The following is a 57,671-nucleotide window of genomic DNA, read 5'->3' on the forward strand; positions in this document are numbered from 1 at the left end:
TGCCCCCGGATTTCAACGATGTACATCGTGATTCAAAGGAAATCTGGGGGCAACAGCGATCGGAAGAACAATCCGCATGCGGAGTGTTGCTTTACCACTCAGAATTCGCCTTTGAATAAGACTACAAATCGACATCTGCGAATACGCCATCAATAAATAGGCTTCTTACGAATTCTACATCTGCTAATAGACGCCAATGGCAGTTTTTCTTATAATAGAGTAATCATTTTACAAGCGAAGGGAACATGGAACATGACGATACGAAAAGCACTAACAGTAGCGGGCTCCGATACGAGCGGCGGCGCTGGCATCCAGGCTGATCTGAAGACGTTTCAGGAATTTGACGTATACGGTATGACCGCACTGACGACGATTGTCTGCATGGAACCAAAGACATGGGACCATCAGGTTTTCCCGGTGGCGCTAGATATTGTAGAAACGCAGTTGAAAACCGTGCTCGAGGGCATTGGCATCGATGCCATGAAGACCGGCATGCTCGGATCCGTAGAGATCATCGAGCTCGTGTCCCAGTATATCGACCGCTATAATCTGGAACGGATCGTCATCGATCCGGTGATGGTTTGCAAAGGCACGGATGAAGTGCTGCAGCCGGAAAATACGGAAGCGATGCTGGAGTTCCTTCTCCCGCGCGCCGATCTGGTAACGCCAAACCTGTTCGAGGCGTCCCAACTGGCCAAGTCTGGCCCGATCACGACCCTGGATCAAATGCAGGAGGCTGCGGCCATTATTCATGAGCGCGGCGCGAAGAATGTACTGATTAAAGATAGAGGCAAGATCCGCGAAGGCAAAGCGATGGACCTGCTCTATGACGGAAACAGCTTTGAATGGTTCGAGGCAGATACCATTGTAACGAAGTACACCCATGGCGCGGGCTGCACGTCATCCGCTTCCATTACAGCTAATCTTGCTAAAGGCTTAACCGTTCGCGAGTCGGTACAGCAAGCGAAGGCATTCATTACCCAAGCCATCTCCAATGGCTTCCCGCTGAATGAATTCGTAGGTCCGACAAGACATTCCGCGCACCGCAGTTTATCTGCAAATTAAACAAAATACATTTTTTTGCAAGCTTATTCATGGATGAAATTCGGCTTGCAGAGAGTGACCCCAAACCTTTCTTTCAAGAAGAAAGGTTTTTTTGTTGTTAGTCGAACTCGCTGCATATAGTGTATAGGAGCAAAGGCATGCTTCGTTTTACGCGTTTTTTCCGCAGGGATAGAGCGGCTTAGGTCCTTTCCAGTATAATTATGTGCTATACTTTATACAGGGTCTGATAGAAACAGGAAGAAAATGTTTAGGGGTTGAGACATGTTTCAGGACATTTTGGATTTTTTGATCAAGTTTGGTCCATGGGGATTGTTTATTCATTCGTTTGCTGATGCTGTAATCTTTCCGGTTCCCGCCTTTTTTCTGCAAATTTCCCTAAGCATCATGCATCCACAGAATGCGCTGTGGCTTGCAACATATGGCTTTATCGGGTGCTTGTTGGGGACGCCGCTGGGATATTTAATCGGAAAGCTGCTTGGGAAGTCGGTACTATACAAGATCTTGAAAAAAGAGTGGATTGACGCTGCTACGAACATGTTTCAGAAAAACGGCGAGGCTGCTATATTGATTGGTTCTTTTACGCCGGTACCCTTTAAGGTGTTCACGATTCTATCGGGCTGCTTGAACTTCCCGTTATGGAGACTTCTTGGATATGCTGCCATAGGCAGAGCTACCAAGTTTTATGTGGTAGGTACCTTGTTTTACCTGTACGGTAACGCGGCAGAAGGTATGGTTAAGGATGTATCGTTATATATTGCGCTTATTGCCGTTCCGCTTCTGTTGATCGGTGTGTACTTTAATCGCAAACGCAAGCGTAAGAAAATGGAGCAGGAAAAGCTGGCTGAATCTACTCTCGAAACTAGCCCCGCTGTGGGCGAAAAGACGGTACTGGAGCAGACGTCGGACCAGACTCCATCCGCTTAATGCTAAACATGACGCGGGGGTTACCCCCGCGAGGAACATACAAAAAAGCAGCCGGGTGAGAGCCCGGCTGCTTTTTTCCAAGGTGTCAGAGAAACATATTTATATGATAGCTACATATTTCAGGTTTAACCAGTTTTTCCGAATCTGAAGAACTTGCCTCGGCCTTTCGTTGTCACAGGAGTAAACGTCGGTGATGGGGATAGCGGGGATGTCATGTCTTGAGCAAGATACCCGTGGAGAGGTCCACGGTAGACTTCATTCAACTGCGATGAATGGGAGAAATCCTCCGGCGTTACAAGATGGCAAGGCTTGTTCACAGGCCGCAGTCCTGCTTGCTCCAGCACCGTAGCAACAAAGTGGGAGCAGAAGAAAGCATCGTCACGATCAATATGAATCCGAAACAATATACCCAGCAGCCCTAGCAGATTATATTTGTAGCGGTCCTGATCACGCATCATCTCTTTGACAAGGTTGTGCATGCGTTGATAGTCTTCATTACTAACGCGGAAGCGATATACCGCGCATTCCGAAGTGTAGAAGAAGGGGTCGCGTAGATTCTCGCGAACTAAACCGCCGTCAAACGGGTTGTTCGCCTTCTTTCGCCCAAAGCTGTACACTTCGCGTAATTCGGAATCAAACGCGATGGATGCATGGTTGAGTGGGGCCTTCGTGAAATATTGGATCATTCTGCTGAACCAGGTGCCCGTGCCTGTAAGCACAATCCAAATATCTTGTTCCGTGTACATACTCGCAAACTCCTTTGTTAACGGTCCTAACGACTAGCAATTGTAAATGACTTGCTTTCTTTCACAATAAACGAAAAAGCCATAGCGTTCAAGTCAAAAAAAACCATTTTCTCTCAGTTTCACTAGAATAGCGCTGGAATTACCACCAAAAATTAGAAACCTCATCACAATATATTCGCCCCATGTCCAAATTATCCTTTGGTTTGCTTTATTTATATTTTTCAACAGGCGAGAGAAAAGGAGAAGCAAACCGATATCTCGAAATAGGTAAAACGATGGAACAATGAAAGACAGGAGGATCTCCAAACGATGATGAATAGTGAACGTCTCAGCTATGATTTTATGGTCCAAGCGATTGAAGTAGCGCCGATTGGAACCGTATTCATCGATTCAGAGGGGAGCATTATCAAAATTAATCCCGCTGCTTGCGTCATGCTGGGGTATGAGGCGGAAGAGTGTCTGCACCATCCCTATTACGATTGGATTTATCCGGAGGATGTGAATAAGGACAAAGATAGGATGGAGAAGCTAATGTCGGGTAAGAGCGCTTCTTTGCAATTGGAGAAGAGACTGATACATAAACAAGGCGATATCAGGTGGGTATCTTGTATGCTAAGCACAGCTCGTAGCAGGGAAGGAAGAACACTTGGCTATGTGGCGCATTTTATGGATATTACCGACATGAAAAAGGCTGCCCATCAAGAAGAGGAGCGGCTGATCCAGTCCGATAAGCTGTCCATGGCCGGTCAACTTGCGGCGGGGATCGCCCATGAAATCCGTAACCCCATGACTTCCATCAAAGGATTCGTGCAGCTCATTCGCTCCGGCGCCGGCCGGAAGGATGAATATTTCGATATTATCTCTTCGGAGATCGAAAGGATCGAGCTGATCGTAAGTGAGCTTCTGTTTTTGGCGAAGCCGCAAAGCGTAAAATTCGAGCGTGCCGATATCCGGCAGCTCCTGGACCAAGTGATTACTCTATTAAATACGCAGGCTATCATACATAACGTCGAGATTATAACGGATTTCGGAGAGCGAGAGGCCAATGTCGAGGGTGATGTGAATCATCTGAAGCAGGTGTTCATCAATTTTATTAAAAATGCCGTGGAATCCATGCCGGGTGGCGGGGAGTTGACCATTCGGCTGGAGAGAAGCGATGACCATACGGTGGCCATCCATTTTACGGATAATGGCTGCGGGATTCCAGAAGCAATCCTCTCTCGTCTCGGGGAACCGTTCTTCACCACGAAGGAGAAAGGCAATGGCCTGGGCTTCATGATCAGCAAGAAAATGATCGAGGACCACAAGGGACAGGTTCATGTATCTAGCAAGCTTCATGAGGGAACGTCAATAAAGGTAATTCTGCCGCTCAGCATAATCTAGCTTGACCAGGCGTATGGTTCGCTCTACATTATAGAAAGATATAGGAGAGGGGGCGGCCAACATGAGCAATATGCAATTGTTAAAAGAGCCGAAGCGGCGCAAGCTGCTGATCAGTGCGGGTGCCAGCTGGATGTTTGATGCGATGGATGTCGGAATGATTTCGTTTGTTGTTGCGGCATTGGCAGCCGAATGGTCGCTGAGCTCGCAGCAGGTAGGGATTTTGACAAGTACCACATCGATCGGGATGGTATTCGGCGCGGCCATGGCTGGATTCTTGGCGGATAAATATGGACGGAAAAATATTCTGCTGTGGACGCTGCTCATATTCTCGATCGCGAGCGGTCTTTCCGCGCTGGCTACCGGCTTTATCATGCTGTGTTTGATGCGCTTTATTGCCGGCTTCGGACTTGGCGGAGAGCTTCCTGTTGCATCCACGCTGGTATCGGAAAGCATGCCGGTTCATGAACGGGGAAGAGCGGTTGTGCTGTTGGAAAGCTTCTGGGCGGCAGGCTGGATACTATCCGCGCTCATCGCTTACTTTGTCATCCCGGATTACGGCTGGCGGGCTGCTTTTGTTATTGGAGCTCTGCCTGCCTTTTATGCGCTCTATCTGCGGCGTGCCATCGAGGATTCGCCAAGATATCTTGAGCAGAAAACTAAGGCTGCCCCTAAGCTGACCTTCGGGCAGCGAGTGGCTTCGGTCTGGTCGGTTGAACATCGGCGTACGAGCATTATGCTGTGGGTGCTGTGGTTTACGGTCGTATTCTCGTATTACGGCATGTTCCTGTGGCTTCCGACCGTGATGGTCGATAAAGGGTTCAGTCTGGTCCGAAGCTTTCAGTATGTGTTGATTATGACGCTTGCCCAGTTGCCGGGTTATTTTACGGCCGCGTACTTTATAGAAAAGTTCGGACGGAAATTCGTTCTCGTTACCTATTTGGTGCTTACAGCCTTTAGTGCAATCTGGTTTGGTTACGCCAACACGGAAGGTTCGCTGCTGGCAGCAGGCATTTCCTTGTCATTCTTCAATCTGGGAGCATGGGGAGGTTTATATGCCTACAGTCCCGAACTCTATCCGACGAAGGTTCGTTCAACGGGGGTTGGGCTAGCAACGTCGTTTGGACGGATCGGCGGCGTTATTGCGCCGCTGCTCGTCGGGGTGTTGAAGCAAAATGGCACCCGGATCGAATTCATTTTCGTGATGTTTTTCGTGACCATCCTGATCGGTGCGCTCGGCGTACTCGTACTTGGCAAGGAAACGAAAGGGCTGGAGCTTGCGGACTAAGGCTGAAGACCGCGTTTAGATGATTTTTTTCTTGCGATATCAGGGCAGGACATGCTTCGAGTGTATACTTTCTGATATCTGAAAAAAGGGTGGATCCGAAGGTTCAAATGACCTTGGATCCACCCTTTTATGTTGAAATACGGTTAAGGCTCAGAGTGACCGGAGTATTATACTTCCATAATGGAAGGCATAATGTACGGGCTGCGGCCCAGTTCCCTTTTAAAATAACGGTTGAGTGTGTTGTTTGTCATCTGTTCCCAGGCAGCGCGGTTGTATTCGCGCTGTTCACCGGCTTTGTTCAGCTGTTTGCGCAGCATCGCTTCAGCCCGGCGCAGAAGAGGCTTGGAGTCCTGCATATATACAAAACCGCGGGTAATCAGCTCCGGCCCGGAGAGCAGCTTGCGCGTCTCGCGATTGATGGTGATGGCGACGATGACAACGCCATCGTGAGCGAGCTGTACTCGTTCCTCAAGCAATTCCTTCTCATGGGTACGCAGCTCTCCATTGTTGATGTAGACGTCTCCAGAGGGGATGTTCCGGCCTTTACGCGCATAGTTGCGGAATAGGGACAGCGTATTCCCAATGTTCATCAAGTAAACATTGCTGTCGGAAACCCCAACCTGCACGGCGAGGTGACGATGATTGAGCATCATCCGGTATTCCCCGTGGATCGGCACAAAATACTTGGGACGCAAGCTGCTGATCATAAGCTTCAAATCTTCGCGGCAGCCGTGACCCGAAGTGTGGATATCGAGAATGGAGCCGTATTTAACTTCCGCTCCGGCCCGCATCAAGAGATCGATGCTGCGATTGACGTTCTGGGTATTCCCAGGAATCGGCGAAGACGAGAAAATAACGGTATCCTCCGGATGAATCTGGATCGAACGATGGGCACCTGAAGCGATGCGTGTCAGTGCCGCATTTGGCTCGCCCTGACTGCCTGTACAAATAATCAGCACCTGGTCATCGCGATAACGATTAACGGCTTTCACATCAATCATCATGCCGTCCGGCACGCGAATATATCCAAGCTCCTGACCAATCACAAATACCTTCTCCATGCTGCGGCCGACGATGGCGATTTTGCGGCCTGTTCGGATGGCAGCTTCAACAACCTGTTGCAGACGATGAACGTTCGAAGCAAAGGTGGCAAACAGGATCCGTCCGGGACATTCCCGGAACAGACGCAGAATGGAATCGCCGACGGTGCGTTCAGAAGGGGTAAACCCGTCCCGCTCGCTATTGGTACTGTCAGCCATCAGGGCCAGGACGCCACGCGCGCCGATATGAAGAATTTTATGCAGATTGGCAGGCTTGTCCTCCGGCGTAAAGTCAAATTTAAAGTCTCCGGTATGTACGATCGGCCCGTACGGGGTTTCCACAACGATCCCGAAGGCATCCGGAATGCTGTGGGTGGTTCTAAAGAAATGAACGGAAAGATGACGGAATGAAATCGTTTCGTCTTCATGGAATATGCGCAGATCACTCTGATCCAGCAGCCGATGCTCCTCCAGCTTCGCACGAACCAGGCCGATGGTCAGTGCCCCGCCATAGATCGGCATTTGGATTTGACGAAGCACATAGGGAATAGCCCCAATATGATCTTCATGTCCATGGGTCAGGAACATACCCTTTACTTTATGTTTGTTATCCAGTAAATAACGAATGTCTGGAATAATATAATCGACGCCACTCATTTCGGCATCCGGGAATTTCAGCCCGGCATCGATGATAATAATCTCATTTTTGAATTCCACACCGTACATGTTCTTGCCGATTTCGCCAAGCCCTCCCAGCGCAAAGATGCGCACAGGTGGAGCGGAAGGCCTCGGTTTTTTGGCGGGTTTGGCAGTTTGAATCTGATCTGTTAACAGGGGTTTAGACATAATGTGAAAGAATCCTCTCTATGGTAATTAAGGCATAAGCCTGGTCATTTTAATTTCTTCTCTACTAAAGATATCAGAAAGTTCAAGCTTTTGGGAAACGCTTTTCAAAATTCATGTGCATTTCGCACGAGACAGTCACCTATTTTTGCCCACTCTTATATGCTGTAGAAGAGGGGGGCTCGTGATGAGCGGTTTATTGAGGTTGGACGATATGGATGCTGTCCATGGATTGCAGGAGGAATGGCAGCGGAAAGCGATAACCAAGCTGACCGAGAAAATGACGGACCGTTACGCCAAATTCCCTTGTATTCCCGCAGTGCAAGGACATGCACTGAATCATTTTAGATACGGCTTTATTCATCAAGGCGAATCACAGGCCGCGGCGGAACAGCTGGCTGCTCTGCTGCGCGAGTACGGCCTCGGCTCCAGGGACTTCGGGCCATATACTTCACTTGTCGTCATGATCTGTACGGAGCATGGCCGCGATAGCCTGGAAGGCACCCAATATTATGAGCGCTTGTTCTGGCAGCTGTTAAGCCGGACAACCGAATACGATACGGAGCCTTGGCCGGCGGATCTGCCGGAGGAGCCTACGGATCATCTGTGGGAATTTTGTTTTGCAGGCGAACCTTATTTTGTTTATTGCGGCACACCGGCACATGAGCTTCGCCAGAGCAGATACTTTCCCTACATGATGCTTGCTTTTACGCCTCGTTGGGTTCTGAAGCACTTCAATGCCCGAACAAGGCAAGCAGAACACACCAAGGGATTGATTCGTCAGCGGTTAGCCAAATATGATCCCGTACCACCGCACCCTGACTTGAAGTTCTACGGGGCGGAGGATAACTATGAATGGAAGCAATATTTTTTGCGGGATAACACGGAGTCACTATCGAAATGTCCGTTTACAAGGCGGCACAAAGAGATCAATCTATAATAAGAGAAATAACACGTTGCTATCATCATACCCTAAATCCGAGTCAGGGTTAACCATGCTTTCTATTGAAGAGCTGCCTCATTCGCGGTAATCCGCAGTGTGACAGCCTTTTTTGCGTAGAAGAGCTGATAGGCCACAGGGTATAGGATTTTGTCCCTGAATAAGTAAATCTTATCCTTGTTGTACAAAAAATGACCAAGTTACACTTAAAGTGCGTCATATCATTTTATCTGTATGCGTTAGGAGGTGTGTATGGTACGAAGCTTTCACCAGCTTTGAAACCGCTTTAATAAACAAAATCAATTGGCGAAGGAGTTGTTTGATGAATGACAAGGTTGTCCAGAACGATGAGAGGATGGATTCTCGGATTCATCGCCGTGCTGGTACTTAGTTTGTTCCCTGTGTACAAGGTTCAAGCCGCTGAGGTTTGTACGGAGCCTGCTTGGAGCAGTTCTGCCGTATATGGCGGGGGTAATATCGTATCCTACAACGGTCATGCCTGGAAAGCGAAATGGTGGACACAGGGCGAGGTACCTGGAACGACAGGACAATGGGGGGTATGGGAGGACCTTGGAGATTGCACTCCTGGGACACCGCCCGTCGATCCTCCGGTGGATCCTCCAGTAGATCCTCCAGTAGACCCTCCGCTGCCTGGTGACCGTATGTATGTCGCTTACGCGAGCTCTTGGAACACCAGTATTTACGATCTGACGACTGCCAGCATTCCCAATTACATTACCCATCTCAATCTTGCATTCGTAAGGCCGGATACCACGTATACCCAAGGGTCCTACGCGTTTGATCAAGCCGTTGCGGGATTGGAATTTGTGGAAGGGGCGACCACCCCGAACGGCCAACGTAAATTTACAGCCCAGCAGTCCCAGGATCTGCGTAACAATATCGCATCTCTTAGAGCCCGCGGAACAAAAGCATTCTTATCGGTAGGAGGCTGGTCATACAGCCAAGGTTCACAGTGGTCCGGATTCAATGCCAAGAACATAGTGGATTTGGCTCTCGATCTTGGCGCTGCCGGCGTCGACATTGACTGGGAATCCAGCGGCAGCAGCTGCAACAAAGGAACAGCCGCTCAGTTCAGCTGCACTAAGGATGGAGAAATCGCGGGCATTATTACGAGTCTCTATAATGAAATCCATGCAAGAAATGCGAATCTGCAGATTTCCATCGCCGGTTGGTCCACGGGCGCTTATTACGTGAAAGGAACGCCGTTTGAAGAAGGCAAGGTCCAATGGGGGTCTCCTTTTGGCGGTACCATGTACCGCGTAGTCAAGGATCATGGCAGTAAGATCAACTTCATCAATCTGATGTCCTACGATGGCGGTATTTATTACGATCCGCGTGAAGGCTATGAATCGTATAAGGCGATATACAACGGACCTATCAATATGGGCATGCAGATTGCACCGGAGGGATCCGGCGGGGCCGTCCTGCAACTGAATGCCGCACCGGGCACGGTATACGATGCCGATATGATGAACGGTCAGAATAATATCGCAACGCCCTATTATAATGTAGAAACGATGGTGAACTATATTAAGAATAAGGGAAGAGCGAATGATGGATTCATGCTGTGGCAGCTCTGGAAACAGCGGGTTCATCAGCCAGCCCCGTCAGGTGCTGCGAATGAGAACAGCGCGGGCCAGTACGTTTGCCGAAACCTGCCGCTTCCGGGGGATTGCAATCAGACCATACCGAGCCTGCCGAAATTATAGTTTTTTCCGATACTCCGAAGGCGTGCAGTCCATGACCTTACGGAAGACCCGAACAAAATAACTGATGTGCCCAAATCCGACATCGAGTGCGATGTCGGATATTTTATTGTCCGGCTGACGAAGGAGTTCCGCTGCCTGGCGAACACGATAGGAATTCATATAGTCCACAGGCGTTTGCCCGGTCATGGATTTGAAAAAGCGGCAGAACTGGCCTTCGCTCATCGGGATCAAATCAGCCAGCTCACTCAGCCGGATGGGACGGTGATAATGATTCTGGATGTAGAGAATGACTTTCTTCAAGCGTTCCGTTCTCACCATATCCGCTGCTTCGCTCCGGCTCCGGTTGACCAGTCGGCCAGAGGATGCGGCCTGAAATAACATGAGAAACAGATGTCCCTTAATAGCGACCTCATAACCGGCAGGTTGGTGCTTCGACAGCAGCATCATTTCCTTTATATGCCGAAGCAGCTGCTCATCGGTCTCGGATGTCATCCATCTTGGAAAGGTGGCTCTCCGCTCCTGAAAGGGAACAATCATCCCTTCTTGGACAAGATCGTAGCTGCTGCTTGCAAGCATGCCGAAATCGAACACCATCGCACAGAAGCTGCACCCATGATCGCCCCGGGCATGACCGGTGTGAAGGTCTCCTCCATCGATAAATATCGCTTCACCCGCCCGGACAGGGATATATTCCGAGTCGATCTGAAACAGAACCTCGCCTTCGATCACGTAGAAAATTTCCGTTTCCTTATGCCAATGGGAGTCTACCACATGGGCACCGGGGGCAAATTGATGCCAGTAGGCACCAAACGGGAAGCGTTCATTTCCGTGGACGGTGCTTTCTTTTAACGACTGGCGAAAGGATTGATCCATCATATACCTCCTTGGAATGAATAGCCGCTTGAATGATGTCATCTTATATCAAGATTGTGCTATAAAATAACGTAATACTGTTAGAATGGCCTTAAATAGATCAGTATAATGATATTATAACGCTTACATCTTAAAGTTCAATTTTCATCATATAGAAAGGCGGATTAAAAAATGAAATTTACAGACGGCAATTGGCTTATCCGGGAAGGATATTCCGTTTCGGGAGCGGTTCAGGCTTATGATTTTGCGGTAAAAGGAGATACGTTGACAGCCTATGCCTCCACGGCCCCGATTCCAGGTAGAGGAGCAACCATTAATGCACAGCTGATCACCGTGCAGTTTCATTCTCCGGCGCCCGGCATCATCGGTGTAAAGCTGGTGCACTATGCGGGGGTAAGAGATCGCGGACCTGCATTCGAATTGTACAAACAGGAAGGTGACCATACGGTCATTGAAGAGAATGATCAGGAAGCGGTTCTTCGCAGCGGCAATTTGAGCGTTGTGATCAAGAAAGGCCCGGAATGGTCGGTTCACTTCTATAGAGGAGAAGAACGCATTACCGGCAGCAGAGCCAAATCGATGGCACATATCGTGGAAGATGGCGGACAGACCTATATGCGCGAAGAGCTGGATCTTGGCGTAGGCGAGTGGGTATACGGTCTTGGTGAGCGATTCACTTCGTTTGTGAAGAATGGCCAGGTCGTGGATATTTGGAACCAGGATGGTGGTACAAGCTCCGAGCAAGCCTATAAAAATATTCCGTTCTATCTGACGAATAAGGGCTATGGCGTGTTTGTCAACCAACCGGACCTCGTATCCTTTGAAGTGGCTTCGGAGAAAGTGAAGAAAGTGCAGTTCAGCGTGCCAGGCGAGTCACTGGAGTACTTTGTTATTGACGGGCCTGATCCGAAAGGCGTGCTGGACAAATACACGAACCTGACAGGCAAACCGGCACTGCCGCCGGCTTGGACCTTCGGATTGTGGCTTTCGACCTCTTTTACAACCCAATATGACGAAGCAACCGTAAACTCCTTTGTTGACGGTATGCTGGAGCGCGATATCCCGCTGGAAGTGTTCCACTTTGACTGCTTCTGGATGAAGGGGCTCAACTGGACGGACTTTCAATGGGATGAAGAGGTTTTCCCGGATCCTGAAGGCATGCTGAAGCGTTTGAAAGAAAAAGGCTTGAAAATCTGCGTGTGGATCAATCCGTATATCGCGCAGCGCTCGCGTCTCTTTGAGGAAGGCCGTGAGAAGGGCTATCTGGTGAAAAAAGCGAATGGTGATGTGTGGCAGTGGAATCTGTGGCAGCCGGGTATGGCGCTGGTGGACTTCACGAATCCGGACGCGTGCGAGTGGTATGCAGGGTACCTGCGCGAGCTGGCAGATATGGGCGTCGATAGCTTCAAGACGGATTTCGGCGAACGCATTCCGACGGATGTTGTTTATTTTGACGGTTCCGATCCGCATAAAATGCACAATTATTATACTCAGCTCTATAACAAAGTGGTCTTTGATGTGCTGGTGGAGAAATTCGGCAAGAATCAGGCAGCCGTATTTGCACGCTCTGCAACCGTAGGCGGACAGCAGTTCCCTGTTCACTGGGGCGGCGATTGCTATGCCGATTATGAATCGATGGCGGAGAGCCTTCGCGGCGGCTTGTCCCTTGGTCTCGGGGGCTTCGGCTTCTGGAGCCATGACATCGGCGGTTTCGAAAATACGGCTCCGGCGCATGTATTCAAACGCTGGCTGGCATTTGGCTTGCTGTCCAGTCACAGCCGTCTGCACGGCAGCAGCTCTTACCGGGTACCGTGGTCTTATGACGAGGAGGCAGTGGACGTTACGCGCTTCTTCACGAAGCTGAAGAGCCGTCTGATGCCTTATCTGTTCCATACTGCCGTACAGGCATCGGAGCAAGGGGTGCCAAGCATGCGCGCCATGTTCCTGGAATTTCCGGGAGACCCGGCCGTCGAAATGCTGGATCGTCAATATATGCTGGGAGATTCCCTGCTTGTGGCACCGGTATTCAGCGAGAACGGCGACGTGAAGTATTATCTGCCGAAGGGGCGCTGGACGCATCTGTTAACCGGAGAAACGGTGGATGGCGGAACCTGGCGCAAGGAAACGTACGATTTCCTCGGGTTGCCGTTGTTTGTACGCAGCAACTCGTTCCTCGCCTTGGGAGCAACCGACAACCGTCCGGAATATGACTATGCAGACGGAGCCCAGCTTGGCTTGTATGCGTTGGAAGACGGCAGCGAGGCCTCGGTCACCGTTCGCAACATGAACGGGGAGAGCGAACTGGTTGTGCGGGCAGTACGTGCAGGCAGCCGAATTGATTTTACGGTGGAAGGCAGCGGCAAGCCATTCTCCGTGAAGCTTCATGACATGTGTGCCGTTTTATCTGTGGAGGGCTCGGGAGTGAGCCTGCAAGAAGACAGCATTCAAGTGGAAGCCGGACAACATGCGGTGACCTTCACGGCAGCTCTGGAAGGGTAAGCTTGGTGAACGCCTGTTTGATAAAAAGGAAAAAAGCATAGCGAAGATGAGCCCGGACCAGCCTTATGCTGGAGTCGGGCTTCTTCCATATTTTAGCTGGCCTTGAACAAACGGCAATGCTGATATAATAGGCCTGCGGCAGGTTTATTCACGAGTAGTTGTAACCGTTTTCTTTTAAAGGCTTGCCGAAGATTAAAGGACAGGAGCGAAGACGGTCCGATGTTATCTTATTTCATCCAACTTGTGAATGACATGAAAATCCGCAAAAAATTGATATTGTCATTTGTTGTCGTGGTCTTTGTGCCGGTAGCCATCGTGGGGATATTCCTTACGGGCGAGCTCCGCAAATTTGCTTTCAACAATGCGTTGGAGCAGGCTTACCAGAACGTGGACCGGGTCAAGAAACGGTCAACCGAAGTCATCAACGTGGCAGACGATTTATCCTATCGGCTATCCTACGACGAGCGTCTGAGAAATCTTGCTAACCGGCAATATGAAAGCGTATACGACGTATTTGTGGCTTACAGGGAGTATCCCGATTTACAGCAGGCGATACGGATGTACAAGGAAATATCGAATATCCGCTTCTACAGTGAGAACCCCACCATGCTGAACAATTGGGAGTTCCTTTATCCCGAGGATGGAATCAAGAGAACGGAATGGTATCAGCGAGCCGAGGATGATATCGGAGTCATCTACTGGGACTATATTACGGATGAGCGAGATCAGAAGGTGTACCTCAGCTTAATCAAGGGGGTTGATCTTGGAAGCAAGGACAATCGCGGTGTACTGGTAATAAATGTCAATACGGGTATGCTGAACACGATCCTCAGTCAAGAAACGTTTGACACCATCATTGTGGACAGCAATAACAATATTGTCGCCGCTAACCGCCCGGAGCTGTACGGGAAGACGCTAGCCGAGATTCAAGATACCAGCGGGGTCGTCTACAACGCGAGCGGAAGCTTCGAATCGGTCATCCATGATGAAGCCTCCAAGGTACTGATTGAACCGTTGAATACGGAATCCGGGGTGAATGGCCTGCGCATTATTTCCATATTTTCGATTGATAGCATCGTGGCGGACGCCAACCGGATCAGCAAGCTGGCGATGACGGTCATCATCATCAGTCTGCTGCTGGCTGTTCTTTTGATCTACAGCTTCTCCTCACTGATCTCTAATCGGCTGTTGCGCCTCAGCAAGCATATTACGAAGGTAGGTACCGGCAACCTTGGCGTTGCTATGGAAATTGACGGCAAGGATGAGATCGGCCAGTTATCCCGCCAATTCAACTCCATGGTCGGTAACATTAATGACCTGATGAACGAAGTGCAGGAGTCCAATGAACAGAAACGGTTAATGGAGCAGAAGCAGAACGAAATTAAATTCAAAATGATGGCCAGTCAGATCAATCCGCACTTTTTGTTTAATGCCTTAGAGTCTATTCGCATGGAGGCGCATCTCAAGGGGGAGGACGAAATCGCCAGGATTGTGCGTCTGCTCGGTAAAATGATGCGAAGCAATCTCGAGATAGGCAGCGGAAAAACAACGATAAAAGACGAGATTGAGATGGTGCAGTGTTATCTGGATATTCAAAAATTCCGCTATGAGGATCGTCTGAAATATGAACTTCTGGTAGATCCCGAAGCCGATCGGGTCAGAATCCCGCCGCTGATCATACAACCGCTTGTGGAGAATGCGGTCATACATGGGATGGATCACAAGGAAGAGGGAACTTTTATCAGGGTGAGGGTCACGGCCAGCGAAGGGAAACTGCACGTCATGACCGAGGATAATGGAGCGGGCATAACCTTGGAGCGATTGCAGATGATCTATGGTTATTTGAACGATACCGATGAGAAGGACGGAGGACGGATCGGGCTCCGGAATGTTCATGTCCGTCTGCAGCTTACCTACGGTCCTGAAGCGGGTCTGATCATTTATAGCGAACCAGGGATTGGAACGCGCATTACATTCAGTATTCCGACAGGAGGAGAGAGCGATGATGAAAGTGTTAATCGTGGATGACGAACCCAAGCTGCGCGAAGGACTGAAGAGCATTGTGCCATGGACCGAGCTTGGGTATCAGGTTGTTGGTACCGCAGCGAACGGGAGCGAAGCGCTGGAGAAGCATGGGATGTATGACCCGGATTTGATGCTGATTGATATCCGAATGCCGGGAATGGACGGATTGCAGCTGATCGAAGCCATCCGAAACCTGGATTCCGAGATTCACCTGCTCATCCTGAGCGGATATGCTGATTTTGATTATGCCAAGCGGGCGATTTCCCATCGCGTGGACGGATACCTATTGAAACCGGTGGATGAGGATGAGCTGAGCAAGTATTTGCTTCAGATTAAAGAAGCCATCGAGCAGGAACAGGAGAGGAAGGCGCTGAATAGGGCCGCCTCCGATATGAGCCGCGAGCAGTTCATTCAGACATGGTTCAATCCGGAGAGTAAGCCCGATCCGGCGGCTTTACGGCATATCGCCGAGCGGTCAGGACTGTTATGGAACCATTACCAAGTGCTGATTATTCATCATAACGGCTACGATGAATCCGGTGAGGGAGCCGACGACCGGTTGAAAATCCAGCTGATTGAAGCTTTTGAAGAGAACGGCCGCGGCACGGTCTTTTCCATGCACGGACAACTCGGCGTTCTAATGCCCAGCCCGGTACTGACGGCAGGAGGGCGGAAGGAATTGCTTCAGACGGTGGAGGATGCTGCCACACTGGCAGGTAGGTCAATTACGGCTTCATTGGGGCGCCAGGTTCATCGTCTGGAGGATGTAGCCGATTCGTACCGTTGTGCGAAGGAACGGATTCGCGAACGCTTCTTCTATCCTCCCGGCGAGTTGTTATTTCCTGAATCCAAGCGGTTTGCTGGCGACATAACGGATGAAGAGCGGCAACCTTATGATCCGGAGCAGCTGATGAAGCAGCTCTATTACGCCGTAGATGTAGGCAATGTCGAGGTGCAGCGGAAGCTGCTGCATGCTGCCGCGTATGCGATGGTGAATGAGGGATACACGGAGGAGAGGATGAAGGGGGCGTTCGTGGAGCTCCTTACCGGCGTGCACAACAAGCTGATGCAGCATCAGCCAGAGCTGCAATCCCGCACGAAGGAATATTCGGATCGGATTGCCGCGATATTCCGCCAGCGCACGGCCTATGATTTGTGCCGCCATTCGTCCCAATTCCTGGAGGACCTGATCTGGCAGACGGGGGATGGCGGACGAGATCAGGAGATGAAGCGGATTATGGATCTGATTCAGCGCAATTACAATGAGAATCTTAAACTGGAAACGCTGGCCTCCGTATTTAATTACAACAGCGCCTACCTGGGGAAGATGTTCAAGAATACAACCGGAGAATACTTCAATACGTACCTCGATAAGGTCCGGATCAACAAGGCCAAGGATTATCTGAAACAGGGCATGAAGGTGTATCAGGTTGCGGAGAAGGTCGGGTATACGAACGTCGACTATTTTCATAGCAAATTCAAAAAGTACGTCGGTACCTCTCCATCCAATTTCCGCAAGGAGCTGGACCTGTAATTAGTCGTCATTGACGTAACGCTGATTTGCACAAGTGGCCGAGCCCGGATGTGGCCCCGAGGTTATACAGCCTATTGTGACAGAGTATCGCATGAGTAGCCGCAGTGAGCCGGCGCACGGCAAATAGGCTTTAAGCAGCTGCGCATCGTCGATGTCGTATTCTAAAGGTTTATAATTGTTCTTCTCCTGTAGTTTCCACTTACTATACAACCAGACTAAACATAAGTACTTTCATATCGCTGCCCTTTAAGACGCGACTAAGGTACGCGTCTTTTTTATTTCCTCCTACCTCCCCCAAGACATGATTGGGGGAGCCAACTGCTGGGAAGCTCCGAGCGGAGGGGCCGGAATCGTATCGTAGAAGCGCCAGCGCTCGCCTTTAAAGCCGGGAAACCACCTTGCCATATCAACCGAAGTTTCCCGGCTTTAACAGCGATCGGAGATACGATCCGGACACGGAGCGGACGAAAGGGTTTTTCAGCATTTTCTCCTCATGTAATGTCTAATTTTTATATGATTTTTAAACCAATCCTTCGGGTACTTCCCCGCCGCAGCTTGGTTTATCATCAGGATATACAAGAGAGGAGGGGTTGGTTTGAAAGCGGTAACAAAGACGGGGAGCAGCATCCAACCTGCCGCCAAGAAAAAGAAAGGCTTTTGGGCCACTTTCAAAGAGCAGAAAGTACTGTATGGAATGTCGCTTCCTTTCATCGTCATTGTGTTCATCTTCAGCTACATGCCGGTCTGGGGCTGGTTGATGGCATTCCAGAATTACAAGCCGGGCAAAGGGATCTTCGAGCAAAAATGGGTGGGCCTGGACCATTTCGTGACACTCTTCTCGGATGATAAGTTCTATCTGGTGTTGCGAAATACACTCGCCATGAGTTTTATGGGATTGATCGTTGGTTTTACGATTCCGATCCTATTCGCAGTCTTGTTGAATGAGCTTCGTGGAAGCGTATTCAAGAGGACCGTACAGACGATATCTTATCTACCGCATTTTGTGTCCTGGGTCGTGGTAGCAGGTATCGTGACCAAAATGCTGTCCACAGATGGAGGCGCTGTCAATCAGCTGCTGATGTGGCTGGGGTTCATTGATGAACCGATACAGTTTATGGCTCAGGGGAACCTGTTTTGGTATATCGTAACAGGCTCTGATATATGGAAGGAAATGGGCTGGAGCGCGATCATTTATTTGGCAGCGATTTCAGGAATTGATCAGGAGCAATTCGAAGCAGCCAAGGTTGACGGCGCAAGCCGACTTCGCCAAATATGGCATATTACGCTGCCAAGCATCGCCCCTACGATTGCAATTCTAATGATCATGTCCATCGGACATCTGATCAGCATCGGCTTCGAGAAGCAGTTCTTGCTGGGTAATCCGCTGGTGGTGGATTATTCCGAAGTGTTGGATCTGTATGCGCTGAATTACGGCCTTGGGATGGGACGTTTCTCCTTCGGTACGGCAATCGGGATGTTCAACTCCATTGTAAGTATCCTCTTATTGCTGCTCGCTAACGGCGTATTCAAAAAATTCACGAAGCAATCGATTATGTAGGGGAGGGAAGCAGCATGGCACGAACCAAAACAGCATTCAAGCCCACGCTCTCCGACCGCGTGTTTGATATGGTTAACTTTACATTTATGGCACTGGTCATGATTGTCACTCTGTATCCGTTCCTGAATGTTCTTGCGATATCGCTGAACGATTCCGTGGATACGGTACGCGGGGGGATCTATCTCTGGCCGCGGGAGTTTACGCTGGAGAACTATGTTCAGATCTTTAAATACGACGGTTTGATTACCGGCGCCAAAATTACGATTCTCCGTACGCTGTCAGGAACACTCCTGGGCTTGGTCAGCGGAACGATGCTGGGTTATGTCCTCAGCAGGGTAGATTTTCAGGGAAGAAAGTTCATGTCCGTATTCCTGGCCATGACTATGTACTTCTCCGGCGGGATGATTCCGGTCTTCATTCTGATCCGCGACTTGAACATGATGAATTCGTTTCTTGTTTACATCATTCCGGGGATGGTGAGCGCATTTAACGTATTCGTTATCCGGTCTTTCATCGACAGCTTGCCATATTCGCTTCAGGAATCAGCCAAGCTTGACGGAGCTAATGATTTTACGATCTATTACAAAATCATTCTCCCTCTCTGTAAGCCCGTTCTGGCTACTATCGCTTTGTTTCTGGCAGTCGGTCAGTGGAATTCTTGGTTCGATACGTATCTCTATAACGGCAACGCCCCCCATCTCACGACGCTCCAATTCGAGCTGATGAAGGTGCTGCAAAGCACGCAGGGACAAACAAGCGGCATGATGTCCGGGCAGAATATGGCCGAAATCGTGAAGCAGGTGTCGCCGGAATCGATCAAAATGGCGATCACAATTGTGGTTACGGTTCCAATATTGCTCGTCTATCCGTTCCTGCAGCGGTATTTTGTGAAGGGGATGACGCTTGGAGCGGTGAAAAGCTAAGGGCATGTACGGTATCAGCAGTCATTACGTCTGTTATACGATAGATAATTAAAAATCGATTAGGGGGTATATCAATGAAACATAAGAAGAGATTATCGCTGCTGCTCGCGATCATGATGATGGCCACATTCATTCTTGCAGCGTGCGGCAACGGCGACAGCAACAATAGTGCAAACGGCGGCGAAGAAGGGAGCGGCGGCAACGATACGCAGCAGGAAGAGAAGCAGGGGCCGATGACCATGACGTATTACAGCGCGGATTCCAATGCGAACTGGGCCAACATGCAGGATGCGGTCGGCAAGAAGCTGACCGAGAAAACCGGCATTACGATCCAGGCCGAATACGCAGTAGACGGCTCCAATCAGAAGCTCCCGCTGATGGTAGCGAGCGGGGAATATCCGGACCTGGTATTTGCCAAGGGTGACGCCAATCTGTTTGTGGATTCCGGAGCGTTTATTGATCTGACGGATCTGATTGAAGAGCATGCGCCGAACATCAAGAAGGTGTATGGAGAATATATGAGCCGCCTGAAATGGAGTAACGACGATGAGGCCATCTATGTCCTCCCGACACTTGCAGCGGTGGACCATCAGGCGCTCGATGCCGGCGGCACGTTTCAGATCCAGCATGAAGTGTTGAAAGAACTCGGATACCCTGAACTGAAGACGGTGAAGGATTACGAGAAAGCGCTGAAAGACTATGCCGAGAAAAACCCGACCATTGACGGCCAGCCGACGATTCCGCTGACACTGAATGCGGACGGATGGAGGATCATGATCTCGGTAACGAACCCGGCGTTTATCGCGACAGGCGCATCGGATGACGGGGAGTATTATATCGACCAGGAGGCGGTCGAGGCTAAGCTGCACTACAAGCGCCCGGAAGAGAAAGAATATTTCCGTTGGTTGAACCATATGAACGATGCAGGTCTTCTGGATAAGGAAACGTTCGTACAGAAAACGGACCAATACGAAGCTAAAATCTCCTCAGGCCGTGTTCTTGGCGTCATCGATCAGGAGTGGGGCTTCGGCAATGCAACCAACGCGCTGAGATCTTCCGGCAAGGAAAACCGCACCTATGCGAGATTCCCGATCCAGCTGGATGAGTCGACTAAGGATGCAACGTTCCAGGACGCGGGTTACGTCGCCGGATGGGGTGTGGGCATTACGACGTCCGCGAAGGATCCAGTTCGAATCATCAAGTTCCTGGATTATCTGGCTTCCGAAGAAGGGCAAGTTTTGATGAATTGGGGAATTGAGGGCGAGCATTACAACGTTGTGGACGGCAAGCGCGTCATTCCGGAAGACGTCCAAGAGCGCAAAACCTATGACAACGCCAACTTCACCAAGGAAACAGGAATCGGCTTGTACAACGCCATGTTCCCGCGTTACGGAGACGGCGTGAAGGATTCGACGGACAACTACTATACGACGAATTTCCCGGAGACGATCATAGAGAACTATACGCCATCCGCGAAGGAGACCCTGAAAGCATACGGCGCGGAAATGTGGAAAGACCTGTGGCCGAAACAAGAGGAATTTAAAGTGAAGCCATGGGGCGTTGCTTACAACATTCCAGTACCGAGCGACTCCAATATCAATATCACGTACAAAAAGGTGGAAGAGATTACCCGTAAACGGATTCCGGAAATCATTCTTGCCGATCCGGCGAAATTTGATGCGCTGTATGAACAGTTCATCAAAGAACTGAATGATGCCGGCGCCGAGAAAATGGAGCAGGAATACACCCAATTGGTACGTGACCGCGTCGAACTCTGGAATGATTAAGGTATAGGTGAATAGAAGGGGCCGGCAATATGCGGCCCCTTTTGCCGCTATATGAAAGGGTCACTGTTATAGCGGTTGTGCCGTTATTTAACAGAAGAAATACAGCAGCTGATGAAGGATACGAGGGGTTCATCGAGAAGACCTTTATCAATTGGAATAAGGGGGGATTACACTGAATTCAGCTGAGAATAAGAACACAACCTTGTGGTATCGGGAGCCCGCGGACAAGTGGGAAGAAGCGCTTCCGCTCGGAAACGGCCGACTTGGGGCCATGGTGTTCGGAGGCGTTCAGGAAGAACGCATTCAATGGAATGAAGATACACTTTGGTCCGGATTTTCCCGGGACACGAATAATTACGAGGCTCTCCGGCATTTGGCAGCGGCAAGAGAGCTGATTGCGTCCGGGAAGTTTGCCGAAGCCGAGCAGTTGATTGAGGGCAAGATGGTTGGCAGAAGCACGGAGTCCTTTTTGCCTTTAGGAGATCTGGTCATCCGACAGTCGGGAATAGGGGATCACCGGACGGACTATAGGCGCGAACTGGATCTGGATACCGGGATTGCATCCACTCACTTTCGAGCCGGCGGCCCTGATGATCGCTTCAGCAGGGAAATGTTCATCAGTGCGCCTGATCAGGCCGCGGTTATTCGTTATACAAGCACGAACGGCGGAACCATCCAATTGGAGATCGGGCTTCGTTCACCGCTGCAGCATGATACACGCACTGCAGAAGACGGATCTTTGGTGTTGTATGGACAAGCCCCCACCCATATTGCTGAGAATTACAGAGGTGATCACCCCGGGGCGGTGCTCTATGAAGATGGGCTTGGCATACGGTATGAGATGCGGCTGCTGGCCCTGACGGATAGCGGGCAGGTAACGGTGGATGACAGCGGCATGCGCATCAACGGTGCAGGCTCGGTCACGCTGCTGATAACGGCAGCCACGAATTTTGAAGGCTTCGATCGATCTCCGAGCTCTGAAGGAACCGATCCGTCCGATATATGCAGGGGGAGACTTCAGGACGCGATGCGGCATGGTTTTGCAGAATTGCGCTCCCGGCATATCAAGGACCATCAAGCCTTGTTCAGACGCGTGGAGCTTCAGCTTGGCCGTCCAGAGCGTGAGCGTTCCGCACAAGCTATAGCCACCGACGAGCGGATGAAAGCGTACCGGGAGGGACGGGAGGATGCTGCACTCGAGGCGCTGATGTTTCAATTCGGAAGATACTTGCTCATCGCCAGCTCCCGGCCAGGTACACAGCCCGCCCATTTGCAGGGCATATGGAATCCGCATGTACAGCCGCCATGGAACAGTGATTATACAACGAATATCAATACCGAGATGAACTACTGGCCGGCAGAGACGACCCATCTGAGCGAGTGCCACGAGCCGTTGATACAGATGATTCGGGAGCTAAGCGTGAGCGGGGGCCGGACAGCGAAGATTCATTACGGTGCCCGCGGATGGGTTGCTCACCATAATGTGGATCTATGGCGCATGGCGAGCCCGAGCGATGGGAAAGCGATGTGGGCTTTCTGGCCCATGGGCGGCGCATGGCTGTGCCGGCATTTATGGGAGCGTTATCAATTCCAGCCTGACCTTGAATATTTGCGGGGAACGGCATATCCGTTGATGAGGGATGCGGCTCTGTTTTGCCTGGATTGGCTCATTGAGGACGGAAAAGGACATCTGGTGACGAGTCCGTCAACATCGCCGGAGAATCAGTTTCTTACTGCGGACGGCCAGCCTTGCAGCGTGTCGGCAGGCTCCACGATGGATATGGCCATCATTCGGGATATATTCCATAACTGTATTGAGGCATCACAGCTGCTGGAGCAGGATGCTGAGCTGCGGGAGGAATGGAAGGCTGCGGCAGCGCGGCTGCTGCCTTACGCCATCGATGCCGAAGGTAAACTCATGGAATGGAGTGAGCCTTATCCGGAAGCGGAGCCCGGACATCGGCACGTATCCCATTTGTATGGACTGTATCCCGGCTCTGATATTACCCTTCAAGGTACGCCGCAGCTTGCGGAAGCCGCTTATCGTACGCTGATGTCGCGCATCGACCATGGAGGAGGGCACACGGGGTGGAGCTGCGTATGGCTGATCAACCTGTTTGCCCGATTACAGCAACCGGACAAGGCGTATGATTATGTTCGGACGCTGATTTCCCGATCCATGCATCCTAATCTGCTCGGAGACCATCCTCCGTTCCAGATCGATGCCAATTTTGGAGGCACCGCCGGACTTGCAGAAATGCTGCTCCAGAGTCATTTGGGCGCTATTCAGCTTTTGCCGGCGCTGCCGAAGGCGTGGACAGAAGGCTCCATAAGAGGGTTAAAGGCTCGTGGCGGGTTTATTGTGGACATGGAATGGAGCGAAGGCATCCTTACGTCTGCGAGCGTAACCTCTACGCATGGCCGAGTCTGTAGAATTAGCTGTTCCGTACCTCTTGCCGTTAGAAGGGAAGACGGAAGTGTCGTGACGACGGATGATCAAGGCTCGTTTGAAACGGTGAGCGGAGCGACTTACCGGATCACGCCGACCACCGACGAAGGCAGCGTGAACATAGATTGATCGAACAAGGTTTTTTTGAATGGGGAACGGGATACGGAATTTAAGAAGCTAAAGGAGCTGAACCCTAGATGATTAACGAAAAGTTACCCAAAATGTGGTATGGCGGCGATTATAATCCCGAGCAATGGGATGCGGAAGCGTGGAAGGAAGATGACCGCATGTTTAAGCTGGCGGGTATCGATGTAGCCACCATTAATGTATTCTCTTGGGCTTTGAGCCAGCCGAATGAGGACACGTACGATTTTGCTTGGCTGGATGAGACGATCGATCGGCTGTACCGGAACGGGGTATATATCTGTCTGGCAACCAGCACAGGCGCCCATCCGGCTTGGATGGCGCGTAAATACCCGGATGTGCTGCGCGTTGACTACGAGGGCCGTAAACGCAAATTCGGCGGCCGCCATAACTCCTGCCCGAACAGCCCCACCTACCGAAAATACGCCACAATCATGGCCGGCCAGCTGGCGGAACGCTATAAGGATCATCCGGCCGTCCTGATCTGGCACGTATCGAACGAATATGGCGGGTACTGTTACTGCGACAACTGCGCCGCGGCATTCCGGACTTGGCTTGAGCAGCGCTATGGCACGCTGGATGCCGTGAACAAGGCATGGAATACCCGCTTCTGGGGCCATACCTTCTATGACTGGGAGGACATTGTTGTACCTAATGCTTTAAGCGAGGAGTGGTCCGGCAACCGAACCAATTTTCAAGGCATATCCCTGGATTATCGGCGTTTCCAATCGGACAGCCTGCTGGACTGCTATAAGCTGGAGCGGGATGAATTGAAACGGATCACGCCGGATATTCCGGTGACCACGAATCTCATGGGCTTCTATCCGGAGCTGGATTACTTCAAATGGGCCAAAGAGATGGATGTTGTATCCTGGGACAACTATCCTTCACTGGATACCCCGTACAGCTATACGGCCATGGCTCATGCTCTGATGCGGGGACTTAAGGGAGGACAGCCTTTTATGCTCATGGAGCAGACGCCGAGCGTCCAGAACTGGCAGCCATATAACTCGGCCAAGCGCCCGGGTGTGATGCGATTGTGGAGCTACCAAGCGGTCGCCCATGGCGCGGATACGGTGATGTTCTTCCAACTGCGCCGTTCGATCGGAGCCTGCGAGAAGTATCACGGCGCGGTCATCGAACATGTGGGACATGAACATACCCGCGTATTCCGCGAGTGCGCGGAGCTGGGCAAGGAGCTGCAGCAGCTGGGGGACCGTATTCTGGATGCCCGTTCCGACGCCAAAGTCGCGATCATCTACGACTGGGAGAACCGGTGGGGTATTGAGCTGTCGAGCGGTCCAACCGTTGCCCTCAATTACGTGAATGAGGTGCATAAATATTATGATGCCCTGCATCAGCTGCATATCCAGACCGATATGATCAGCGTTGAAGAGGACTTCCGGAAATATGACATTATTATTGCGCCGGTGATGTACATGTCGAAGATCGGATTTGCGGAGCGCGTAGAGGCCTTTGTATCGCAAGGCGGAACCTTTGTGACGACCTTCTTCAGCGGCATCGTCAATGAGCATGATCTGGTGACGCTGGGCGGTTATCCGGGCGAGCTGCGCAAGGTAATGGGAGTTTGGGCCGAGGAGATTGATGCGCTGCTTCCGGGCCAGCAGAATCAGATGGTGCTGCGAGGCCGGAAGGGACAACTGGAGGGCACCTACGACTGCGGAATTCTATGCGACGTGATCCATGCTGAAGGAGCGGAAGTCGTTGCCGAATACGGCTCCGATTACTATCAGGGGACGCCATCGTTAACCGTGAATTCCTTCGGGCAAGGGAAGGCATGGTATGTAGCCACAAGTCCAGAGCCTAAATTTCTGAAGGACCTGATGCAAACCATATGCAACGACCATGGCATTGAGCCCGTCCTGAAGGCTCCGGAAGGCGTTGAGGTGACAAAACGCGTGAAGGAGGGCGTGGAGTTCACCTTTGTACTTAATCACATGCCGGAGAGCAAACCCGTGCCATTGGAAGGGGAGACCTATGTTGACCTGCTGACAGGAGAGGAACATCGAGATTCCTGCGAGGTGCCGGCACGCGGAGTGATGATATTAGAGAAACGGCTGGGGGAGAGATAGCGTGAGGGCTTACACGAAAAATAAATAGCTTGGAGCGCTCTCAAAAAAAAGCAGAGAAGACGGGGAACCCCCAGCCTTCTCTGCTTTAATTTTTAAATACACGCCTGAGGTTACTCTCCTGATCCCGCAAGAAAACTTAGGCTGCATGCGGTCTAGCTGCTGAGAAAATGCGTCGATCAGCATACGCTAAAAACACTCTAGGCCTTAGGCCTTCGGCGGTAAACCGCCGTCCAGCCTACGCTTCCTGCTCATGCAGCTTGCGGAATTCCTTCGGCGAAATGCCCTCTTGCTTTTTAAAAACAAGACTGAAATATTTCTCGTTCTTGAAGCCGACCATCTCGGAAATCGCTGCCATTTTTAGGCCTCGATTTTGCAGCAGGACCTTGGCCTTGGAGATGCGGATCCGGTTCAGATGTTCCGGGATATTAATGCCATGTTTTTGCTTGAATTTGCGGGAAATGTACTCGCGGCTTACGTGAAATCGGTTTGCAATATCATACAGCGACACGTCGTTCTGATAATTTTGCTCGATAAACGTCGTAATGTCATGGATCAGGTCCTGACCCGTTTGCTTCTGCGACTGCACGGCCGAGGCCAGCAGGCTCATTAATTCAATCCAATACTGCTGCCACTCTGCCAGGGAGCACACATACTTGTCCGAGTTTGGCCGCTCGATGGTGGCGCTTTCCTCTTTATACAATTTCAACAAAGCTTCAGACGACGGGTTAGCGGTTTCATGAATCAAGTGATTGGCAAATCTCTCGATATCGCGGTCCCAACGCTCCAGAAGCTCCGGCGTGAGAACGCCGCTTTTTCGAATAGCCGCGATGAATGACTCTACAGCCTCGGTTATGGGAGCAGGTTGGCCGCTAAGTATGGCGAGCTTCCAGGTATCCTCAAACCCGCTGAACTGCACGCCTTTATGATGGTCAACGCCTGATCGGCGCTGCTCCTCTGTATGATGGATAAAGTGATTTAGGACCGTTAAATCCCTCTGATGCAGGGCGGATGAGCTTCGGGCATACAATTCCGGAATGTCTGCCGGGTATTGACCGTCAGGACTAACGCCAAAGTGCATGTGGCGCGACAAGGTGCGGTACATCCCGTTATTGATCTCTTGAAGCAGTGTAGGCAGCGTGGGAAGCTGATCCCACAACAAAATAACAAGTTGGTGAGGTGAACCGAAGTGACGGAAGGCGATTCCGATCCGGTCCTTTTGCAGAAATTCATTGCAAATATTCAGCAGGGCAAACATGAGCAAATCCTGATGATGGCCAAAGCGGCTATATAGCGCATGATCTGACTTGTCCATCTGCATGACGGCCAGGCGTATCGTCTGCGCATGATCCGGTACGATGTCTTCATCCTTGAGGCGATTGACCACCTGGGAATGGGCGCTTTTGTCATCAATCAGGCTGGACAACAGCTTCTCGGAATAGACCGGCCGGTACTCGTTCACCTGAACATGCTGCTGCCGCGCCGCAAGGCGTTCCCGTTCCTCGGCTTTCCAGGCGGCAGTCGCCTTGGCGACCGCTTGGTTGATGACGGCTTCCTCGATGGGCTTCAGGATATAATCCGTGCCGCTGTACCAGATGGTGTTGCGTACGAATTCGAAGTCGTCATGCCCGCTGATGACAATGAATTTGATATTCGGATAATTCTTGTGAATCCATTCCATAAGGTCTACGCCGTTTTTGAGCGGCATCAGCATGTCCATCAGCACGAGGCTCGGCCGGAACGCAGGAATCAGCTCCATCGCCTCAAGACCATTGGCGGCTTCCTCAATATCGGTAATCCCGTGCGTTTCCCACTGGACCAGCAGTCGGATGGCTTTACGCACGCGAGACTCGTCATCCACGATCAATGCCTTCATCCGTTTCACCTTCCACATTTATAGTCAGTACAACACGAAAGCCATGCGGCTGGTTGTTTTCGATGCTGAACTTGGATTTTCCGCGATAATACAGTCTCAGCCTTGTCATGATGTTGATGAGTCCGATCCCGCTGCTGTCTTCCGTTTCCATTTCGGACAGCACCTGAAGCTGTTCCAGATCCAACTCTTCCATCCGAAGCAAATGCTCCTGAAGGGTTTGAAACGGCTCATCCTGCATTCCGTTTCCGTTATCCTCGACCGTGATCTGCACAATGGAGGCTGACAGGCGCTTACTTTTCAGCGCGATGTAATTGTTTTCCGCCAAGGGGTTCATGCCATGCTTGAAAAAGTTCTCGATCAGCGGCTGAACCAGCATTTTCGGGATCAACACCTGCAAAGTTGACTCATCCACATCGTAACGGAAGTCGAACTGATTCTCAAATCGTTCTTTCTGCAGCTCCACGTAATCCTTGATATGATCGAGCTCCGTGGCCAACGTGACCGGCTTGTCCGTATTATACATGCTGTATCTCATCATCCGGGCAAGAGTGGAGATCAGGGTGTAGATTCTCTTCATGCCATGCTCCAGCGCAAGGGTGCCGATGGTTTGCAGCGCATTGTTCATAAAATGCGGGTTCACTTGCGCCTGCAGCGCCCGGAGCTGGTTGGTCCGGTTCGCCAGCTTCAGCTTGTATTCCTGCAAGATGAGATTGTTGATCGTATCCATCATGCTCCCGAATCTGCGGTGGAGAGTTCCGATTTCGTCTTTGCGGCTGGAGGAGATATCCACGGTCATTCGTCCGCTTTTGACCTGGCTCATGAGGCCTACCAATTCCCGGATCGGCGCCGTGATATAGACCGAAATCCAGATCGTGGCGGCGATGATGAGAATCAGGGACACACCGATCAGCAAAATATTGACGAAGGCTGCTTTGTCCGCGCTGCTTAGAATATAGGAGGAAGGAATCTCTTTGATCATCGTCCAGTCGCTTACTGACGTTTTGATATGGTTATATACATAGATTTTGTTGTTATATTCGAAATGGCCTTCCTTCTTGCCGGATTGCTTGATGCTGTCGTACCATTCCGTTTGAATCTGCTGTCCCAGCATCTCGCCATGGCCGGCATACATGATATACCCGGCTTCATTTGTAATATATAGCTGCTCATGTTCGGGCTGGAACAGCTGATCGCTGATCCGGCTCAGGAAATTCATATCCATATCGATGGCGAGTATACCTAATCGCTCGGTAGATGGGACGCGTTCAATGACCCGGTACATCGTGAATACTTGTTTATTGGCTTCATAGGGATAAGCTAACTGAAAGCCATACGTGTGAAGGGGGTGGGGCGGCTGTAATACCACCGTATCGTTATCGAGATCGGGAATTTCGGGATAGAGGTTGACATCACTCGTTTTTCTGGCGATATCCTGAGCGAACAACGTGGCCTCTTTTTTGCCGTCGACATAGAGATAGACTTGTCTGGATCCGCTGATAGCTTTTTGAATGGACTGCAGCGTGGCGGACTGCCTGCCGCTGGCATTAATGTTCTCATGACTATAATAAAGGCTGCGGAAAAAATCCGGATCCGAATAAACCGTAAGGGAATTGCGGTTCATGTCTTCCAAATAGCTCTCCAGATTCAACCGTCCCTGATAGAGAAGGTTCATATTCTCAACAACGGCCCGTTCCTTGAGCGAGTTGGTTGTCATGACATAGCTGATGATCATGGAGATGGTGGTCGGAATGATGGTAGCCATGATCATAAAGGTAATCAATTTCGTGCGAATGCTGTTCCAATTCCAGTTCAATAAATTCACCGCCGATCAATTTTCTATACCATTTAGTTCACATCCTGTGGTAGTCCCAAGGTCTTCATCTTAGCATAATTAAATCATAGAGAAATGAATAGAGAAACGAGAGGACAAGCGGAGGGGGATTTACATGAACAGCAAGAGAACGGCTGCCTTGACGCAGCAGTTGGTTTATATCGGACCCGCGCTGCTGTTTTTCGGTATGACGATCATTATTCCATTTGTGATGGGGATGTATTACTCGTTTACCAACTGGAATGGTGTATCGGGGAATGTTGAATGGGTCGGGCTGGACAATTTCAAACAGATTTTCACAAATGACAGCGCATTCGCACAGTCCTTCTGGTTTACCACCAAGTTTACGATCGTTGGCGTGCTTCTAACGAACCTGGTCGGATTCTTCCTGGCCTACTTCTTAACGAAAAATATTAGGGCGCGCAACTGGCTGCGGACGATCTTCTTCATGCCGAACGTGATCGGCGGATTGCTGCTCGGCTTCATCTGGCAGTTTATCTTCATAAAGGGCTTTGCCACCGTTGGCGAGGCAACGGGGATTCCGTTCTTTAATCTTCCGTGGCTGGGGGACGAAGTGACCGGCTTCTGGGGCATTGTCATGGTCTTTGTATGGCAATCGTCAGGCTATCTGATGGTCATCTACATCGCATCCATTACGAATGTGTCCAAGGAAGTCATGGAAGCGGCCGAGATTGATGGAGCGAACCGGTTTCAAGTGCTCAAGAGCATCATCGTTCCGCTTATCATGCCGGCGGTCACCGTATGTTTATTCCTGGCGATATCCTGGTCCTTCAAAATGTTCGACCTGAACCTGTCGCTCACCAAGGGCGGACCATACCGCTCCACGGAGTCGCTGGCTATGAACGTGTACAATGAGGCATTCCTGAACAACCGGTATGGACTCGGAACAGCCAAGTCCCTGATCTTCTTCCTGGTTGTTGCCGTCATCACGCTCATTCAAGTCCGATTAACGAAGCAGAAGGAGGTTGAAGCTTAAATGAGATCGAAAAAACCTCCTATGTCGGCTTCCACGATCGTATTGCAGATTGTGATGGTGTTCATTGCGCTGATCTTCCTGGCGCCCTTTTACTTCCTGCTGGTGAACTCGGTCAAATCGCTGGGCGATATTATGGTCGACGCGGCCAACTGGCCAACCGCCTTTCACTTTGACAACTACAGCAAGGCTTGGGAAATGACCCGTTTCCCGGAAGCGTTTGTGAATTCCGTCATCATTACGGTCATCAGCAACCTGATTATCGCCCTGCTGAGCGCGATGGCGGCTTACCGAATGGTCCGGTCCAATACGAGATTCAATCAAATCGTGTTCATGCTGTTCGTATCGGCCATGGTCATTCCGTTCCAATCCATTATGATTCCCTTGCTGCAGGTCATTAACTTCCTGGGCGTTAACAACAGTATCGTGGGTTTGATTCTCAGTTATTTGGGACTCGGCATCCCGTTGTCGGTCTTCCTGTTCCATGGGTTCGTGAAAGGCATTCCGCTTGAAATCGAAGAGGCGGCCACGGTCGACGGAGCCTCTCCGTTCAGAGTATTTGGCCGTATCGTTTTGCCGATGCTGAAACCAATGATGGTGACGGTCATCATCCTGAACTGCCTGTGGGTCTGGAACGACTACCTGCTGCCATCCTTGATCCTGCAAAGCCCGGAACTGCGGACGATCCCGCTTGCGACCTTTGCTTTCTTCGGGCAGTATTCGAAGCAATGGGATATGGCGCTGCCGGCTCTCGTGCTGGGCATCACGCCGATTATCATCTTCTTCCTGTCATTACAGAAGTACATTGTTGAAGGTGTCGCTGCTGGCTCCGTTAAGGGGTAAAGGCAGCCTAGCTTCTCCCAAATCGGTTTTTCCATCTTTATATATAAACAATACTAGGGGGTAGTAAAGATGAACAAAATGAAATTATCTCTCGTGATGCTGCTGGCTTTCTCGCTGCTGCTTGCGGCTTGCGGCGGCAAGTCGGAGGAAGGCCAGGGCGGAAGCTCGGATGGAGCTTCCGGCGAAGTTAAGACGGTTAAGATTTTCCAATTCAAAACCGAGATCGTGGACGGCCTGAATGAACTCAAGGTTGAATTCGAGAAGGAATACCCGAACATCAAGCTTGACATTCAAACCGTGGGCGGCGGCGCTGACTACGGTGCTGCACTGAAAACGAAATTCGCATCCAACGATGCGCCCGATATTTTCTCCAATGGCGGCGACGCCGAGATGGAGATGTGGATTGATCGCCTGGAGGATCTGTCCGATCAGCCTTGGGTGAACGATCTGGTGGACATGGCAAAAGAGCCGATGACCAAAGACGGTAAAGTATACGGTATGCCGATGAACCTTGAAGGATGGGGTTACATCTATAATAAAGATTTGTTTGAGCAAGCAGGCATTACCGAGCTTCCTAAAACCTATGCCCAACTGGAAGATGCTGCGAAGAAGCTGGAAGCGGCAGGCATAACTCCTTTTGCGAACGCTTACCAGGAATGGTGGTTGATCGGTAACCAAGGCATTAACCCGGCGTTTGCCCAGCAGGATGACCCGAATGCTTTTATCCAGGGCTTGAACGACGGCACTCAAAAGTTTGCGGGCAATGCGAAGTTCGAAGAGTGGGCCAAGCTGATGCAGCTGACATTGGATCACGGGAACAAAAACCCGCTGACCACCGATTACAATACGGCTATTTCCCTTCTGGCTACGGGCAAAACAGCCATGATGCAGAACGGCAACTGGGCCCAAACCGAGATTGATGCCATCAATCCGGACCTGAATCTCGGCTATCTGCCGATGCCGCTTGGCGACAATGCGGAGCTAAATGACAAGCTGAACGTAGGGGTACCTGCGAACCTGGTCATCAACAAGGATTCCGCATCGAAGGAAGAAGCGAAGACCTTCCTGAACTGGTTTGTCACATCCGATATCGGCAAAGAGTACATCGTCAAAAAATTCAAATTCATCCCGGCTTTGAAGACAATCGAAGCAACACCTGAGGATATGGGCGATTTGGGTTCAGCCGTGTGGGAGTACGTGCAAGCCGGAAAAGTATTGCCAAGACAATCCGCGAAGTTCCCTGACGGTGTAGCCCAGGAATTCTCCGGAGCGATGCAGGCCTTCTTCGCAGGCAAATCCGATGCGAACAAGATGCTTGAGGATATGCAGACATCCTGGGATAGTCTGAAAAAGTAAGGAGCAATGCTCTAATCCAAGTTAGCTAATCGTTCATAAGAGGTATGATCCCTGTCCGACATGACATGGGATGGTGCCTCTTTTCTTTAAAATTCAAAGTACGTCGATAGATACGATTTTCTTAGCTAAAGAACGATGAAGGAGGCAATTCGATGATTAATCAGCATTTCCCTAAGATATGGTATGGCGGGGACTACAATCCCGAGCAATGGGATAAGGCAACGATGGAAGAGGACTTGCGGATGTTTGAACTGGCCGGCGTTGACGTGGCGACCCTCAATGTATTCTCCTGGGCCAGAACGCAGCGCGATGAGGACAGCTATGATTTCGCGTGGCTTGATGAAATTATGGACCGGTTGGCCGAGGAGCAGGTTCATGTCTGCTTGGCGACCAGCACGGGGGCGCATCCGGCCTGGATGGCCAAGAAATACCCGGACATCCTGCGCGTTGATTACGATGGACGCAAACGTAAATTCGGCGGTCGTCACAACTCGTGTCCAAACAGCCCGACGTATCGCAAATATTCGGCGCTGATGGCGCGCAAGCTGGCTGAACGGTATAAGGATCATCCGGCGCTGGTCATATGGCACGTCTCGAATGAGTACGGCGGTTATTGTTATTGCGATAACTGCGAGCAGCAGTTCCGCGTCTGGCTGAAAAAGCGTTACGGGACCCTCGATAAGCTGAATGCCGCATGGAATACCGGGTTCTGGGGCCATACCTTTTACGAATGGGACGAGATTGTGGTGCCGAACGCGCTGAGCGAGGAGTTTGGCGGAAACCGGACGTTCTTCCAGGGGATATCGCTGGATTATCGACGCTTCCAGTCCGACAGCTTGCTGGCATGTTACCGACTGGAAAGAGATGAGTTGAAGAGGGTTACGCCGGATATTCCGGTTACCACCAATCTGATGGGATTTTATCCGGAGCTGGATTACTTTGAGTGGGCGAAGTATATGGACGTGGTATCCTGGGACAACTATCCCGCGATCGATACGCCGGTAAGCTTTACTTCGATGTCGCATAACCTGATGCGCGGGCTGAAAAGCGGACAGCCGTTCATGCTGATGGAGCAGACCCCAAGCGTTCAGAACTGGTCGCCTTACAACTCCGCGAAGCGTCCAGGGGTGATGAGGTTGTGGAGTTATCAGGCCGTAGCCCATGGCGCGGATACGGTCATGTTCTTCCAGCTCCGCCGTTCGGTGGGGGCATGCGAGAAGTTCCACGGCGCATTGATTGAGCATGTGGGACATGAGCATACCCGGGTCTTCCGGGAATGCGCGGAGCTGGGGCAAGAGCTGCAGCAGCTCGGAGACAAGCTGCTCGATTCCCGTTCAGACGCCAAGGTAGCGATCATGTATGACTGGGAGAACCGTTGGGCGCTCGAGCTATCAAGCGGACCTTCCAAGGCCCTGAACTATGTGGATGAGGTTCATAAATATTATGATGCGCTGTATCAGCTGAATATCCAGACCGATATCATCGGCTTCGAGGAGGACCTGAGCAAGTACGATGTGGTGATTGCCCCCGTGATGTATATGGTGAAACCGGGTGTTGCCCAGCGCGTGGAGCAGTTTGTATCCCGGGGCGGAACTTTTGTGACGACCTTCTTCAGCGGCATCGTCAATGAGAACGATCTGGTGACACTGGGAGGCCATCCCGGCGAACTGCGCCGTGTGACGGGAATATGGGCCGAGGAGATCGATGCCCTGCTTCCCGGGCAGCAAAATCAGATCCATATGAAGCAGGATTGGGGATCACTGCGTGGAAGTTATCCATGTGGAATTTTGTGCGACGTCATCCATGCGGAGACGGCAGAGATTCTGGCTGAATACGGATCCGACTTCTATAAAGGCACTCCTGTTCTAACGAAGAATGCGTTTGGCGAAGGGCAGGCCTATTATGTGGCGAGCAGTCCAGATGCGCAGTTCCTCCAGGGATTTCTTGCTAATCTGTGCGAAGAACAGGGTGTGAAGCCGCTGTTGAATACACCTGCCGGGGTAGAGGTGGTAGAACGAGTGAAGGAGGGGAACTCCTACTTGTTCATCATGAACCACAATGCCGAAGAGATGACGTTTGATGCAGGTTCTGCCAATCAATTCGATCTCCTGGGCAGCCGGCAGATTTCAGGCCATGTCACGATTCCGGGAAGGGACGTCATGATTCTGGAACGGACGACCGCCGTAGGGTCTTAAGAAGGACCATGGAGATTTACTCAGACCTTGGTTAGGGGGCAAAAGCAGTGAGTATACATGTTCATGAAGATCTGGGGATATTTCATCTCCAGAGCGAGCGGTCAAGTTATGTGATTGAGCTTGTGCGGGGCGTCTATCCGGCGCATGCCTATTGGGGGCGGCGGATTCGCGACAACCGCATCGGCGGATTGCTGGAACGGAGGGGAAGAGCATCCTTTTCGCCGTCGCCGTTTCGGGAGGATGCTTCCTTTTCCCTGGACAGTTTGCCTCAAGAATACCCGGGCTACGGCAGCGGCGATTTCCGCCAGCCTGCGTACCAGGTACAGCTGGCTAACGGGACCACGGTCACCGAAGCGGAATATGTCCGTCACCGGATCTACAGCGGCAAACCGAAGCTGGAAGGCTTGCCTGCCGTATACGCGGAACAGGATGCTGAGGCGGATACGCTGGAGCTGGAACTGCTGGATCGGGTAAGTGGATTGACGATTTATTTGTCTTATACGGTCATGAATGCGTTCGACGCCATCACGCGCTCCGTGTCCTTCCGTAATGACAGTAAGGAGAACATCACCCTGTTGCGGGCCATGAGCGCCAGCGTGGATATGAATCATAGCCGTTATGATCTTCTGCATCTCCACGGGGCATGGGCGAGAGAGCGCCATGTGCAGCGCAGAAGATTATCCCCCGGCATGCAGGGGATTGAGAGCCGCAGAGGTTCGAGCAGCCATAACCATAATCCGTTTCTTGCGCTGCTGTCCGAAGGCGCCGGCGAAGAGCACGGTGAGGTGTACGGCTTCAGCCTTGTATACAGCGGCAGCTTCTCTGCACAGGTTGAGGTGGATCAATACGAAACAGCCCGGGTGACGATGGGATTGAATCCGTTCGATTTTTCATGGCTGCTGGAGCCGGGACAATCGTTCCAGACGCCGGAAGCGGTAATGGTTTTCTCAGCGGAAGGCTTGGGCGGAATGTCCAGACGCTATCATAAGATGTACCGTACAAGGCTGAGCCGTGGGCAATTCCGGGATGCCACTCGCCCGGTGCTGGTTAACAACTGGGAAGCGACCTACTTTAACTTTAACGCAGATAAAATCGAGCAAATCGCCAGCGCCGGACGGGATCTCGGTATCGAGCTGTTCGTGCTGGATGATGGATGGTTCGGCAAACGAAATGACGATACGACTTCCCTTGGGGATTGGATCGTTGACAAGAACAAGCTGCCGGAGGGCCTTGAAGATCTCGTGAAGCGGGTTCGCAATCTGGATATGCAGTTCGGTTTGTGGTTCGAGCCGGAGATGATTTCACCGGATAGCGATCTGTACCGTCAGCATCCGGACTGGTGCTTGCATGTGGAGGGACGCCGGCGAACGGAAGGCAGACAGCAGCTGATCCTGGACTTCTCCCGTCAGGAAGTAGGCGATGCGGTGGCCGATATGGTTCGGAGCATTCTAATGAGTGCGCCGATCACCTATGTGAAATGGGACATGAACCGAAATATGACGGAGATCGGGTCGGCTGCGCTGCCGCCTGAACGCCAGCGGGAAACAGCCCATCGTTATATGCTGGGATTGTATCGGGTGATGGAGCAACTGACGACTGAGTTCCCGCATATTTTGTTTGAGAGCTGCTCCGGCGGTGGCGGGCGCTATGATCCGGGGATGCTGTATTACATGCCGCAGACGTGGACAAGCGATAACTCCGATGCCGTCAGCCGATTGAAGATTCAATACGGAACGAGCCTTGTGTATCCTCTTAGCTCTATGGGAGCCCATGTGTCCGCCGTTCCGAATCATCAGGTGCACCGGCATACTTCGCTGCGTACGAGAGGTCATGCGGCGATGTCGGGCAATTTCGGATATGAGCTGGACCTGACAGCCTTCAGTGAGCGGGAAAAGGAAGAGGTTCGTGAGCAGGTGAAGCTGTATAAAGAGATTCGGCATCTGGTACAGTTCGGGGATTTCTACCGCCTTCGGAATCCGTTCGAAGGGAACGAAGCTGCCTGGACCATCGTCTCCGAGGACCGCTCGGAAGCGGTGTTGTACTACTTCCGCATATTAAGCGAGGCGAATGCGCCGATTGTGTGGCTGCGCACGATGGGGCTGGATCCGGAAGGGGATTATCAGTGCGTGGAGGATGGAAACATCTATGGCGGAGACCGACTGATGAATGCCGGATTGGCCATTCCCGCGATGCATGGGGATTTCCAGAGCTTTATCTGGAGGTTCGAACGAGTGTGAGCTGAATAAAAGCCAAAAGAACCGCCAGAGATTTAACAACTCTGGCGGTTCTTGCTGTTTCATGCCGGCTGCCCTCAGGTTGCCGTGATGGAATAAGTGCCCCGGTCCGTTGTGAGCACCACTTGACGGTCTTGGATGTCCGCAGCCGTTAACCCGTCCAGTCCGATGACAAAGGCATTGCTTGGCAGCGGGGCTTCATGGCCGGCGGTGATGACCACGCCGGGGCCGTGCAGCAGGAGCGCATGGCGGTCTCCATAGCCGTCGATGGACTGCTCTTGATGCTGCTGGTGTTCAAACCGCTCCAGCTGTATTTCAATCTGGTCCTGATCCTTCGCTTCTTGCTTGGATATGTGCAGGGTGTGATTGCTTTTGGATTGAAGCCAATGGGTGACCTCTTCGATCGATGGATTCATCATGAACACCTTCCTTGATTTTAGGGTGGCTTCAAATAGTCTGTCCATGAAGCCATCACCTTATTTCAAATTCATGGAGTTCCCTCGTCAGAATCATATGAAAAATTAACCCTGATCAAACCCTCTTCATCTATTTACGTGTTAAGATAGTTTAATAATATGGAACAATCGCATGATACATAAGGAGGGGCCATGAGCAAGAAATGGTATTATGTTCTCGCCATCCTGTTCGTAGCCTGCAGCTGGGTCGGGAATATCTGGTATTATGAAGCCAACCAACTGGGAAGAACCGTATTCCTTGAGCATCATGTGGAAACAAGGGAAGGGGGAGGCAGTGTATTTGACTTGTATTATGTAGAGGACAAACGAGCAGACAAGACGCTAAGCTCCATCCGGATCGAAGGTTATCCCGAACAGATCGTAACGCCACACCCTCAATATGCAGAGTATCAGAGGCAGTACCTGGGAAAAGTAATGGTGAATTTAGATAAACCCGCCCATGGGAAAGAAGGGGCAGGAGAGCAGCGGAAGGAGCCGGTTCTCGTTCGAGAGATTACCGCCCTTTATTCTGATGGAACCTCGGAACAAGTGGATATCGGGGAGATTTACGTATGGCCTGGCGTATATGGTCAGGAAAATCAAGATCCGATATCGGGAACGTCCGGCGGATCCTCTTCCGATAACTTGGGCTACGAATCTGCCGTCGTGAGTCGGCCGCTTCAGTTAACGGCGTTCTCATCGAAATTGCTTGATATCGCAGAGGAAGGAGATCTCCGAATCTTTGTCGACATTTCCAGACAAATACCGGGTACTAGTTACCGGTCTCCGCCTTCGGAAGCGCACATCGAGTTAAGAGGTGAACCTATCAATGAGATTCAACTTCCATTCCAGATTAATAAAGGGGATTCCATTAGAGTCAGCCACCAATTTGATATGCCGCCGCTTGAGAAGAGCATGCAGGTATATCAGTTGATATTGAGAACCACCTTTTTGGAGGACGGCCGTCGCTATTGGTACAGAGATACGATGATTCCTTATCATCCAAGTCCGACGGATCGAGAAATGACGGAATTTGTTCGGGAAAGCAGAAGGAAACCATGAGAAGCGCTCATTATCGCATCGTGTGGGGTCTGCTGCTTGTACTTGTCGACTTTAAGCTGAAAACGGTGGATCTGTTGCCGGATATGCTGGGATACCTGTTGATTGCTTCGGGATTATGGCGGCTTCAGGCGTTGAACGGATATTTTAAGGCAGGGCATCTATCCGCTTGGCTGCTGTTGATCTGGTCGGTTCTTTCATCATTCTGGTTTCCTGAGGTGGAGACAGGCAGCGTGCCTATGCAATCGGTGAAGGAGCTGCTGATTCAACTGCCTGCCATCTGCTTGCATATGGTATTGATTTTCGGAATCTGCAGAGGCATTCAAGCCAATTTCGCAGGTGCCGAATCCGGACTGGATCATAAGGCTCGCTTCCGGAGGCACTTGTTTATGGCCGCGCAGCTGCTATGGCTTATCGCCTATCCGTTCATCTTAAATCTGGATTCGGGCGATATGATCCCTGTGATTTTTATATGCTCGCTCGTTGTGATGGTTGCCGAGATCGCAGTTCTGTTTCTGGTCAGGCTTGCCGGACGGGAATGGACAGAGGTAACGGAATAAATCCAAAGATCTCAGTCCGAGGTGGCTAACGGATTTTAGACAAAGTTTAGCTGTTATCTTTGCTGGGATGATAAACAATCGTAACTCCCAACTGGTTATATGTTTCTTCGGTGTAGTGGTGATCCGGGCAATGCTTGATCGTAGCCATGTCTTCCTGTCTGGAGATCAGTTTCTGCTCGCAGTCAGGGCAACGGTCCTGGAAGAGGAATTTCAGCTTATTCAACATGATCACCACATACCTCCTTGATTTCCGATATAAATACTTGGTTTTATTATAAATCAACAATGGGGTACATTCAATAGCAATGTGCGCGGTCACGATATTAAATTGAACGGAGATCGATCACCTTGATAGTGCAACTTGTAGTTATGATCTTTATAGGTATCATCGGTTCTTTTTTCTCAGGATTGCTGGGAATTGGCGGAGCGATCATTAACTTTCCTTTGCTGCTCTACGTTCCTTCCTGGTTTGGACTGGAGGCCTTTTCCTCCAAGGAGGTGGCGTCCATCAGCATGTTGCAGGTATTTTTCGCCTCATTGTCAGGCATGATCACCAACCGGATGAGTTCGCGCGGCGGTGAGTCGTATTTTCACAAACCATTGGTCATTCAGATGGGGGTAAGCACCCTGGTTGGCAGTCTGATCGGGAGTCTGTCCTCGATGCTGATGACAAGCGGAATGATTAACGTGATCTACGGTTTTCTGGCGGTTATCGCGGTGTTATTGATGATTGTGCCGACCCGGGCAACCCTGGAAAATAGGTCGGTTAACGAGGTGACTTATCATTCAGGGATTGCGATGGGAGCCGCTTTTATCGTCGGCGGCATTGCGGGGATTGTCGGCGCTGGCGGTGCCTTTATCCTGATACCCATCATGCTGACGATTCTTAAGATACCGACACGGATAACCATCGCATCCTCGCTCGCGATCGTTTTTCTGTCTGCGGTCGGGGGTGTCATTGGCAAAATCGCCTCGGGCGACATTCCGATCTGGCCGTCCCTGTTCGCGGTTGCCGGAAGCTTGATGGGTGCCCCCATCGGCGCCATCATCAGTCGCAAGATGAACGTCCGACTGCTGCGGTATGCTTTGGCGATTCTCATTGCAGTTACAGCCGTGAAGATCTGGATCGATATTTTAGGGTAAGTAAAGAAGTAGAACCTTATTCATCATAGGGAAGAGGAGGAGATCAAGCATGAGAATCAATCAGCTAGGACCTTCGGAATTGTATGTAAGCGAAATCGGGCTGGGCTGTATGTCACTGGGTACGGATGAGGGACAAGCCGTAAAGCTTATCCATGAAGCGCTGGACCGGGGTGTGAATTTTCTGGACACGGCGGATCTGTACAACGGAGGCCGTAACGAGGAACTGGTAGGCAAAGCGGTTCAAGGTCGGCGCGAGGATGTGATCATCGCCACCAAAGTCGGCAACCGTCGTGTGCCGGGTAAGGATGGCTTGGTATGGGATCCTTCCAAGGACTACATCAAATCCGCTGTCAAGGATAGTATTCGCAGACTCGGTACGGATTATATCGATCTGTATCAGCTTCATGGGGGGACGCTTGATGATCCGATTGACGAGACGATTGAAGCTTTTGAAGAGCTGAAGCGGGAAGGGTGGATTCGATACTACGGCATCTCGTCCGTTCGGCCGAACGTCATCCGGGAGTATGTCGCAAAATCCAATATCGTCAGCGTCATGACCCAGTACAGCATCTTGGACCGGAGACCGGAGGAAGCGGTGCTCGATTTCCTTGCTGAGAACGGAATATCCGCCATTGCACGGGGACCCGTTGCCCGCGGCATATTGTCGGACCGCGGGCCAATCAAAGCCGAGAAGGGCTATCTGGATTACAACAAAAATGAGCTGCTTGATATACTTAAGGGGCTTGAAGAGGTTGGCCGTGGCATGAATCTGTCCCATTTGGCTATTCGATATGCTGTGGCCCCTGCCGCTGTTGCCTGCGCCATCCCTGGAGCTAGCTCGCTCGAACAGCTGCTGCATAACTTGGTGGCGGGAAATAAGGAAGAATTATCGCCGCAGGACATCCAATCGATCCAAGCGATCAGTCGCGCCAACCAATATGAGGCACATCGGTAAGGATCGTGCTTATAAGCATGTGAATGATCCATCCCGTTAATCTTTTGCGGTGTGAAATATTTATGGCCTGAAGGTTTACGGATGAACCGCATCTTCGCATGTTATAATAACTGAATAAGAGCCTGACATCAGGTGAATATAGATCATGCCCGCAATCCGCTTTAAGGATCACGGGCTTTTTTGTACCTTATAAAACGAATTGAAGTTAAAACGTTGGAAATGCCAAACTTTTTAAGACGATGGTTCGTTCCAAGTAACGTAAACCGCGCGGCTTATGCCATAATCGTTAATGGTGAAAGGATTCTAGAATGATTACCATTGAGCATTTATCAAAAACCTATCGCAAGGGTGCATGGGCGCTCTTGGATGTTTCTCTACAATTGGATAAAGGCATGACCGGTCTGCTGGGCCCCAATGGCGCCGGCAAAACAACGCTGATGCGCATTCTGGCGACCTTATTGTCGCCGACCTCCGGCCAGGTGAGAGTGAACGGGATATCGATTGGACGGCCGGAGGAGATTCGGCAGATGATCGGGTATTTGCCGCAGCATTTTCACATTTACCCGCAGTTGACCGGACGAGATTATCTGGATTATGTGGCGGCCATGAAAGGGATCAAGGAACGGAGTGCCAGACAGAAGGAAATCTCCAGGCTGCTCGAGATGGTCAATCTCCAGGGGAAGGCTGATAAAAAAGTACGTACTTACTCCGGGGGAATGAAGCAGCGGCTGGGTATTGCCCAAGCGTTATTGGGAACACCAGATATCTTGATCGTTGACGAACCGACATCCGGGCTGGATCCTCAGGAGCGTGTCCGGTTCCGCAATGTGTTAACCCGCTTTAGCATCGACCGGACGGTCTTGCTATCCACCCATATCGTTGCCGATATCGAGAGCAACTGCCGTCGTATCGCAGTCATGAACAAGGGGAGACTGGCCATGAACGGCAGTCTGGCTGAACTGCAGGCATGCGGGGAGGGACAAGTATGGGAAGCGGTGATGAGTCCGGATGAATTTGCCTTGATTGATCCCATGTCCGTCGTATCTACCCGGACCGTTCCGGAAGGCGTCCTGTGCCGGTTTATCGGCCAAACGGCCCCGGTTACAGGGGCGTTTCCCGCGGATCCGACACTGGAGGATGGATATCTGAGCCTGCTGCGGAGGGATCGTCATGCATAAGTGGTGGAGGCATAGTCTCCTTGAGCTTCGGCTTTTGTTCGGTAATCCCTTGTTTGCCTCTCTTCCGATCATCTATGCGATTCTGTTCATCATTATGATGCTGCAGGCGGCAAGCGGCAGCGGACCGAACCATAATCTGTACACGGCGGCCTATTCATTCCACATGCTGGGTCATACGATGACCCTGGGTCCGGCTATGCTAATTGGCATCTTGTCCATTCGCCGGGATGTCCGCCGTCGGTCCTTTGAATGGAATCACAGCTTGCCTGTTTCTTTCTTTACCTTGGTGTCGTCGAAATATGTGGTCAGTTTGTTGTACTTTTCCCTGTTCACCTTGTCGACTTCGGTTATATTCTATATCCTGTCGGTTAGCCAAGGAATCGCCGGTCATATTGCGATGATGCATACCATGCAATTTGCGGTGCAGTACCAGGTTTCCTATATGGTGACACTCGCGCTCGCCATGCTCCTTGGGGCAAGCATTCCGAACCGGATCGTTTATTTGATCGGTTTCTGTGCATGGATGTTCGGAACGTTTTTCATGGAAATTTATATTATCAGCGAATTAAGATGGATACCGGCTCAAGTGTTTCACCTCAACCAATTCTTCCTTCAATCCAATCGGTTTGAATATGAGAATTGGGGGTACGGTCTGTTTAGGGAAGATTTAATGAGTTCCCGGTGGTTCGTGCTTGCCTTCACTTTCCTGCTGCTAACGGTGTGTTTGTTCTTGTTAAACCGTAAGCGGCCAACGATGTTGCGGAAAGCGGGATGGCTCGCCGTGCTGGGGGCTGCCGTATTGACGATAGCTGCAGCCGTACCCTACGGCACGCTATGGGCGGAACGATATGCCCAAATTGATGAGAAGCTAGGAGACCCCACGGTTTCTTATGTCGATGATCCTGAGAATATATCCTTTTATCATGTTTCTTCTTATGATATCAAGCTGAAACGACTGTCAAACGATGAGCTTCGCGTGACGGCGAAGCTAACGATACCCGCCTCCGAGTTATCAGGCATGAGGCAGCTTCCCTTAACCCTGAACCGGATGTTCGAGCTTGAGCGTGTCCAACTCCAGGGCATTGACGCTCCCTATCGCAGACAGGGAGAGCGGATATCGGTAAGGATGGTTGGCGATGCCAAGGGAGGGGACATTCAAGCCGAGCTGGAATATAGAGGAAAGGTCATGGACTTTATGGCTGGGTACTCCCGTGAGGAATTTTCGGTTTACAGTGTGGGGCCCGAAGTTAAGCTGGATGGATATATCGCTTGGTATCCGCTTCCCGGTCATCAGCATGTATATTTAAAGAGTGATAACGGAGACCGTCCTCCGGAATACGTTTATTTAGGCTGGGAATTTGGCCGGATGCGTTATTCTTTCGGCGAGATGAAGCTGGAGGTCGAAGGTTATCCGGGACCCTTGTATACGGGGATGCAGGAGCTGGAACGAAGGCCCGGCTACCAGCGGTTCGAGGGTAGGGAGATCGAGCAGAATATCTCCCTGTACGGAGGTCAGTTTTGGAAGGAAATCCACCAGATTGATCTCCCGATCACAATCGTGACCACGCCATATCTGGAGAAAACATCCGTATCGATGCTGCAGGATATGAAAAAGAAGTATGACTATTTTTCCAAGTGGGTACCCGAGTTCAAAAGCAACGTCGACAAGATTTTATATTTGGGTCACGGTTTTAAGTATCCCCGGGTGCACCATCGTCTGATTCTGTCCTCGAACCAGTACACATATAACTTTATGAATCTGCCTGGCGAATGGATGAACTCCGTTCTGTTCGGCAACCAGGAGGGGTTCAATTATTATTTTGAGCATCCAGAGCGGGATGTACGCGGCAAGATTAGCAGTCTTTTCTGGTATGTGTATTACGTAGAGGAGAAAGGGCTTAGTGATAAACAACTGAGATCCGCATACGGAAACCTTCGGTCGGTACAGCAACTGTTGTTCAAGAATGGGGACGGGGATGATCCTCAAAATAAATTAGGCATGGGTATGGCTAAGCAAGTCAGAAGGGCGTTGGAAGAAGGCAGAGGGAATCAGGTCAAAGAGCTGCTGGTTCATTTTTACCAACAAGGGCTGATGCTTCCCGATACCGAACGAAATTCGTACTTAAGCCCGGAGAGCCCGATTACGTATAAAGAGTGGCAGCAAAAATGGGATGCCATGATGAATGTCAAATAATGACGACTATGCACCTGCACACGGTCGGTTATAATTGAGAAATAGATATAGCGGGAAGATTAGAATGCACATAGAAAGGGGGGAAAGGCATGATTTCCGATCAGCAGCTGTCCGAACGCATGGCTGCCGGCGACCAGGAAGCGTTTGAAATGTTGGTGACGAGGTACCATGGTCCGCTGCTCAGTTATACGACCCAGAGGCTGGCCGATAGGCAAAAAGCCCAGGATATCGTTCAGGAAACGTTTATCCGGCTCATTCGGCATCTGAAGCAGCACGGCACGCTGGAACATGTTCGCTCCTGGCTTTACCGCGTGGCTCTGAATATGTGCAAGGATTATTGGAAAAGCGCATCTTATAGGTCTGAAGGTCTTGCGGGTGAGGAGATGCCGGATGCATACGACCCTGCACCCGGCGCGGAGGAACTTGTGGAAAGACAGGAAACCTCACTGGAGATTGCAGCATCGCTGGAGAGCCTGCCCGATATACAACAGGAAGTCATATCTCTTCGATTCTTTCATGATCTGAAGCTGCAGGAAATCGCCGACCTGGTCGACCTCCCCCTAAGTACGGTGAAAACGCATTTATATAACGGCTTGAGAAAGCTGAAGAAAACATTATCCATGGAGCATTCCGATTTGGTTCCCGTCCATTCGTCCCGAAGGATACGGGAGAAGAGTCCTCAGGAACAGGTTCGGAACCGCTCCAAGTCGGAAGAGACGGATTCGCAGTGCAAAGTAAAAGAAAGTGAGGTGTATCTCCATGGATCATCCATTCGATAATGAATTGAGAAGACTTGAAGACGAGCTTCGTGGCCCGCTCAGACGCGCTGCTCTTCCATCGCCGTCACCGGATGAGACGGCGCAGCTCATTGCGTCTCTTCAGGGAGAGTTCAATCAGCTCAGAATTGAGCCCGAGTCCCCCAAGCTGGATTTTAATCCGCAGGTCGACCCGCCCTCATTAAAACAGATTCTTCGGAGCCAGATCCGATTGAACCAAAGATCCATTCTGCTCACAGCAGGCGCGGTATTCTGCATGTTGGTTCTGCTGATCGATCCGGAGTATCCACTGGATCAGTTTGCCGGATTGCCCGGCGGCATTTTTCCGTTGATCACCCCTCTGCTGCTGATTGTATCGATGCTGTTCAGCAGCCGAACATGGGATAAAGGAATGCGGGCTGTGGAGACCCTAACCCCCTATCCACCGGCGCTTGTGTTGTATACCCGCCTGCTGCTTGTGACCGGCATCGTCATCGGAATGGCCTTGCTGAGTACCCTCGCGCTCGGGCTGCGATCCATCCAGGCGGAAAGCTCCCGCTTTTTATTTGGACCCTTTATTCTGGAGTGGATGGGAATTCTGCTGGTGACGGGAGGGGCTGCGATGTATATGCTCTTTCGCAAAGGCATGGTCGTCTCACTGATCTCGGCCGTCCTGGTCTACGGAATGTGGATCGTAATTCAGGGACAAATCGTGGATCACGGCGTTTCGATGAGCGGTAAAATGATGACGGACGTGGCCTTGCTTGTTATCGGAGTGATTCTGCTCGTCTCTTCCTACGGGCGCAGCTTGAAGCTGAACGGAGCTTGGAGAATGGCGAATGATTAGGCTGGAAGGACTGGAACGCCAGGCGGGTACGTACCGGCTTGAAATCGACAAAGCGGAGATTCACTCCGGCTTAAACCTTATCGTCGGGGCGAACGGGGCCGGGAAAACCACCCTGATTGAGCTGTTGACCACGCTCCAGGCGCCCGATGCAGGCGAAATTCTGTACAGTGGGCGCAGGGCTGGAGATCATTTGCCGCTGATCCGCAGTCAAATCGGTTATGTTCCGGCGGATATCGAGCTGTATGGGGATATGAAGGTCGGCAAGCTGCTGACCTATATGGCAGAATTAAAGGGCATCTATAACCCGGAGGCCATTGACAGGCTGATGACGGACTTTCGATTGGAGCCCTTCCGCAAGAACAAGGTCAAGAATTTGTCACAAGGGGTGCAGCGGCGCATTGCCGTCGTGCAGGCGCTGCTGGCTTCACCCTCTTTTCTATTCCTCGATGAGCCTTTAAACGGCATGGACGCCGAGGAACGCAAATTCCTTATCACGTATCTGACCAAATACGCCAGGGGCAGAATGGTGATCGTGGCCGCCCATGAGCTGAACGAATGGGAAGAGGCGGTAGATACCGTGATATGGATACATCGCGGTCGCATCCGGTATATCGGTTCACCGACCCAGTGGAAACTGAATGTGGCCTCCAGCTCCAGCGTCTGGGAAGGCGAAGTCAATCTGGAAGCTTTCGAGCGGATACCGCAGGAACTGCTAATTCATTTTCAAATGACGGAACATCACATGAGAGTAAGGCTGATGGGGAAAAAGCAGCCGGGTCCCGAATTTGTGGAGAAGGCGCCTACGCTGGAGGATACCTTTTTCCTACATATGAACGCTTTAGCCAGACGCGGCTGAGTATAGCTCGGATCATGAAAAATCATCGCCATATTTTTGGGCGATGATTTTTGCATTTTCATCGATTGGAAGCAGCCGTCTACTTGACCTTTTTCCCGCTTTTATGCCTCCAATTATAGATCCACGAGGCAACCATGGTGGAAGGCAAGAACATAATTTGCGTGTTGTAGTGTAGCTGTTCTTCTTGAAACGACATCTTGTTGTAATACGTTTCCTGATCGACCCCTCGCCTCCGGGGATCATTCTTTAACGCTGCAATATAGCGGTACTGCACGGGAATCATAAACAGGAATCCGGCGACTAGAACACTTCCAACAATCCACCACTCAGAATTCATAAGTACGCCCTCCTAAAGATTATCGTTTATGGAAAATCATATTAATATTCAATACGTATTTAACCTCGGTAAGGATTCAACTTTTTATAATAACGATGCTCACTTTATTTATCGAGAGCCAATCATCCCTTTCGGAACAGGGTAAGGAAGGGTAGGCACGGTATGCGTATAGGTTGAACAGCGGCGCATTCGTGGTAGGAATGGATGATGGAGAAGGGAGCGAGTTGAATGGGAACCGTAAGTAATCAAGGAATAGAGAAGGTGGCTTTGGTAACGGGTGCAGGCGCTGGAATCGGACGAGGGATTGCCAAGGTTTTGGCTGAAAAAGGATACAGGCTGGCGATGACCTACAATTCGAGCAAAGATGGAATATTGGACATAGCTGAGGATATTCGTCATATCTATGGCAAGACGCCTCTTATTATTCAAAGTGATTTGACCGTTCGCAGTGAAGCGGAGAATACGATCCGAAAGACGATAGAGGAATTTGGCCGGATCGATCTGTTGGTGAACAATGCGGGAATCGGCCTATATGACGAGCTCACGGAGATTGAGGAGGACGCGCTGGACATGACGGTTCATCTCGATTTTCGAGCACCGATGCTGCTTAGCAAATATGCCGTTCGAGAGATGATCGCCCAGGGAATTCCGGGTAATATCATCTTCATTACGTCTTCCCGGGGAGAGAGAGCCTACCCCAAGGACAGCATTTACGGCGGCATGAAGGCAGCGCTTATACGTGCCGCACAATCGCTAGCGCTCGAGTGGGCTCCGCATGGCATCCGCGTGAACTGCGTGGCACCGGGAGCGACTGTTCACAAGCCGGACCAATCGGCAGAGGACGAGCCGCTCGGCAGAAAAATCCCGCTGGGAAGGTTGGGCACGCCATCGGACATCGGGGAAGCGATTGCTTGGCTCTGCTCGGATGCGGCATCCTACATTACCGGCATCAACCTCCGAATAGACGGCGGTTTAATCTTGCCGGGCATGCCGGAGGATACGTCCCCGGAAGCCGGATATGGATGGGGCAGGGTGTATGCAGCGGATGAGGAATAAGATGGTTTCCGGCTGCATGTAAAATAATTTATAATATTCCGATGAAATTAGTTGGTTATAACTCTTTTCAAATGAGGGAAAGTATGAGAGAATGGGAGAATTATGAAGCCATAATACTTTCCATATGAAGAAAAGGGAGGAAACACCCATGTCAGAAGAACGCCAATTTTCCATTGAAACCTTAGCGGTTCACGCCGGTCAGGAGCTTGATCCGACTACGTTATCCCGCGCTGTCCCTCTGTATCAGACGACTTCCTACGGGTTTAAAGACAGCGAGCACGCGGCGAATCTGTTTGCGCTTAAAGAATTCGGCAACATTTATACGCGTATCATGAACCCGACCACGGACGTGTTTGAGAAGCGGATTGCAGCGCTTGAAGGCGGTGCCGGTGCACTGGCGACATCTTCCGGGCAGGCAGCCATCACCTTCTCCATTCTCAACATTGCGGGCGCAGGTGATGAAATTGTTTCTTCCTCGAGCTTGTATGGCGGTACTTATAATTTATTTTCCAATACGCTTGCGAAGCTGGGCATTAAGGTGCATTTTGTGGATTCCACGGACCCGGAAAATTTCCGCAAAGCGATCAATGACAAAACAAAGGCCGTGTTTGCCGAAACGATCGGCAATCCGCAGGGCAATGTGCTGGATGTGGAAGCTGTTGCGGCCATCGCGCATGAGAACGGCATTCCGCTTATCGTAGATAACACCTTTCCAAGCCCATATTTGCTGCGTCCGATAGAATATGGGGCAGATATCGTCGTTCATTCTGCGACCAAGTTCATCGGCGGTCACGGGACCTCCATCGGCGGGGTTATTGTTGATAGCGGTAAATTCGATTGGACGGCAAACAATAAGTTCCCTGGATTGACGGAGCCGGATCCAAGCTATCATGGCGTTGTGTATACGGAGGCAGTAGGCCCGATTGCTTATATTATCAAAGCGCGCGTACAGCTGCTGCGGGATATTGGCGCATCGCTGTCTCCGTTTAATTCCTGGCTGCTGCTGCAAGGGCTGGAAACGCTGCATCTTCGCGTTGAGCGCCATAGCGAGAACGCGCTGAAGGTTGCCAAGTATTTGGAGAGTCACGAGGCGGTGGAATGGGTGAGCTATGCAGGGCTGCCGAGTCACCCTTCGCATGAGCTGGCGAAGAAGTACCTGCCGAAAGGCCAAGGCGCTATCCTGACCTTCGGTATCAAAGGCGGGGCAGCGGCAGGTCAGAAGGTGATCGAGAATGTGAAGCTGTTCTCCCACTTGGCTAACGTTGGGGATTCCAAGTCGCTTATCATTCATCCGGCCAGCACGACGCATCAGCAGATGACGGAAGATGAGCAGCTTACGGCGGGCGTAAATCCGGAATTGCTGCGTCTGTCGATCGGGACCGAGTCTATCGATGATATCCTATACGATCTGGAACAAGCTATTGCGGCAAGTCAGAAGTAAAGCTGTTATGTATAGTTTTAATGACTGAGATATAGGGCACTTTCCTTTTTGGAGGAAGGTGCCTTTTGTTGTTTTACTCTGAGCGACTTGCCAGTTGGGGTTAATCTCTCCTTACAGCTTGTAATAATCTGTTTCTACTCTATTTGTTAGGATACGTGGGAAGAAGGATGGATGGACGTTTCAGAATATCTTCATTAAGTAGGACTATTTTCATGGTTCAGAAACAGGCCGGATCCTGTCGGATCCTGTAGCTGATCGGCTGTTTTCGAGTTGAATAACTTGGCGACAAAAAAGTATAAATGAAAAATCTTAATAGATATTGACAATAAAATACATCTATGGGAGTATGAATTACATAAATTAGTTATTCTATTATTTTCAGGTAAACTAATATAATGCTTCATTATTTTACAAAAAATTAACAAACGAGAAAGAAGTGAGTATTGATTTGGGTAGCAAGGAACTGGAATTGAGTATCCCGCCTATTGTCGGATATCAGTATCTGGCATATCCCTTATGTACGGTACTTACACGAAATGAAGCGCTGCCTTGGATTTACAGCAATTTCATCCACCTCTATTGTCATCAGGATTTTGACGGAGAGGCCGCTTCACGCTCAGTACCCATGACCTTTTACGGTGAAGATTTTATCCGCTGCCCCTGGCTGATCACACAAAAGCTGGAGCGCGAATGCGTGCTCGATTCACCGCCTGGAATTATCGATTTTCTGATAAACAGTATCCGTTCAAACTATACGATCTCTCTTCATGTGGATGAGTTCTATATCCCTCGGAGACGAGTCTATCAACAAACGCATTATGCTCACGAAATTCTGGTTTACGGTTACGATGATGCGAGAAGGACGTTTCTTGTTCTCGGCTACGATGAAGAAATGCAGTTCCAGAAGACCATGGTGCCATACCATGAAATGGAGCAAGGGTTCCAAAACCTCGAATGGACGGACAACTATGAAGAACAAATCTACCTGTACAAGTTCAATAAATCGGGAAGCTACCGGCTTGATGCAGCGTTTATCAAAGAATCCCTGGAAGAATATATGGCGGGCAGCAATATATCCTTGCGCAACCGGGGAACGGCGGATCCACTCGAGGTGGCATTCGGCGTCGATGTTTATGCTGCGCTAATTCGCAATATGCCTGTACTTGTACGTAAACGTGATATCCGGCCCATCCACATTCTGTGGGAGCACAAGAAAATGATGGGGCTGCGAATCCAGTATTTATGCAATCAGGGACTTCTTTCACCGGATTTTACAGAATGCTTCCGGCCAATAGAAGAGCAGGCACATGCTTTGCGTCATTTGTTGATGAAATACGCCTTAACCGGGGACGATCCCATTTTGAAGCAAGGACTGCGCGAAATGACTCACATCATGGAAAACGAAAAACGAGTACTGGGAACGGTTTTGAATGCACTCGACCTTCGGGTGGTTTCCTAGTATCCGTAACATATTCCGATTGGAGGTTATTTCTATGGAAGCATGCCAGCTCTATCCACTGACACATCCGCAAAAACGAATTTGGTATGTAGAAAATATATACCCGGGTACAAGCATACATAACATCGGAGGGCTCATCAAAATTTACGGCCCCGTCGATTTTTCCTTGCTGGAGGAAGCCATTAATCATTTCATTCGGCTCAATGATGCCGTCCGTATGCGGTTAGTCGAACAGGACGGTTCGGTGCAGCAGACGGTGATGGAATACCGCAGGAGAACGTTCCCGTTTATCGATTTTATGGCCCAAGAGTCGGATGTGGATGCCTGGGTGAGTGCCGAGTTTTCCAAGCCGCTCCCACTGGATGGAGAACAATTGTATGATTTTGTACTTGTTAGAATCAGCGACACAGAAAGCGCGTATCTTACGAAATTCCACCATATTATTTCGGACGGCTGGTCTTTTCAATTGATGACGACACACATCAATCAGATTTATACGCAATTGATGCAGGGGGAGGAAGTTCCTCAGGAACCCCGTCCTACCTACCTGGATTACATTGAACAAGAGCAAAAATATTTATTATCCCCTCGTTTTATGAAAAATCAAAGCTATTGGAATCATAAATTTGATCACATCCATGACATTGATTTGCATACTACATCAATCGGCACCGCAGGCAACCGCAAAAAGTTCTTGATAAGCCAGTCTGCTTCCGATGCCATCCGCGACTTTGCACAAACCCATCGTATTTCGTTGAATACCTTTTTTGTAGCAACGATGCTCCTTTATCTCCACAAAGCGAATCAACAAAACCGTCTCCTGATAGGCACTCCTGTATTAAATCGTACGGGGGCCAAAGAAAAAAATACATTTGGTATGTTTACCAGCACGATGCCCTTTCTCATTGACATCAAGCATGAGATGTCCTTCTCATCGTTCATACATAACGTTAACCAAGAACTCATTCAATGCTATTTCCATCAGAAATATCCTTACAACTTGCTCGTACAGGATCTTCAGCTTCAGCAGCGGGGATTGGACCAATTATTTCAAGTATGCGTGAACTATTATAATACGGCATTCGACCGGAACTTCGGTCCTGGTTGGAAAATGCAGCAAATTGAAGTGAATAACGGCAACCAGCTGTACTCCTTGCAGCTCATCGTAACCGAATGGTCATCGAATGAAGAACTGGAGCTGTACTTCGATTATAAAAAAGGCGACTACACGGAGAAGCAAATCGATGAACTACATAGCCGTCTTCTATATTTAACCGATCAAGTCCTGAGCCGTCCGGATGCCGCACTTCATGATTTGCAGCTGCTTCTGCCGGATGAGCGTACGAAGCTTCTATATACGTACAACACAACGGATTGCGAATATCCCTCGCATCAAACGATCTTGCAACTGTTCGAAGAACAAGTCGAGCGGAATTCTGAACGCATTGCCGTTTCATGCATGGGACAATCGCTTACTTACGGCGAACTGAACGAACGCGCCAATCGGCTGGCACGAACACTGCTGGAGAGAGGGATAAGCCCTCACACCCCGGCAGCTATCATGGGCCGCCACTCTCTGTCCATCGTTGTCGGGATCTGGGCGATAATCAAGGCCGGAATGGCGTATCTGCCGATCGATCCCGAATATCCCAAAGAACGGATCGAGTATATTTTGCAGGATAGCGGAGCTAGCCTGCTGCTGACCCATGGCAAGGAGTGGGAGCAGCTTTCTTACAACGGTGAGGTTCTTGCACTCGATGACGAACGTCTGTACGACAAGGACGGGAGTAATTTGCCTGCCATGCTTACGCCAGACGATTTGGTCTATATCATCTACACCTCAGGATCAACAGGCAATCCCAAAGGTGCGATGATCGAGCACAAGGGACTGGTGAACTACATCTGGTGGGCAGGCAAAACGTATGTCCGCTCGCAAAACGATGTATTTGCGCTGTACTCCTCCATTGCTTTCGATCTGACTGTGACCTCTATCTTTACGCCGTTAATTAGCGGCAGCCGTATCGAAATCTACGAAGATGACGGCAGCGACTTTATCGTTAAACGTATTGTGGAAGACAACAAGGCCACAGTTATCAAGCTAACGCCGGCTCATCTGGCGCTCATCAAAGACATGGATTTCAGCGAATATACGGTCCGGACATTCATTGTGGGCGGTGAAGATTTGAAATGCTCGCTGGCTCGTGACATCCATGAACACAGTCGGGGCCGGATTGAAATCCTCAACGAGTACGGACCGACCGAAACCGTAGTCGGCTGCATGATTTACCGGTATGATCCGGCGAGCGACGAAGGGGTATCCGTTCCGATCGGACAGCCCATTGACAATGTGCAGATTTATTTGCTGGATCGGCAGCTGGAGCCGGTCCCAGACGGGTCGATTGGCGAAATATATATATCCGGGGCTGGGGTGGCCCGGGGCTACTTGCACAGGGAGGAGCTGACTCAAGACCGGTTTTTACCCAACCCTTTCCTTACGGGCAAAAGGATGTATCGGACGGGCGATTTGGCCGTACGCCACGATAGTGGCAGCATCGTATATTTAGGCCGGATCGATCATCAGGTCAAAATTAAAGGGTACCGCATTGAAATGGGAGAAATCGAGCATCAGCTGCTTGAAATGAACGGCATTGAAGAAGCCGTCGTCATTGACAGCACCGGAGAAGACGGACAGCAGCAGCTTGCCGCTTATTACATCGCTGCGGGAGATCTTACGGCTCTAGAGCTGAGGATGAAGCTGGCAGAGATCCTGCCCTCGTATATGATACCGGCTTACTTTGTCCGTCTTGATCAATTGCCGCTTACGCCGAACGGTAAAGTGGATCGGCGTCTTCTGCCGGCTCCGGAACAGTACCTCGAAACAAGTGGGACCGGAAGGACCAGTCAAGTTGAAGCACTGTTAATGAATATATTCAAGGATGTACTCCGCAGGGATGAAATAACGGTTCAGGATAATTTTTACCGGCTCGGCGGTGACTCTATCAAGGCAATACAAATTGTATCTAAAATCAAGGCGGCCGGTTATCAGCTAAAGGTGCAGCAAATTATGAGTTATCCCGTTATCCGAGAACTGGCTGCGTTTATTGAACTAAACACCGCTGCTCCGATCGAGCAGGGGCCGAGTTACGGGCAAGTTAAGCCACTGCCGATTACATCATGGTTTTTTTCACAACAATGGAACAATCCTCATTACTACGCGCAGTCTGTATTGCTTCGCCTAACTCCGGCAATAACAACAGATCAGCTTCACGATGCCTTATTTGCATTAATCGACCACCATGACACCTTAAGGCTGCAAGCTGATGAAACTCCCGGCCACCTGGTGTACCGGACGGTCGGACGCGGGGACGTGGAGCTTGCCCGTTTTGACTTGGCCAGCATTCCGGAGGAAGAGCGGGCTGCGGCTTTGAAGAAACAAGCCGAATCTTTCAAAGCAAGTTTACGGCTCGGACAAGGCCTTCTATTCAAAGCTCTTATATTTGATGAAGGAGATCAGGGACAACGTCTCTTGCTGACAGCGCATCATTTGATTGTAGATGGAGTATCCTGGCGAATTATGCTGGAAGACTTGGACCGGCTGCTGCAAGCGGTTTTGACCGGGGCCGTTTGGACCCTGCCGAATAAGACGCATTCCATTCAAACTTGGTCAGATGCTATAGATGCTTACGGCTGCGAGAAGGCGCTGGAACACCTTGACTACTGGCAATCAGTCTTAGAGAACGCAGAAGACAGCCTTGATGCTGATTACCCTTCCAATGACGACCGGATTGCCGTATGCAACACGCTGGTCCGGGAGCTCTCAGAGCAGGAGACAAGCAGGCTGCTGGGGGAGGCGAATACCGCTTTCCGAACTAAAACGAGCGATTTGCTGATCGCCTCGCTGGCCATGGCCGTGAGCGAAATTACCGGCAAGAATAAAATCACGATCGAATTGGAGGGACATGGACGCGAAGAGTTGTTCGAGAACATGGATGTGTCCAGAACCGTCGGATGGTTCACTTCGCTATATCCCGTTAATCTCCAGATGACTGAAACCAGAACAGCGGGAATCATCAAGAGCATAAAGGGCCAGCTTCGCTCCATTCCAAACAAAGGAATCGACTATGGTATCTTGGCATATGGTTCCGCCGGCATTCCGAAGACGGGCGGCAACCTGCTCCGTTTCAATTATATGGGCGAAATCGATAATCAATTGCACAGCCCTGTACTCGCCATTGCCGGGGACGATACCGGAAGAGATACATGCCCGAGCAACAGGTTGTCCTGTCTGGTCGATGTGGTAGCCATGATTACGGATAAGAGGCTCCAGGTCCGCATGACATACAGCAAGGCTATGTTCAGCCGGGATACAATGGACGCGTTCATCCAAGTTTTTATGCAGCGGCTGGCTGAAGTTATTCAGTTAGGCTCAGACAGGGGACAGACTGATTTTACGCCCTCTGATTTTGAGACTGTCAAGCTCGCACAGGAAGAACTTGACGTACTCTTCAATTCATAAAGGGGCGAACAATCGTGGTAAAGAGACTTGCTTTCTACGTACTGATGCTGCTGCTGCTAGTCAGTCCACCAGCTGCAGCCGCCGAAGGCGGAGCCCCTTCTGCGCCAAAACAGCCGAATATAGATGAGATTGCCATCGAACAGTTCGTACAAGCCCAACTGGTGAAGGCGCAAAGTCCGGGAGCCGCAGTTGTGGTTGTAAGCGGGGATCAGGTGGTTTATACGAAGGGATTCGGGCTCGCCGATAGTGCATCGGGGATTCCGGCTACAAACACTACATTATTTGAATTGGGATCGACCTCCAAAGCATTCACAGGCCTGGCCTTGTTAGAGCTGGAGTATGAAGACGCGCTTAGCCTTGATGATCCGGTCACCCGCTATATTCCGTGGCTCTCGCTAACCTATCAAGGACAGCCGGCCAAGGTGACGCTGGCCCAACTGCTGCACCATACGAGCGGAGTGCCGTTCGCTTCGCTAGCTTCCATCCCGATCAGTTCCGAAGAGCAGGCACTGGAACAGACTGTACGGGCATTATCGGGTACAGCCCTGGATGCGCCTCCCGGAGATAAGTATCAATATGCCACCATTAATTATGATGTTCTGGGGCTGGTCATCCAAGAAGTATCCGGTATGTCGTATGAGGCTTACATGTCGGGGTTGCTGCAGCGGCTGGGTATGAACAACACGGTGCCTGCGGCCCAGCTGAAGGACCCGCAGCGGCTCGCCAGGGGATATAAGATCGAATTCGGTTCGCCTCGTCTATACGAAGCGCCCGATTACAGGGGAAACACGCCCGCCGGTTACTTAGTTTCCAGTGCTGACGATATTGGGCAGTGGCTGCTGCTCCAGCTCGGGATGAAGAGCATCTCCGAGGCGGACCGGATCATCATCGAACGTTCCCATATGCCCGATACGAGCGTAGGGCCGGTCGCCAACGGAACCTACTATGCCTCGGGGTGGTTTGTAACGCCGGACGGCAAAGAGCTCTCGCACCAAGGCTCTAATCCCAATTTCTCGTCCTATTTCATCATGCGTCCGCAAGAGCAGCTCGGCGTAGGAGTACTCGCCAACATCAACTCCGCCTATACGTTTCATATCGGCCAAGGTCTGATGAGCCTGCTGCGGGAGCAAGAGCTTCCACCCCCTGAGGCGGATTTTTATCCGCTGCTTGATCGCATCGCGATGATCTCGCTTAGTCTTATCAGCATTCTCATGCTTGTACTGGCAGGTAAAGCCATCGGTATCCCCGGACAATTGCGTCGTCAGCGGCGCACTTTCGTTCCGCCCCAAGGAAGAAGGCTCATCGGCCTTGGAGCTGCGCTTGTGCTGACCGGAGTCTGCTTGTGGGGGATCGGCCTGCTGCTCGAGGCTGCATTTGCAGGTCTACCGCTTGCTGTAGTCGCAGTATGGTCGCCTGCCACGATCATCTGGCTCGTCTATGCACTCTACCTATTCGTCGGAATCGCGTTCCTGTTCTTTCTTGCAGTCTGGTTGTTTCCATCCGTGAAACGACGTTCCGGGCCGATTCTTCCAGCTCCAGCAGAGGAGGTGATCTAAATGAAATGCAAACTGTTCTGCCTGCCCTACGCCGGAGGTTCCGCTACCAACTATATGAGATGGAAACGCCATCTGCACGGCCATATTGAACTGCATCCCGTTGAACTGGCCGGCAGGGGAAGAAGATTACTCGAACC

42 protein-coding genes (1 of these 42 running past the window's edge) are annotated in these 57,671 nt (G+C 50.7%); 34 read left to right on the top strand and 8 right to left on the bottom strand.

Going from position 1 to position 57,671, the window contains the following annotated elements; all coding sequences use genetic code 11:
* Positions 1-252: 252 nt before the first annotated feature.
* Together pdxK and ABEW73_RS23770 are read left to right on the top strand one after the other, a co-directional pair.
* A complete protein-coding gene (gene pdxK / locus ABEW73_RS23765) occupies positions 253-1,065 on the top strand; it encodes a pyridoxine/pyridoxal/pyridoxamine kinase (RefSeq protein WP_076325345.1) in 813 nt (270 codons plus the stop codon).
* A gap of 261 nt (positions 1,066-1,326) precedes the next feature.
* A complete protein-coding gene (locus tag ABEW73_RS23770) occupies positions 1,327-1,989 on the top strand; it encodes a YqaA family protein (RefSeq protein ID WP_430161705.1) in 663 nt (220 codons plus the stop codon).
* 125 nt (positions 1,990-2,114) lie between these two features.
* Here ABEW73_RS23770 and ABEW73_RS23775 read toward each other — a convergent pair whose 3' ends face one another.
* Entirely contained in the window at positions 2,115-2,735 is a 621-nt protein-coding gene (locus ABEW73_RS23775; RefSeq protein WP_098749017.1) for a hypothetical protein, read from the bottom strand.
* A 309-nt stretch (positions 2,736-3,044) separates the two neighbouring features.
* Here ABEW73_RS23775 and ABEW73_RS23780 point away from each other — a divergent pair, with 309 nt between their 5' ends.
* On the top strand, positions 3,045-4,118 hold the full coding sequence (locus ABEW73_RS23780; protein ID WP_430161703.1) for an ATP-binding protein: 1,074 nt from the start codon (positions 3,045-3,047) through the stop codon (positions 4,116-4,118).
* Between the two features lie 61 nt (positions 4,119-4,179).
* The gene (locus tag ABEW73_RS23785; protein ID WP_430161701.1) at positions 4,180-5,403 is read left to right on the top strand and encodes an MFS transporter; all 1,224 of its coding nucleotides are present in this window, start codon (positions 4,180-4,182) and stop codon (positions 5,401-5,403) included.
* A gap of 167 nt (positions 5,404-5,570) precedes the next feature.
* Here the strand turns inward: ABEW73_RS23785 and rnjA are convergent, their stop codons facing one another.
* The gene (gene rnjA, locus ABEW73_RS23790) at positions 5,571-7,289 is read right to left on the bottom strand and encodes a ribonuclease J1 (protein WP_430161699.1); all 1,719 of its coding nucleotides are present in this window, start codon (positions 7,287-7,289) and stop codon (positions 5,571-5,573) included.
* Between the two features lie 184 nt (positions 7,290-7,473).
* On the opposite strand from rnjA, the gene ABEW73_RS23795 reads away from it, so the two are divergent.
* The gene (locus tag ABEW73_RS23795) at positions 7,474-8,226 is read left to right on the top strand and encodes a YqcI/YcgG family protein (RefSeq protein WP_430161697.1); all 753 of its coding nucleotides are present in this window, start codon (positions 7,474-7,476) and stop codon (positions 8,224-8,226) included.
* A gap of 326 nt (positions 8,227-8,552) precedes the next feature.
* Complete coding sequence (locus ABEW73_RS23800; RefSeq protein WP_430161695.1) at positions 8,553-9,956, top strand: glycosyl hydrolase family 18 protein; 1,404 nt, start codon at positions 8,553-8,555, stop codon at positions 9,954-9,956.
* On the opposite strand, the gene ABEW73_RS23805 is transcribed toward ABEW73_RS23800, so the two are convergent.
* Entirely contained in the window at positions 9,951-10,829 is an 879-nt protein-coding gene (locus ABEW73_RS23805; RefSeq protein WP_430161693.1) for an AraC family transcriptional regulator, read from the bottom strand. The two genes, ABEW73_RS23800 and ABEW73_RS23805, sit on opposite strands and share 6 nt — an antisense overlap.
* A 171-nt stretch (positions 10,830-11,000) precedes the next feature.
* Between ABEW73_RS23805 and yicI the strand changes: the two genes are divergently transcribed.
* The 8 genes from yicI (at position 11,001) to ABEW73_RS23845 (ending at position 25,841) form a co-directional block, all read left to right on the top strand.
* Positions 11,001-13,328 carry an alpha-xylosidase gene (gene yicI, locus ABEW73_RS23810; protein WP_430161691.1) on the top strand — a complete coding sequence of 776 codons (2,328 nt, stop codon included), beginning with the start codon at positions 11,001-11,003 and terminating at the stop codon, positions 13,326-13,328.
* A gap of 219 nt (positions 13,329-13,547) precedes the next feature.
* The gene (locus ABEW73_RS23815; protein ID WP_430161689.1) at positions 13,548-15,356 is read left to right on the top strand and encodes a sensor histidine kinase; all 1,809 of its coding nucleotides are present in this window, start codon (positions 13,548-13,550) and stop codon (positions 15,354-15,356) included.
* Positions 15,331-16,887 carry a response regulator gene (locus ABEW73_RS23820; RefSeq protein WP_430161687.1) on the top strand — a complete coding sequence of 519 codons (1,557 nt, stop codon included), beginning with the start codon at positions 15,331-15,333 and terminating at the stop codon, positions 16,885-16,887. Before ABEW73_RS23815 ends, ABEW73_RS23820 begins: the two co-directional genes overlap by 26 nt.
* A 595-nt stretch (positions 16,888-17,482) precedes the next feature.
* A complete protein-coding gene (locus tag ABEW73_RS23825; protein ID WP_430161685.1) occupies positions 17,483-18,445 on the top strand; it encodes an ABC transporter permease in 963 nt (320 codons plus the stop codon).
* A 14-nt stretch (positions 18,446-18,459) separates the two neighbouring features.
* Positions 18,460-19,368 (top strand): carbohydrate ABC transporter permease, encoded by a 909-nt coding sequence (locus tag ABEW73_RS23830; protein ID WP_430161683.1) that lies wholly within the window; start codon positions 18,460-18,462, stop codon positions 19,366-19,368.
* A 74-nt stretch (positions 19,369-19,442) separates the two neighbouring features.
* A complete protein-coding gene (locus tag ABEW73_RS23835) occupies positions 19,443-21,155 on the top strand; it encodes an ABC transporter substrate-binding protein (RefSeq protein WP_430161681.1) in 1,713 nt (570 codons plus the stop codon).
* 202 nt (positions 21,156-21,357) lie between these two features.
* Positions 21,358-23,733, top strand: a complete 2,376-nt coding sequence (locus ABEW73_RS23840; RefSeq protein ID WP_430161679.1) for a glycoside hydrolase family 95 protein — start codon at positions 21,358-21,360, stop codon at positions 23,731-23,733.
* A gap of 68 nt (positions 23,734-23,801) precedes the next feature.
* Complete coding sequence (locus tag ABEW73_RS23845) at positions 23,802-25,841, top strand: beta-galactosidase (RefSeq protein ID WP_430161677.1); 2,040 nt, start codon at positions 23,802-23,804, stop codon at positions 25,839-25,841.
* Positions 25,842-26,076: 235 nt separating this feature from the next.
* On the opposite strand, the gene ABEW73_RS23850 is transcribed toward ABEW73_RS23845, so the two are convergent.
* Complete coding sequence (locus ABEW73_RS23850) at positions 26,077-27,714, bottom strand: response regulator (RefSeq protein WP_430161675.1); 1,638 nt, start codon at positions 27,712-27,714, stop codon at positions 26,077-26,079.
* A complete protein-coding gene (locus tag ABEW73_RS23855; protein ID WP_430206402.1) occupies positions 27,692-29,527 on the bottom strand; it encodes a cache domain-containing sensor histidine kinase in 1,836 nt (611 codons plus the stop codon). Before ABEW73_RS23855 ends, ABEW73_RS23850 begins: the two co-directional genes overlap by 23 nt.
* A gap of 133 nt (positions 29,528-29,660) precedes the next feature.
* Here ABEW73_RS23855 and ABEW73_RS23860 point away from each other — a divergent pair, with 133 nt between their 5' ends.
* From ABEW73_RS23860 to ABEW73_RS23880, 5 genes are all read left to right on the top strand, one after another.
* Complete coding sequence (locus ABEW73_RS23860; protein WP_430161671.1) at positions 29,661-30,542, top strand: carbohydrate ABC transporter permease; 882 nt, start codon at positions 29,661-29,663, stop codon at positions 30,540-30,542.
* Positions 30,543-31,382: a carbohydrate ABC transporter permease gene (locus tag ABEW73_RS23865; RefSeq protein ID WP_430161669.1), complete on the top strand. Its 840-nt coding sequence runs from the start codon at positions 30,543-30,545 to the stop codon at positions 31,380-31,382.
* A gap of 69 nt (positions 31,383-31,451) precedes the next feature.
* Positions 31,452-32,738 carry an ABC transporter substrate-binding protein gene (locus tag ABEW73_RS23870; RefSeq protein WP_430161667.1) on the top strand — a complete coding sequence of 429 codons (1,287 nt, stop codon included), beginning with the start codon at positions 31,452-31,454 and terminating at the stop codon, positions 32,736-32,738.
* Positions 32,739-32,890: 152 nt separating this feature from the next.
* Positions 32,891-34,933 (top strand): beta-galactosidase, encoded by a 2,043-nt coding sequence (locus ABEW73_RS23875; protein WP_430161665.1) that lies wholly within the window; start codon positions 32,891-32,893, stop codon positions 34,931-34,933.
* A 47-nt stretch (positions 34,934-34,980) separates the two neighbouring features.
* Complete coding sequence (locus ABEW73_RS23880; RefSeq protein ID WP_430161663.1) at positions 34,981-37,170, top strand: alpha-galactosidase; 2,190 nt, start codon at positions 34,981-34,983, stop codon at positions 37,168-37,170.
* A gap of 74 nt (positions 37,171-37,244) precedes the next feature.
* Here ABEW73_RS23880 and ABEW73_RS23885 read toward each other — a convergent pair whose 3' ends face one another.
* Positions 37,245-37,631 (bottom strand): hypothetical protein, encoded by a 387-nt coding sequence (locus tag ABEW73_RS23885; protein ID WP_430161661.1) that lies wholly within the window; start codon positions 37,629-37,631, stop codon positions 37,245-37,247.
* A 144-nt stretch (positions 37,632-37,775) separates the two neighbouring features.
* On the opposite strand from ABEW73_RS23885, the gene ABEW73_RS23890 reads away from it, so the two are divergent.
* Positions 37,776-38,684, top strand: a complete 909-nt coding sequence (locus tag ABEW73_RS23890) for a hypothetical protein (RefSeq protein WP_430161659.1) — start codon at positions 37,776-37,778, stop codon at positions 38,682-38,684.
* Positions 38,681-39,241, top strand: a complete 561-nt coding sequence (locus ABEW73_RS23895) for a hypothetical protein (RefSeq protein ID WP_430161657.1) — start codon at positions 38,681-38,683, stop codon at positions 39,239-39,241. The genes ABEW73_RS23890 and ABEW73_RS23895 overlap by 4 nt, the downstream gene beginning before the upstream one ends.
* 46 nt (positions 39,242-39,287) lie before the next feature.
* Here ABEW73_RS23895 and ABEW73_RS23900 read toward each other — a convergent pair whose 3' ends face one another.
* Positions 39,288-39,467, bottom strand: a complete 180-nt coding sequence (locus ABEW73_RS23900) for a hypothetical protein (protein ID WP_076325467.1) — start codon at positions 39,465-39,467, stop codon at positions 39,288-39,290.
* Between the two features lie 122 nt (positions 39,468-39,589).
* Here ABEW73_RS23900 and ABEW73_RS23905 point away from each other — a divergent pair, with 122 nt between their 5' ends.
* From ABEW73_RS23905 to ABEW73_RS23935, 7 genes are all read left to right on the top strand, one after another.
* Positions 39,590-40,384 (top strand): sulfite exporter TauE/SafE family protein, encoded by a 795-nt coding sequence (locus ABEW73_RS23905; protein ID WP_430161655.1) that lies wholly within the window; start codon positions 39,590-39,592, stop codon positions 40,382-40,384.
* A gap of 49 nt (positions 40,385-40,433) precedes the next feature.
* The gene (locus ABEW73_RS23910; protein WP_430161653.1) at positions 40,434-41,339 is read left to right on the top strand and encodes an aldo/keto reductase; all 906 of its coding nucleotides are present in this window, start codon (positions 40,434-40,436) and stop codon (positions 41,337-41,339) included.
* A 308-nt stretch (positions 41,340-41,647) separates the two neighbouring features.
* On the top strand, positions 41,648-42,517 hold the full coding sequence (locus tag ABEW73_RS23915; RefSeq protein ID WP_430161651.1) for an ABC transporter ATP-binding protein: 870 nt from the start codon (positions 41,648-41,650) through the stop codon (positions 42,515-42,517).
* Entirely contained in the window at positions 42,510-44,711 is a 2,202-nt protein-coding gene (locus ABEW73_RS23920; RefSeq protein ID WP_430161649.1) for an ABC transporter permease, read from the top strand. The genes ABEW73_RS23915 and ABEW73_RS23920 overlap by 8 nt, the downstream gene beginning before the upstream one ends.
* A gap of 89 nt (positions 44,712-44,800) precedes the next feature.
* Positions 44,801-45,490 carry an RNA polymerase sigma factor gene (locus ABEW73_RS23925; RefSeq protein ID WP_430161647.1) on the top strand — a complete coding sequence of 230 codons (690 nt, stop codon included), beginning with the start codon at positions 44,801-44,803 and terminating at the stop codon, positions 45,488-45,490.
* Positions 45,471-46,313, top strand: a complete 843-nt coding sequence (locus ABEW73_RS23930; RefSeq protein WP_076325375.1) for a hypothetical protein — start codon at positions 45,471-45,473, stop codon at positions 46,311-46,313. Before ABEW73_RS23925 ends, ABEW73_RS23930 begins: the two co-directional genes overlap by 20 nt.
* Complete coding sequence (locus ABEW73_RS23935) at positions 46,306-47,169, top strand: ATP-binding cassette domain-containing protein (protein ID WP_430161645.1); 864 nt, start codon at positions 46,306-46,308, stop codon at positions 47,167-47,169. Before ABEW73_RS23930 ends, ABEW73_RS23935 begins: the two co-directional genes overlap by 8 nt.
* 79 nt (positions 47,170-47,248) lie before the next feature.
* On the opposite strand, the gene ABEW73_RS23940 is transcribed toward ABEW73_RS23935, so the two are convergent.
* On the bottom strand, positions 47,249-47,506 hold the full coding sequence (locus ABEW73_RS23940) for a DUF3949 domain-containing protein (protein WP_430161643.1): 258 nt from the start codon (positions 47,504-47,506) through the stop codon (positions 47,249-47,251).
* A 228-nt stretch (positions 47,507-47,734) separates the two neighbouring features.
* Here ABEW73_RS23940 and ABEW73_RS23945 point away from each other — a divergent pair, with 228 nt between their 5' ends.
* The 6 genes from ABEW73_RS23945 to ABEW73_RS23970 all read left to right on the top strand — a co-directional run.
* Entirely contained in the window at positions 47,735-48,562 is an 828-nt protein-coding gene (locus ABEW73_RS23945) for an SDR family NAD(P)-dependent oxidoreductase (RefSeq protein ID WP_430161641.1), read from the top strand.
* A gap of 148 nt (positions 48,563-48,710) precedes the next feature.
* Positions 48,711-50,003, top strand: coding sequence for a homocysteine synthase (locus ABEW73_RS23950; protein WP_076325379.1), 1,293 nt, complete (start codon positions 48,711-48,713; stop codon positions 50,001-50,003).
* 436 nt (positions 50,004-50,439) lie between these two features.
* Entirely contained in the window at positions 50,440-51,462 is a 1,023-nt protein-coding gene (locus ABEW73_RS23955) for a hypothetical protein (RefSeq protein ID WP_430161639.1), read from the top strand.
* 34 nt (positions 51,463-51,496) lie between these two features.
* A complete protein-coding gene (locus tag ABEW73_RS23960; protein WP_430161637.1) occupies positions 51,497-55,978 on the top strand; it encodes an amino acid adenylation domain-containing protein in 4,482 nt (1,493 codons plus the stop codon).
* A gap of 14 nt (positions 55,979-55,992) precedes the next feature.
* Complete coding sequence (locus tag ABEW73_RS23965) at positions 55,993-57,534, top strand: serine hydrolase domain-containing protein (RefSeq protein ID WP_430161635.1); 1,542 nt, start codon at positions 55,993-55,995, stop codon at positions 57,532-57,534.
* Positions 57,535-57,671, top strand: partial view of a thioesterase II family protein gene (locus tag ABEW73_RS23970; protein ID WP_430161633.1) — the beginning only. 595 nt of this gene lie beyond the right edge of the window; only the first 137 of its 732 coding nucleotides appear in the window; it begins with the start codon at positions 57,535-57,537; its stop codon lies beyond the right edge, outside the window.

This window comes from Paenibacillus lautus, assembly GCF_050482385.1.
GTDB classification, from domain to species: Bacteria; Bacillota; Bacilli; order Paenibacillales; family Paenibacillaceae; genus Paenibacillus_AQ; species Paenibacillus_AQ lautus_B.

Bases quoted from the DNA above. Each gene is read 5' to 3' on its own strand.
- ABEW73_RS23895 (WP_430161657.1), top strand. From the start codon at position 38,681: ATGAGAAGCGCTCATTATCGCATCGTGTGGGGTCTGCTGCTTGTACTT.
- ABEW73_RS23780 (WP_430161703.1), top strand. From the start codon at position 3,045: ATGATGAATAGTGAACGTCTCAGCTATGATTTTATGGTCCAAGCGATT.
- ABEW73_RS23820 (WP_430161687.1), top strand. From the start codon at position 15,331: ATGATGAAAGTGTTAATCGTGGATGACGAACCCAAGCTGCGCGAAGGA.
- ABEW73_RS23865 (WP_430161669.1), top strand. From the start codon at position 30,543: ATGAGATCGAAAAAACCTCCTATGTCGGCTTCCACGATCGTATTGCAG.
- ABEW73_RS23805 (WP_430161693.1), bottom strand. From the start codon at position 10,829: ATGGATCAATCCTTTCGCCAGTCGTTAAAAGAAAGCACCGTCCACGGA.
- ABEW73_RS23850 (WP_430161675.1), bottom strand. From the start codon at position 27,714: ATGAAGGCATTGATCGTGGATGACGAGTCTCGCGTGCGTAAAGCCATC.
- ABEW73_RS23925 (WP_430161647.1), top strand. From the start codon at position 44,801: ATGATTTCCGATCAGCAGCTGTCCGAACGCATGGCTGCCGGCGACCAG.
- ABEW73_RS23890 (WP_430161659.1), top strand. From the start codon at position 37,776: ATGAGCAAGAAATGGTATTATGTTCTCGCCATCCTGTTCGTAGCCTGC.
- ABEW73_RS23930 (WP_076325375.1), top strand. From the start codon at position 45,471: ATGGATCATCCATTCGATAATGAATTGAGAAGACTTGAAGACGAGCTT.
- ABEW73_RS23950 (WP_076325379.1), top strand. From the start codon at position 48,711: ATGTCAGAAGAACGCCAATTTTCCATTGAAACCTTAGCGGTTCACGCC.
- ABEW73_RS23775 (WP_098749017.1), bottom strand. From the start codon at position 2,735: ATGTACACGGAACAAGATATTTGGATTGTGCTTACAGGCACGGGCACC.
- ABEW73_RS23900 (WP_076325467.1), bottom strand. From the start codon at position 39,467: ATGTTGAATAAGCTGAAATTCCTCTTCCAGGACCGTTGCCCTGACTGC.
- ABEW73_RS23860 (WP_430161671.1), top strand. From the start codon at position 29,661: ATGAACAGCAAGAGAACGGCTGCCTTGACGCAGCAGTTGGTTTATATC.
- ABEW73_RS23845 (WP_430161677.1), top strand. From the start codon at position 23,802: ATGATTAACGAAAAGTTACCCAAAATGTGGTATGGCGGCGATTATAAT.
- pdxK (WP_076325345.1), top strand. From the start codon at position 253: ATGACGATACGAAAAGCACTAACAGTAGCGGGCTCCGATACGAGCGGC.
- yicI (WP_430161691.1), top strand. From the start codon at position 11,001: ATGAAATTTACAGACGGCAATTGGCTTATCCGGGAAGGATATTCCGTT.
- ABEW73_RS23835 (WP_430161681.1), top strand. From the start codon at position 19,443: ATGAAACATAAGAAGAGATTATCGCTGCTGCTCGCGATCATGATGATG.
- rnjA (WP_430161699.1), bottom strand. From the start codon at position 7,289: ATGTCTAAACCCCTGTTAACAGATCAGATTCAAACTGCCAAACCCGCC.
- ABEW73_RS23800 (WP_430161695.1), top strand. From the start codon at position 8,553: ATGACAAGGTTGTCCAGAACGATGAGAGGATGGATTCTCGGATTCATC.
- ABEW73_RS23920 (WP_430161649.1), top strand. From the start codon at position 42,510: ATGCATAAGTGGTGGAGGCATAGTCTCCTTGAGCTTCGGCTTTTGTTC.
- ABEW73_RS23795 (WP_430161697.1), top strand. From the start codon at position 7,474: ATGAGCGGTTTATTGAGGTTGGACGATATGGATGCTGTCCATGGATTG.
- ABEW73_RS23875 (WP_430161665.1), top strand. From the start codon at position 32,891: ATGATTAATCAGCATTTCCCTAAGATATGGTATGGCGGGGACTACAAT.
- ABEW73_RS23945 (WP_430161641.1), top strand. From the start codon at position 47,735: ATGGGAACCGTAAGTAATCAAGGAATAGAGAAGGTGGCTTTGGTAACG.
- ABEW73_RS23940 (WP_430161643.1), bottom strand. From the start codon at position 47,506: ATGAATTCTGAGTGGTGGATTGTTGGAAGTGTTCTAGTCGCCGGATTC.
- ABEW73_RS23770 (WP_430161705.1), top strand. From the start codon at position 1,327: ATGTTTCAGGACATTTTGGATTTTTTGATCAAGTTTGGTCCATGGGGA.
- ABEW73_RS23830 (WP_430161683.1), top strand. From the start codon at position 18,460: ATGGCACGAACCAAAACAGCATTCAAGCCCACGCTCTCCGACCGCGTG.
- ABEW73_RS23935 (WP_430161645.1), top strand. From the start codon at position 46,306: ATGATTAGGCTGGAAGGACTGGAACGCCAGGCGGGTACGTACCGGCTT.
- ABEW73_RS23910 (WP_430161653.1), top strand. From the start codon at position 40,434: ATGAGAATCAATCAGCTAGGACCTTCGGAATTGTATGTAAGCGAAATC.
- ABEW73_RS23815 (WP_430161689.1), top strand. From the start codon at position 13,548: ATGTTATCTTATTTCATCCAACTTGTGAATGACATGAAAATCCGCAAA.
- ABEW73_RS23915 (WP_430161651.1), top strand. From the start codon at position 41,648: ATGATTACCATTGAGCATTTATCAAAAACCTATCGCAAGGGTGCATGG.
- ABEW73_RS23870 (WP_430161667.1), top strand. From the start codon at position 31,452: ATGAACAAAATGAAATTATCTCTCGTGATGCTGCTGGCTTTCTCGCTG.
- ABEW73_RS23885 (WP_430161661.1), bottom strand. From the start codon at position 37,631: ATGGACAGACTATTTGAAGCCACCCTAAAATCAAGGAAGGTGTTCATG.
- ABEW73_RS23960 (WP_430161637.1), top strand. From the start codon at position 51,497: ATGGAAGCATGCCAGCTCTATCCACTGACACATCCGCAAAAACGAATT.
- ABEW73_RS23785 (WP_430161701.1), top strand. From the start codon at position 4,180: ATGAGCAATATGCAATTGTTAAAAGAGCCGAAGCGGCGCAAGCTGCTG.